The 42,500-nt window shown below is 45.8% G+C and carries 43 protein-coding genes (1 of these 43 running past the window's edge); 18 read left to right on the top strand and 25 right to left on the bottom strand.

The genetic code is table 11. The features are described from left to right. The 9 genes from tatC to ABXT60_RS00175 all read right to left on the bottom strand — a co-directional run. Positions 1-188, bottom strand: partial view of a twin-arginine translocase subunit TatC gene (tatC, locus tag ABXT60_RS00215; protein ID WP_443630778.1) — the beginning only. It extends 604 nt beyond the left edge of the window; the window shows 188 of its 792 coding nt (coding positions 1-188); the start codon lies at positions 186-188; the stop codon falls past the left edge of the window. An 18-nt stretch (positions 189-206) separates the two neighbouring features. Continuing rightward, on the bottom strand, positions 207-527 hold the full coding sequence (tatB, locus tag ABXT60_RS00210; RefSeq protein WP_443630777.1) for a Sec-independent protein translocase protein TatB: 321 nt from the start codon (positions 525-527) through the stop codon (positions 207-209). Between the two features lie 11 nt (positions 528-538). Further along, positions 539-781, bottom strand: coding sequence for a Sec-independent protein translocase subunit TatA (tatA, locus tag ABXT60_RS00205; RefSeq protein ID WP_443630776.1), 243 nt, complete (start codon positions 779-781; stop codon positions 539-541). Between the two features lie 24 nt (positions 782-805). Next, positions 806-1,132 (bottom strand): phosphoribosyl-ATP diphosphatase, encoded by a 327-nt coding sequence (locus tag ABXT60_RS00200; RefSeq protein ID WP_443630775.1) that lies wholly within the window; start codon positions 1,130-1,132, stop codon positions 806-808. Next, positions 1,125-1,520: a phosphoribosyl-AMP cyclohydrolase gene (gene hisI, locus ABXT60_RS00195; protein ID WP_443630774.1), complete on the bottom strand. Its 396-nt coding sequence runs from the start codon at positions 1,518-1,520 to the stop codon at positions 1,125-1,127. Before hisI ends, ABXT60_RS00200 begins: the two co-directional genes overlap by 8 nt. Further along, positions 1,520-3,136, bottom strand: a complete 1,617-nt coding sequence (gene ubiB, locus ABXT60_RS00190; protein WP_443630773.1) for a ubiquinone biosynthesis regulatory protein kinase UbiB — start codon at positions 3,134-3,136, stop codon at positions 1,520-1,522. The genes hisI and ubiB overlap by 1 nt, the downstream gene beginning before the upstream one ends. 22 nt (positions 3,137-3,158) lie before the next feature. Next, positions 3,159-3,917 (bottom strand): bifunctional demethylmenaquinone methyltransferase/2-methoxy-6-polyprenyl-1,4-benzoquinol methylase UbiE, encoded by a 759-nt coding sequence (ubiE, locus tag ABXT60_RS00185; protein ID WP_443630772.1) that lies wholly within the window; start codon positions 3,915-3,917, stop codon positions 3,159-3,161. Positions 3,918-4,009: 92 nt separating this feature from the next. Beyond that, positions 4,010-4,627: a thiol:disulfide interchange protein DsbA/DsbL gene (locus ABXT60_RS00180; RefSeq protein WP_443630771.1), complete on the bottom strand. Its 618-nt coding sequence runs from the start codon at positions 4,625-4,627 to the stop codon at positions 4,010-4,012. 142 nt (positions 4,628-4,769) lie between these two features. Beyond that, a complete protein-coding gene (locus ABXT60_RS00175; protein ID WP_443630770.1) occupies positions 4,770-5,375 on the bottom strand; it encodes a c-type cytochrome in 606 nt (201 codons plus the stop codon). 171 nt (positions 5,376-5,546) lie between these two features. On the opposite strand from ABXT60_RS00175, the gene yihA reads away from it, so the two are divergent. After that, complete coding sequence (gene yihA, locus ABXT60_RS00170) at positions 5,547-6,233, top strand: ribosome biogenesis GTP-binding protein YihA/YsxC (protein WP_443630769.1); 687 nt, start codon at positions 5,547-5,549, stop codon at positions 6,231-6,233. A gap of 206 nt (positions 6,234-6,439) precedes the next feature. On the opposite strand, the gene polA is transcribed toward yihA, so the two are convergent. After that, the gene (gene polA / locus ABXT60_RS00165) at positions 6,440-9,226 is read right to left on the bottom strand and encodes a DNA polymerase I (protein ID WP_443630768.1); all 2,787 of its coding nucleotides are present in this window, start codon (positions 9,224-9,226) and stop codon (positions 6,440-6,442) included. 146 nt (positions 9,227-9,372) lie between these two features. Here polA and ABXT60_RS00160 point away from each other — a divergent pair, with 146 nt between their 5' ends. After that, positions 9,373-10,350, top strand: a complete 978-nt coding sequence (locus tag ABXT60_RS00160; protein WP_443630767.1) for a homoserine kinase — start codon at positions 9,373-9,375, stop codon at positions 10,348-10,350. A gap of 24 nt (positions 10,351-10,374) precedes the next feature. On the opposite strand, the gene ABXT60_RS00155 is transcribed toward ABXT60_RS00160, so the two are convergent. After that, complete coding sequence (locus ABXT60_RS00155; protein ID WP_443630766.1) at positions 10,375-11,187, bottom strand: metal ABC transporter solute-binding protein, Zn/Mn family; 813 nt, start codon at positions 11,185-11,187, stop codon at positions 10,375-10,377. 41 nt (positions 11,188-11,228) lie between these two features. Between ABXT60_RS00155 and ABXT60_RS00150 the strand changes: the two genes are divergently transcribed. From ABXT60_RS00150 to ABXT60_RS00135, 4 genes are read left to right on the top strand one after another with little or no spacing between them, the layout of a single operon-like run. Then, positions 11,229-11,771, top strand: a complete 543-nt coding sequence (locus ABXT60_RS00150) for a Fur family transcriptional regulator (RefSeq protein WP_443630765.1) — start codon at positions 11,229-11,231, stop codon at positions 11,769-11,771. Further along, positions 11,768-12,547, top strand: a complete 780-nt coding sequence (znuC, locus tag ABXT60_RS00145) for a zinc ABC transporter ATP-binding protein ZnuC (RefSeq protein ID WP_443630764.1) — start codon at positions 11,768-11,770, stop codon at positions 12,545-12,547. The genes ABXT60_RS00150 and znuC overlap by 4 nt, the downstream gene beginning before the upstream one ends. After that, positions 12,540-13,334, top strand: coding sequence for a zinc ABC transporter permease subunit ZnuB (gene znuB, locus ABXT60_RS00140; RefSeq protein WP_046484537.1), 795 nt, complete (start codon positions 12,540-12,542; stop codon positions 13,332-13,334). Before znuC ends, znuB begins: the two co-directional genes overlap by 8 nt. A 1-nt stretch (position 13,335) precedes the next feature. Next, the gene (locus ABXT60_RS00135) at positions 13,336-14,685 is read left to right on the top strand and encodes an MATE family efflux transporter (protein ID WP_443630763.1); all 1,350 of its coding nucleotides are present in this window, start codon (positions 13,336-13,338) and stop codon (positions 14,683-14,685) included. A gap of 20 nt (positions 14,686-14,705) precedes the next feature. On the opposite strand, the gene ABXT60_RS00130 is transcribed toward ABXT60_RS00135, so the two are convergent. Together ABXT60_RS00130 and ABXT60_RS00125 are read right to left on the bottom strand one after the other, a co-directional pair. Next, a complete protein-coding gene (locus tag ABXT60_RS00130) occupies positions 14,706-14,945 on the bottom strand; it encodes a YheV family putative metal-binding protein (protein ID WP_046484539.1) in 240 nt (79 codons plus the stop codon). Then, positions 14,935-17,019 (bottom strand): M3 family metallopeptidase, encoded by a 2,085-nt coding sequence (locus tag ABXT60_RS00125; protein ID WP_443630762.1) that lies wholly within the window; start codon positions 17,017-17,019, stop codon positions 14,935-14,937. Before ABXT60_RS00125 ends, ABXT60_RS00130 begins: the two co-directional genes overlap by 11 nt. Positions 17,020-17,110: 91 nt before the next feature. Between ABXT60_RS00125 and ABXT60_RS00120 the strand changes: the two genes are divergently transcribed. From ABXT60_RS00120 to ABXT60_RS00110, 3 genes are read left to right on the top strand one after another with little or no spacing between them, the layout of a single operon-like run. Beyond that, positions 17,111-17,650: a gamma carbonic anhydrase family protein gene (locus tag ABXT60_RS00120; protein WP_443630761.1), complete on the top strand. Its 540-nt coding sequence runs from the start codon at positions 17,111-17,113 to the stop codon at positions 17,648-17,650. Then, on the top strand, positions 17,647-18,144 hold the full coding sequence (gene gpt / locus ABXT60_RS00115) for a xanthine phosphoribosyltransferase (RefSeq protein WP_443630760.1): 498 nt from the start codon (positions 17,647-17,649) through the stop codon (positions 18,142-18,144). Before ABXT60_RS00120 ends, gpt begins: the two co-directional genes overlap by 4 nt. 29 nt (positions 18,145-18,173) lie before the next feature. Further along, positions 18,174-19,067 carry a DMT family transporter gene (locus ABXT60_RS00110; RefSeq protein WP_443630759.1) on the top strand — a complete coding sequence of 298 codons (894 nt, stop codon included), beginning with the start codon at positions 18,174-18,176 and terminating at the stop codon, positions 19,065-19,067. A gap of 78 nt (positions 19,068-19,145) precedes the next feature. Here ABXT60_RS00110 and ABXT60_RS00105 read toward each other — a convergent pair whose 3' ends face one another. Together ABXT60_RS00105 and ABXT60_RS00100 are read right to left on the bottom strand one after the other, a co-directional pair. Then, positions 19,146-19,700 carry a peroxiredoxin gene (locus ABXT60_RS00105; RefSeq protein ID WP_443630758.1) on the bottom strand — a complete coding sequence of 185 codons (555 nt, stop codon included), beginning with the start codon at positions 19,698-19,700 and terminating at the stop codon, positions 19,146-19,148. 59 nt (positions 19,701-19,759) lie between these two features. Next, positions 19,760-20,257 carry a GNAT family N-acetyltransferase gene (locus tag ABXT60_RS00100; protein ID WP_443630757.1) on the bottom strand — a complete coding sequence of 166 codons (498 nt, stop codon included), beginning with the start codon at positions 20,255-20,257 and terminating at the stop codon, positions 19,760-19,762. Between the two features lie 123 nt (positions 20,258-20,380). Here ABXT60_RS00100 and ABXT60_RS00095 point away from each other — a divergent pair, with 123 nt between their 5' ends. Beyond that, on the top strand, positions 20,381-21,112 hold the full coding sequence (locus ABXT60_RS00095) for a YebC/PmpR family DNA-binding transcriptional regulator (protein ID WP_443630756.1): 732 nt from the start codon (positions 20,381-20,383) through the stop codon (positions 21,110-21,112). A gap of 8 nt (positions 21,113-21,120) precedes the next feature. Here the strand turns inward: ABXT60_RS00095 and ABXT60_RS00090 are convergent, their stop codons facing one another. From ABXT60_RS00090 to dprA, 5 genes are read right to left on the bottom strand one after another with little or no spacing between them, the layout of a single operon-like run. After that, the gene (locus ABXT60_RS00090) at positions 21,121-21,819 is read right to left on the bottom strand and encodes an aspartate/glutamate racemase family protein (RefSeq protein ID WP_443630755.1); all 699 of its coding nucleotides are present in this window, start codon (positions 21,817-21,819) and stop codon (positions 21,121-21,123) included. A gap of 52 nt (positions 21,820-21,871) precedes the next feature. Then, a complete protein-coding gene (gene aroE / locus ABXT60_RS00085) occupies positions 21,872-22,693 on the bottom strand; it encodes a shikimate dehydrogenase (protein WP_443630754.1) in 822 nt (273 codons plus the stop codon). Between the two features lie 3 nt (positions 22,694-22,696). Beyond that, on the bottom strand, positions 22,697-23,608 hold the full coding sequence (gene hemF / locus ABXT60_RS00080; RefSeq protein WP_443630753.1) for an oxygen-dependent coproporphyrinogen oxidase: 912 nt from the start codon (positions 23,606-23,608) through the stop codon (positions 22,697-22,699). 22 nt (positions 23,609-23,630) lie between these two features. Continuing rightward, the gene (locus ABXT60_RS00075) at positions 23,631-24,197 is read right to left on the bottom strand and encodes an L-threonylcarbamoyladenylate synthase (protein ID WP_443630752.1); all 567 of its coding nucleotides are present in this window, start codon (positions 24,195-24,197) and stop codon (positions 23,631-23,633) included. Between the two features lie 20 nt (positions 24,198-24,217). Next, on the bottom strand, positions 24,218-25,333 hold the full coding sequence (gene dprA / locus ABXT60_RS00070; RefSeq protein ID WP_443630751.1) for a DNA-processing protein DprA: 1,116 nt from the start codon (positions 25,331-25,333) through the stop codon (positions 24,218-24,220). Between the two features lie 111 nt (positions 25,334-25,444). Here dprA and def point away from each other — a divergent pair, with 111 nt between their 5' ends. The 6 genes from def to ABXT60_RS00040 all read left to right on the top strand — a co-directional run bounded on the left by def (position 25,445) and on the right by ABXT60_RS00040 (position 31,901). Beyond that, positions 25,445-25,996, top strand: a complete 552-nt coding sequence (gene def, locus ABXT60_RS00065; RefSeq protein WP_443630750.1) for a peptide deformylase — start codon at positions 25,445-25,447, stop codon at positions 25,994-25,996. Further along, positions 25,993-26,958: a methionyl-tRNA formyltransferase gene (gene fmt, locus ABXT60_RS00060; protein WP_443630749.1), complete on the top strand. Its 966-nt coding sequence runs from the start codon at positions 25,993-25,995 to the stop codon at positions 26,956-26,958. Before def ends, fmt begins: the two co-directional genes overlap by 4 nt. 1 nt (position 26,959) lies before the next feature. Then, entirely contained in the window at positions 26,960-28,255 is a 1,296-nt protein-coding gene (rsmB, locus tag ABXT60_RS00055) for a 16S rRNA (cytosine(967)-C(5))-methyltransferase RsmB (RefSeq protein ID WP_443630748.1), read from the top strand. An 84-nt stretch (positions 28,256-28,339) separates the two neighbouring features. Then, entirely contained in the window at positions 28,340-29,722 is a 1,383-nt protein-coding gene (gene trkA / locus ABXT60_RS00050; RefSeq protein ID WP_046485302.1) for a Trk system potassium transporter TrkA, read from the top strand. Between the two features lie 8 nt (positions 29,723-29,730). Then, positions 29,731-31,218, top strand: a complete 1,488-nt coding sequence (locus tag ABXT60_RS00045; protein WP_443630747.1) for a TrkH family potassium uptake protein — start codon at positions 29,731-29,733, stop codon at positions 31,216-31,218. A 62-nt stretch (positions 31,219-31,280) separates the two neighbouring features. Next, complete coding sequence (locus ABXT60_RS00040; RefSeq protein WP_443630746.1) at positions 31,281-31,901, top strand: class I SAM-dependent methyltransferase; 621 nt, start codon at positions 31,281-31,283, stop codon at positions 31,899-31,901. A gap of 14 nt (positions 31,902-31,915) precedes the next feature. Here ABXT60_RS00040 and ABXT60_RS00035 read toward each other — a convergent pair whose 3' ends face one another. Beyond that, positions 31,916-32,806 (bottom strand): lysophospholipid acyltransferase family protein, encoded by an 891-nt coding sequence (locus ABXT60_RS00035; protein ID WP_443630745.1) that lies wholly within the window; start codon positions 32,804-32,806, stop codon positions 31,916-31,918. Positions 32,807-33,009: 203 nt separating this feature from the next. On the opposite strand from ABXT60_RS00035, the gene glyQ reads away from it, so the two are divergent. Continuing rightward, positions 33,010-33,957 (top strand): glycine--tRNA ligase subunit alpha, encoded by a 948-nt coding sequence (gene glyQ / locus ABXT60_RS00030; RefSeq protein ID WP_443630744.1) that lies wholly within the window; start codon positions 33,010-33,012, stop codon positions 33,955-33,957. Then, on the top strand, positions 33,954-36,005 hold the full coding sequence (gene glyS, locus ABXT60_RS00025; RefSeq protein ID WP_443630743.1) for a glycine--tRNA ligase subunit beta: 2,052 nt from the start codon (positions 33,954-33,956) through the stop codon (positions 36,003-36,005). Before glyQ ends, glyS begins: the two co-directional genes overlap by 4 nt. A 146-nt stretch (positions 36,006-36,151) precedes the next feature. Here the strand turns inward: glyS and gyrB are convergent, their stop codons facing one another. The 4 genes from gyrB to dnaA form a co-directional block, all read right to left on the bottom strand. Then, positions 36,152-38,569 (bottom strand): DNA topoisomerase (ATP-hydrolyzing) subunit B, encoded by a 2,418-nt coding sequence (gyrB, locus tag ABXT60_RS00020; protein ID WP_443630742.1) that lies wholly within the window; start codon positions 38,567-38,569, stop codon positions 36,152-36,154. A 54-nt stretch (positions 38,570-38,623) separates the two neighbouring features. Beyond that, complete coding sequence (gene recF / locus ABXT60_RS00015; protein ID WP_443630741.1) at positions 38,624-39,712, bottom strand: DNA replication/repair protein RecF; 1,089 nt, start codon at positions 39,710-39,712, stop codon at positions 38,624-38,626. Between the two features lie 99 nt (positions 39,713-39,811). Further along, positions 39,812-40,915, bottom strand: coding sequence for a DNA polymerase III subunit beta (dnaN, locus tag ABXT60_RS00010; RefSeq protein WP_443630740.1), 1,104 nt, complete (start codon positions 40,913-40,915; stop codon positions 39,812-39,814). A gap of 42 nt (positions 40,916-40,957) precedes the next feature. After that, complete coding sequence (dnaA, locus tag ABXT60_RS00005) at positions 40,958-42,400, bottom strand: chromosomal replication initiator protein DnaA (protein ID WP_443630739.1); 1,443 nt, start codon at positions 42,398-42,400, stop codon at positions 40,958-40,960. Between the last annotated feature and the right edge of the window lie 100 nt (positions 42,401-42,500).

Genomic DNA, 42,500 nt, shown 5'->3' with positions numbered 1-42,500 from the left:
TCAGGCAACAAACTACGTAAAGGAATGGATAAATATAAGTAGAATTCGTTGGCAAAGGGGAACATGCAAGCAAATAACAATACCACCAGCACTACCGCCTTTAATAACCGATTGCGCAGCTCTATTAGGTGGCCCATTAAGGGTAATTGAGACTCTTGTTCGGTGGTGTAGGCCTTTGCGTCACTCATAGTATGTTCCAAAAACGGTTAGGACCCGCCAATTGAGGGCTCTTTGGGTTCAGCTTTATTTTCTGATGCGGCAACTACTGGAGCTTCCATAATATCCGTTTCTGCTTGTAATTCAGCCATTCGACCTTCAATGGCTTTGCGGTTTTCATCAGCCTTCTTACGGATTTCATCAATTCTCAATTCATCTTGAATCTCTTTTTGAACTCCACCCACTGTGCGCTTTATTTTGCCCACCCATAAACCAACAGTTCGCACTGCTATAGGCATGCGCTCTGGACCTAGTATTAATAGACCAATGACACCCACTAAAACTAACTCTGTAAAACCAATATCAAACATAGAGTTGGCCGCTACTTGTCAGTTTTTTCAGGTTCTTTTTCAGCAGAAGTATCCGCACTAAAACTGGCATCCTTCTCTAGCTTCTCATCAATTGCTTTTGGCTCTGTTGTGCCATCTTTCATCGCTGACTTAAAGCCTTTGACTGCATTACCGAGATCACCACCAATGTTGCGTAATTTCTTACTACCAAATAACAACAAGATAATAGCTAAAACAATCACCAACTGCCAAATACTAATTCCACCTAAACCCATGCTTTACTCCTCATAAATAAATTACTAACTACGATTAGCCTTTTCAACTATACCCGAGAGATCAAATCGGCGCTCTAACTCTTGTAACACAGCGGTATGATCTTCACCTAGGTGCGACAACATCACCAAACAATGGAACCATAAATCGGCTGTTTCGGCAATGACGGCTTTAGTCGTAGCTTGATCTTGCGCGTCTTTTGCTGCCAGAATAACCTCTGTGGTTTCTTCACCAATTTTTTCCAGTATTTTATTCAGTCCTTGCGCATGCAAGCTAGCCACATAAGATGATTCCGGCGCTGCCTGCTTGCGCTCTTCCAACACTAACTGCAGAGCATTTAACACATCAGTCATGATTATAGATCTCCTTTGGGTCTTTAGCTACTGCAACATTTTCCTTCCACTCACCATTTAATAAGCGCCTAAAGAAGCAGTGGGGGCGACCTGTATGGCAGGCAATGCCGCCTACTTGCTCTACCTTTAATAAAATAACATCGGCATCACAGTCTAACTGAACACTATATAACTTTTGCACATGGCCTGATTCTTCACCCTTGCGCCATAAGCGCGCCCGCGAACGCGACCAATATACTGCCCGTTGCTCTTGCTCTGTAAGCATTAAGGACTCTCGGTTCATCCAAGCCATCATCAAAACTTGGCCTGTTTGATAGTCTTGCGCGATAGCAGGCACCAAACCTTTGTCATCCCACTTAATTTCATCCAACCAATGACTTCTAGACATCAACGATTCCCTCTATTCCACAACACTAATATACCCACAAGCCCCAGCAACACACTTGCTGGAGCAACCCATACTTGATCCGATAAGGCGATACGCTGTAACACAGCGGCCCCTATAACAAGAACCAAGCCAATCAACCCACTCCAATGCCCTTTTCCGTTAGGCACATTTTTAGAAACATGAGGCGGGGGAAGAGGATTGGAGGTTTGCTGCAAAGCATCATGAATCAGGCCGGGTAAATGGGGCAACTGCTGCGCCAAGTCTGGCCATTCTTGTTTCAGCTGAAGGTACACTTGCTTAGGGCTTACTTGGCGTTTAAACCACTGCTCTAGAATGGGTTGAGCGGTTTCCCACAGGTTCAATTGCGGATAAAGTTGGCGACCCAAGCCTTCTATGTTGAGCATAGTTTTTTGCAACAGCACCAGCTGCGGCTGGACCTGCATATTAAACCGACGAGCCGTCTGAAATAGACCAAGTAACACTTGGGCAAACGAAATTTCTGCCAAAGGTTTTGAAAATATGGGCTCACTCACGCCACGAATAGCAGCTTCAAATTCATGCACTTTTGTGTCTGCTGGTAACCAGCCGCAGTCCACATGCAACTGAGCAATTTGGCGATAGTCACGATTAAAGAAGGCTAACAATATGCGGGCCAAATACGCCTGATCCTCTTGAGTTAGACTGCCGACGATACCGAAGTCCACAGCCATATATTGCGGGTCATGCGGAATTGTGGGATTAACAAAAATATTACCTGGGTGCATGTCCGCATGGAAAAAACTGTCCCGGAACACTTGAGTGAAGAAAATTTCAACTCCACGCTTAGCCAGCTCCTGGCGACTTATGCCCGCATTTTCAATGGCTTCAATATCGTTAACATGCAGTCCAAAAATACGCTCTTGTACCAACACCGAAGGGTTGCTCAAGTCCCAATAAATTTTGGGGATATACAACAGGTTAGAGTTGTCAAAATTGCGCCTAAGTTGGCTGGCATTACCCGCTTCACGCTGCAAGTCTAGTTCGTCTAAAATAGTCTTTTCGTATTCATCAATAACGCCTTGTAGGCGCAGGCGACGAAGGTCTGGAACCGTTGCATTGATCCACTTTGCCAATAGACGCATCAAGCGTAAATCTCGCTCAATGGTCAGCTTAATGCCTGGACGGATTATTTTCACGACAACTGATTCGCCAGTCATTAACCGTGCACTATGAACCTGCGCTACAGAAGCAGAGGCAAGTGGCACATCATCAAATTCTGCAAAAGCCTGAGTGACACTTTGCTTTAAAGCTTGCTCTATGAGGCGCTTGGATTCTTGGCTGTCAAAGGGAGGAACTTTATCAAGCAATGTCGCCAGCTGCTCTGCTAAATCGTCATCCAACATGTCTCTACGAGTAGATAACAACTGGCCAAATTTAACAAATACTGGGCCTAAATCAATCAATGCCAAACGTATGCGCTGAGAAACAGGCCCTCGCACGCGAACTAACAGACGCCATGGCATACACCACAATATCAGCCGCACTGGCAGTGGCAATGCATACCCTAACAGCAGGAGATCTAGGCGATACCGAATGATCACACGAAGAATGGAGAGGCCGCGCAGAATTGCTTTCATGGGATGCTTATCTTTCCACTACTTACGGCTTAACGCCGAAATGCAAAGCCACAATTCCACCAGTCATGTTGTGGAAGCGGCAGTTAACTAACCCTGCGTTTTCCATCATACCCTTTAATGTGGCTTGGTCTGGGTGCATGCGAATAGATTCTGCCAAGTAACGATAGCTGTCCTCATCATCGGTAATGAGTTTGCCAATTTTTGGTAAAATATTGAACGAATACGTATCATATACTTTTGTCAGCAATGGATTATCAGTTTTAGAGAATTCCAACACGAGAAGGCGTCCGCCGGGCTTCAATACTCGGCACATTGACACTAAGGCCTTATCTTTATCAGTCACATTACGCAACCCAAAGGCAATCGTTATGCAGTCAAAGGTGTTGTCTGGGAAGGGTAGCGCTTCCGCATTGGCTTGTACATAACTTACGTTACCCACTATGCCCTTATCAATTAGGCGATCACGCCCAACCTTCATCATTGACTCATTAATATCAGCTAAAATAACTCGACCTTGTGGCCCAACCAAATGACTAAACCGTATAGTCAGATCTCCCGTACCACCAGCAAGGTCTAACACAGCGTCACCTGCCCTAACGCCACTCATTTCTATGGTTTGGCGCTTCCACAAGCGGTGGATTCCCATCGACATGAGGTCATTCATCACGTCATATTTGGCTGCTACAGAGTGAAACACGCCAGCTACCCTGCTGACCTTGTCACCAGTAGGGACTTCTTTAAAACCAAAGTGTGTGGTTGGCTTGGGGCCTTGATCGCTCATGTGCTTGCGTGTCCATTTATAAACTTAGGCTTTTATGCCCTTTGGCCCCATTCTACCTTGCTGCTATGGCCTTGTCGTGGCCTTAATCACGCTTATTTATTTTCTAGCTCAACTAGGTAATCGACAACTGCAAGCATACCTTCCTTGCTGCCAGCTAATGTTGCATTAACCATATACTTACCATTGACCAACATGGAAGGCACACCCGTGATTTGCGCCTGAGCAGCTAGGCGACTACCTTGACGTAGCTTATTTTGTAGATCAAAAGAATCATAAGCACTATCAAAATCGGCTTTGCCGACGCCATGTTCAGAAAAGAAGCCAGCTAATGCTTGCCGATTAGTCATGCGTCGCTCATCTATATGCACGGCATCGTACATAGCTTGATGTGTCTGCTCTAGCACGCCTAAGTTAAGTGCCACAAAATAAGCCTTAGCATACGGTTCCCAGCTGCGGCCAAAAACGACAGGAATAGGCATAAAGGTTACATCATCAGTTTGCTTACCAGCCCAGCGGTGCAGCTGCGGTTCAAAGTCATTACAATGCGGACAGGTGTAGCCAAAAAACTCGTTAACCACAATAGTTTCGGTGCGCGATGAACTGATGGGCTTATCCAACACGACATAGTGTGTTCCAGCTTTGTAGTCTGCGGCCAAAACAAACATGGGCAAGCTAACTAAAGCGATGATAGTGACGATTTTTTTCAACATAATTTAAATCCTAATTGATCTTTAAGTCTAAATACTAACGTTTAAGCAAGAAAGTGTGAGCGGGTTTACGGCGTCTTTACACTCACTAAATCCAAAAGGTAAAAAAGGCGGCCTTAGCCACCTTTTCGTTTACCTTACTCAACTATTCCGACAAGCCTTGAATATAGCTTGCCACTGCTTCAATTTCTTTATCACTCATCAACGCTGCAACTTGCTGCATCATGATCGCCTGACCATTGTTGCGGGTTTCTGTGCGGTATGCCTTGAGCTGACTGACGATATAATTTGCGTGCTGCCCACCCAAAGCAGGGAAGCCTGCTTGTGCATTTCCACCCCCTGTTGGCGAATGGCAAGCTGCACATGCAGCAACACCCTTAGTAGCAATGCCTGCACGGTATATTTGTTGACCTAGCTCAAACAGCTCTGGATCTGTTGCGCCCACTGTGCCTTTTTGACTGGCATAAAAGGCACCCATATCTGCCAAGTCTTGGTCAGTACGACCTGTTAATATGCCTGTCATTTGTGGCACATTGCGAGCGCCGTCACGGATGGCTTTTAGCTGATTAACAAGATACAGCTCACCTTGCCCGGCAAGCTTTGGAAACATAGGAATCATGCTATTACCATCAGCACCATGACAGCCACTGCATACCGCAACCTTGCCTTGTCCAGATTCTGCGTCTCCAGCTGCATGAGCAAAGCCCATCCAACCAAGGCCGATCATCAAACATACAATTACTTTTTTCATCGGTTTTCCTGTAACTTTATAAAATAAACTGGTCATTGCCTCCATTATAGGGCCCAGTTGGCCCGACTTCAATAACACAACACCATTGTGAGGCGCAGATTGCCTTTTTATCAGCGTTTATTTTCGTAAAAATAATGTAAAATGACATCTAATTTATCAATGATACACATTATGACGATCCAACACTTAAATTTTCGCTCTGCCGAATTTACCACTAGCGCAAGTAAAGTCAGTGAGTGCCCCCAAGATATTGGCTCCGAAGTTGCCTTTGCTGGCCGTTCTAATGCGGGTAAGTCTAGTGCTATTAACGCTCTCACTCGCAACCCGGCCCTAGCCAGAACGAGTAAAACGCCTGGCCGCACCCAGCTGCTAAACTTTTTTAATCTTAACATCGACCAATGCCGGTTGGTGGACCTACCTGGTTACGGTTACGCTAAGGTTCCAGTGGCGATGCAACTAAAATGGCGCAAACACCTTAACCAATACTTGGAAGTGCGCGAAAGCCTATCAGGCTTGGTATTAGTGATGGATATACGTCATCCTTTAAAAGAATTTGATCGCATGATCATTGATTGGTGTATTGCCTCCAAACTGCCGCTGCATTTGTTGCTCACTAAGGCAGACAAGCTCAAAAAAAATGGCGTCATGAACGCTAAGACAGAGGTTAGGAAGGGCTTACCTGAGCACCCAGAAGGCTTGATCAGCATGCAAAGTTTTTCTGCTTCCAAAGGGGACGGTATTGCTGATCTAGAACGCCAGCTAGTACTCTGGATGAAACCCATTATTAATGCTGGCTCCATGGCCCAAGCCCAGGATGAAACGGCCATCGCAAGCCATGTAAGCGAGCCTGATGCATAAACATCAGGCTCTAGGCAATGCGTTGTTGTTTGGCATACCTGGTATAGGATAAATCCTGCACAAAAAAAACCCTGAAGACCGAGGGGAACGATTTTCAGGGTAGGCGTCTTTGTAAACTGTTAATAACGCTTGGCTAGTTACGTACTCAGACGCCTGTGAGGGCATTTAGTTCCAATTCATTTTATTTTTTTAAATAGATTAGGCAATTAATGCGCCTGATCCCAGTTATCGCCTACTCCCACATCAACGATGAGCGGTACTAAAAGGTCTGCAGCACCTTCCATTGCTGACTTAACTCCTGCTACTAGGGCGTCTACCTGGGCTGCGTCCACTTCAAAAATTAATTCGTCATGCACTTGCATTGTCATACGCGCATTTAGGCCACTAGACGCTAACCACTCATCTACCTTGATCATCGCGCGCTTGATAATATCTGCTGCAGTACCTTGCATTGGCGCATTAATCGCTGTTCTCTCTGAAGCCTGACGAGCAATGCCATTACTCGCATTGATATCTGGTAAGTATAGTCTCCGACCGAAAAGGGTTTCTACATAACCTTGCTTGGCAGCTTTGGCTTTGGTTTCGTCCATGTATTCTTGCACCCCTGGATAGCGAGTGAAATAACGACCAATGTAATCTTGGCTTTGGGCACGGCTAATGCCCAGTTGCTTAGCTAAGCCAAAGGCAGACATCCCATAAATTAAGCCAAAGTTAATGGCTTTCGCACTGCGTCTTTGATCACTGGTGACTTGATCAACAGTCACTCCAAATACTTCTGCTGCAGTAGCCTTATGTACATCCTGCCCAGCAGCAAAGGCATTTAATAAGCCTTCATCTTTAGAAAGGTGGGCCATGATGCGCAATTCAATTTGTGAATAATCTGCCGCCACCATAACTTGCCCCTTAGGCACCACGAACGCCTGTCTAATTTGACGCCCTTCACTGCTACGGATGGGAATATTTTGCAGGTTTGGATCACTAGAAGATAAGCGCCCTGTGGCCGCTACTGCCTGATGGTAGGAGGTATGGATACGCCCAGTGGCACGGTTTATTTCTAGGGGTAACTTATCGGTATAGGTTGATTTTAGTTTACTAAGGCTGCGGTATTCCAATAACAATTTTGGCAACTCGTAGTCTTGAGCCAACTCCTGCAATACTGCCTCCGCTGTTGATGGCTTTCCTTTAGGCGTTTTCTTAGTCACTGGAATACCCAGTTTTTCATACAAAATGGCGCCTAGCTGCTGTGTTGATGACAAATTAAACACTTCACCGGCAAGCTCATATGCCTCACGTTCCAGCTCTATTAATCGCTTACCAATCACTTGGCTTTGCTCACCTAGTACCTTAGCATCAACCAAAGCACCTGTGCGCTCCATTCGTGATAGTACGGTTACCAGTGGGCGCTCTATAGTGTCATAAACTGCCGCCAATGCTGGTTCAAAGGCCAAGCATTCAGAAAAATACTGCGCCAGCCTTAGGGTAACGTCTGCATCTTCAGCAGCATAAGGGCCCGCTTGCTCTATATCTATTTGGTTAAACGTGAGCTGCTTAACTCCTTTACCAGCAATATCTACATATTTAACAGTTTGGTAAAAAAGGTAGTGTTGCGCCAACGCATCCATATTATGACGGCTGGCAGTAGAATTGAGCACGTAAGATTGCACCATGCTATCAATGACCTGTGCCTGCCATGTAATGCCATAATTAGCTAAAACATTAATATCATATTTTAAGTTTTGCCCGCAAATCACTTGCTTAGCATCTTCTAGTAAAGGCTTTATTGCTGCGATAAGGTCTGGCCGGCTAATTTGTTCTGGCGCACCCACATAGTCGTGACCACAAGGCACATAAACAGCGGTACCCGCCTCGATACACAGTGAAATACCCACCAGTTGAGCGTCCATGTAGTTAAGGCTGGTGGTTTCCGTATCAAAGGCAAATACAGGGGCATCTCTGCAGGCATTTAACCAAGGCTCAAGTTCACCCAAAGTAGAAATTGTGCTGTAGTGTTTAGTGGCAACAACTGCAGGAACGGGCGCTTCAACCTTCGTTTCTTCAACACCTGACATACCAGCATTGGTAGCACCTAGATTTTGAGTTACTACCTTAGACTGGCTACTGGCTGTTACGCCATCTTGAAGCAATGCATTCGCCCATGATCTAAACTCTAGGTCTTGGTACAAGGCCAGTAGTGCAGCCTGATCTGCGGGTTTGGGCACCATTTGCTCTAACTTTTGCTCAAGTTCTACGTCTAGTTTAATAGTGGTTAGGGCTTGAGAAAGAGGCAAGAACTCTAGGGCGTTACGTAATTTTTCACCAATTTTTCCACCAATCTCATGGGCATTTTCCATTAGTGTTTCTAAGGTATCGTATTGTGTTAGCCACTTTACTGCAGTCTTTGGGCCAGCACCGGGAACGCCAGGGATATTGTCAGCCGTGTCACCAACAATGGCTAGGTAATCAATAATTTGATTAGGCCTTACGCCAAACTTACCCAACACACCCTCTTCATTGAGGTAGGTGTTGGTCATGGTGTTCACTAAGCCAACATGAGGACTCACAAGCTGAGCCATGTCCTTGTCACCTGTGGATATGAGCGTATCAATACCTTGGGCCGTGGCTTGCGCTGCCAAAGTGCCAATCACGTCATCCGCCTCTACACCTGATATCATCAATAATGGTAGCCCCATCGCTTTAATAATTTGGTGTATGGGCTCTATTTGAGGGCGCATGTCGTCAGGCATGGGTGGCCTGTGGGCTTTATATTCTGCATACATCTCATTACGAAAGGTTGGGCCCTTGGCATCGAACACCACAACAATATTAGCATCAGCGTAATCCTTTGCCAGGCTGCGCATCATATTGACTACACCTTTAATGGCACCTGTGGGCATTCCCTTACTATTATTTAGTGGTGGCATCGCGTGGTATGCCCTAAACAGATAAGAGGAACCGTCTACCAATATAACGGGAGTGGATACTTTTGCAGTCATGATGTCTTCTCAAACGAAACTTTATGGGCACCGATAGGTTAAAGAATACCATAATGGAGCGTCCTAAACTTGAATTCAAGCTGCTCTAAGCGTACTATTTGCAACCGAATTAATGACCACAATTAGTTTTAAAAAGTAGTAATCCTATGGCCGTATACACACACCTTACCAATGCCCAAATTAGCACTTACATCGCACCATTTAACTTAGGTGACTTGTTGGGCTTTAAAGGCATTAGCGGCGGTATTGAAAATACTAATTATTTTGTCACCACGCAAACAAAAGGTCAGCCACAACAGGATTTTGTGCTCACCCTATTTGAAGATCTGAGTTACGACGAAATGCCCTATTTTGTTGATCTAACAGACCACTTGGTGATCAACAATGTAACCGTACCTGCCCCGGTGCGGGACAATAATGGCATAGCCTTGAGCTTATTAGCTAATAAGCCAGCGCTATTGTTTCCACGTTTTGCAGGCGACCATCTAGCGCGCTCAGAGATTGGCACAAATGAATGCGCCATTATGGGGCGTGAGCTAGCTCGTTTACATGTGGCTGGCCAAGGGTTTACCACGTTGCGCCATAGCCATCGTGGGCAAAACTGGTGGAACGAATTAGGTCCACGAGCGGCTCAATGCATAGATGGTGCAGACGCAACGATGCTGATGATGGCCATTGGCCAGTATGATGCGATGCAAACCCAGCAACCAGACTTACCAAGGGGTGTGGTGCATGGTGATTTATTTCATGACAACGCACTCTTTAACCATGGCCAACTTAGCGCTACTATCGACCTTTACAACGCCAGTAACGACTATCTATTATTTGATGTGGCTATTACAGTGAATGACTGGTGCATCGCACCAGATGGCAGTATTGACGCGAACCTATATGACGCCTTTTTACAGGCCTATGCAAACGTACGTGCATTTAATAGTGCAGAACACCAGTATTGGAACGCCATGCTAGTTGCCGCAGCCATGCGTTTTTGGTTATCTCGCTTAGAAACCTTCCATAGCTTAGACTCCCATCAGCGCGAGGAAGGCGTTACTGTACTTAAAGACCCAGATGTATTTAAAGATATTTTAAGCCATCGCATGCAACAGCTTCATCAGCTGCCCTAGCGGCTCTGGATAAAGGCATTATCCTCACACTTTGCCGCAGCTTAGTATGGCCTGCTGAAGTTGAGTGATATAGCCTATGATTGAGGTACTGTTGGCAGCTAAAATATCAATAGCGACTCGCTTTATACTTGGCTTTAGCACAGCATTCACAAGCTTAGGCCTCACCTCATGGTCTATAAGGATACAGGCTACTTTTTGCTCGTTAGCAAGCTGCTCAATCATAGCCAATTGCTTGGCTCCTGGTGGTTGGTCATCAGCGTTGGTAAAACTAGCGAGATGGGTAAGCCCAAAATACGCCTCAAAACCTCCTATACCATCATGATAAACTAAATAGCCTTGGTTTTTTTCTTGCAATGAGCGGCGATGAAAAAAGAGCTCTTCATGTAGATTATTCATCTGTTGCACCCAGGTTTTACTACTCCATGGTTTATTCAGGTGTTGGCTTAGTTGTTGTAAACCTTGCAACAGATACTCAGGACTGGTCCAGGGGTGCTCTCCATACTTTAAGGCGGAGCGCCCTCGATTAATAATAAATTGTTTATGTTTAGGTATATGCAACATTACCTTAGCCAAATAGGGCTCTAACTCAGGCCCCAGCCAAACCACAAGTTCAGCCTTTTGCAAACGACGAATATGACTAGGTTTTAGGCTAAAATCATGGGGAGAAACATTAGCGGGTAATAAAGGCACAAAGGTCTCTCCTGCCACCTCTTTGATCACAAGGGAAAGGGCATGGGTACTCGGTAATACTGTTACTGCAGCTGATACGATAGCACTCACACTCGACAATGCACAAAACAGCCACATTCGTGAAATAAATCGAACAGACACGAGCATACAATTGGCCTTTAAGAATAAAGTTTTAGGAATTTTAGGAAATGTTATGTAATATTATAACACCGTCAACTGACCAAGGCCATCCAATGAAAGCCAGTGCATTTTCTCCCCACGATCATAGTCGCTGCATTTCTAGCGCTATTGGCCATGCTAAAAGCCTATGCGCTGACCGGGGTGTGAAGCTCACTCCTGTCCGCCAAAGAGTGTTGGAACTAGTATGGCAGAGCCATCAACCTATCGGGGCCTATGAATTGTTAGCCAGTTTAGCCAAAGAAGGCTTTAATTCGGCGCCACCTACAGTGTACCGTGCCCTTGAGTTTTTAAGTGGTCAAGGCTTGTTACATAAACTAGAAAGTATTAACGCTTATGTGGGCTGCTGTAATCCAGATAAGCCACATGAAGGGCATTTTCTGCTCTGCCAAGATTGCCATCAAGCCCAGGAGCTAGACAGTCAATATATTAACTTAGCCCTTAAGGTGAGTGCTGATCAGCATGGTTTTAAAATACAACGACACACCATTGAAATCGTCGGCACCTGCCAAGGGTGCTTGGACCAATCCAAAGCCTTGGAGCCCAAACCGTGAGTGAGGTTTTACTTTCAGCCACGGACCTAGGCGTAAAACGTGGTAACAGGTGGCTCATTAAAGGGGTGGATATATCTTTAGAAGCAGGACAGATTACTACCGTTATTGGCCCAAACGGTGCTGGAAAATCCACTTTAGTTCGTAGCTTATTGAACTTAATTAAAACCACTAGTGGAGACATTACCACCATCAAAGGATTACGCATTGGCTACATGCCTCAGAAATTAAAATTAGAAGACACGCTGCCCCTTACAGTGGCACGCTTTTTGGATTTAGGTCGCCACAAGCAACATCAGCTTAGCCCACAGCTATGGCACGATCTGCTGCATGAGTGTCGCGCTGAAAAACTTCTTAATCGCCCAATGCAGGAGCTTTCTGGGGGTGAGACGCAAAGAATCTTATTATTACGGGCCCTACTCCGTAAACCCCACTTACTGGTATTAGATGAGCCTGTGCAAGGTGTCGACGTGACCGGGCAAGTGTCTTTGTATAACCTTATTGGCCAGGTACGGAACATCTTAGGCTGCGGTATCCTAATGGTCTCCCACGACTTGCACCTAGTCATGGCAGCAACAGATCAGGTAATTTGTCTAAACCAACATATTTGTTGTTCAGGGCATCCTGAACAAGTCAGTCAAGATCCTGCATTTACAGATTTATTTGGCCCCCAAGGCGCAGGTAACCTAGCCTTGTATAACCATCAACACAATCACCACCACACCAGCCATGGCGACATTATTGCAGGCGAACATCACGAGGGCTGTGACCATGGCTAATTTTTTATTATGGGCTTGGCTAGGTGGGTTAATGATTGCTGCAGTAGCCGGGCCTTTAGGCTCTTTTATGGTTTGGCGACGGATGGCCTATTTTGGAGATACTCTTGCACATGCAGCACTGTTAGGCGTTGCCTTAGGTTTATTGTTGCAAGTTAATATTAGCCTAGCAGTGGTATTAGTGTGTTTGTTATTAGCCCTATTACTTAGCACCTTAGTGCATAAGCGCATTATTGCAACAGATACCTTGTTGGGTATCCTCTCCCATGCAAGCTTATCGCTGGGGCTTGTAAGCTTGAGCCTTTTTGATCATCAAAGTATTGATTTAATGGGGTTTTTATTTGGTGATTTGCTAGCTATTGGACAACATGATCTGCTTTGGATCGCCCTAGCTTGTTGCCTAGTCTTAGTCATATTAGTAAGTATTTGGACGCCTTTATTGTCCATTACAGTGAACGAAGAATTAGCTCAGGTTGAGGGTATTAATGTGGCTTGGATGCGTACCTTACTGATGCTGTTAGTGGCAGTGGTGATCGCGGTGGCAATGAAGGTGGTTGGGGTATTACTCATTACTTCACTGCTAATTATACCTGCTGCTGCCGCTCGTCGCTTGTCCAGCTCTCCAGAGCAAATGGCGTTGCTTGCCAGTTTACTTGGCATGTTAGCTGTAACTGGGGGGTTGGCTTTATCTTGGTTCTATGACACCCCTGCCGGCCCATCTGTAGTAGTGATTGCCAGCACCTTGTTCTTTTTGTTGTTTAGCTTCCCACGCTCATTTCGTCTGTCTTGATATGGGAGAAACCAGCCAGCTGACCTACGCACCAAAAGCAAAACACATGGGGCAGCTATGGCATCTGGCTTGGCCCCTAATTATTTCCAATATAAGCGTACCCTTGTTAGGCTTGGTGGACGCTGCCATTATGGGCCATCTAGATAAAGCCAGCTATTTAGGTGCAGTTGCCTTAGGCGGCACCTTGTTAACGTTTATCTACTGGGCTTTTGGTTTTTTACGTATGGGCACTGTAGGCCTTACAGCACAGGCCCATGGCGCTGGAAATAACCCACGCTTAATGCAGTTGTTGCTCATGCCAGGGGCTTTTGCTTTGGCTATTGGTGTAGCCATTATGGCATTGCAAAACTGGTTAATTCCACTGGGTGTATCCCTCATGGGTGCCAGCACTCAGGTCTCTGCTTTAGCCCAAGAGTATCTCACTATACGTATTTATAGCGCCCCAGCAGTGCTCATCACCTATGTGTGCCTGGGATGGTTGTTGGGCCGCCAGGATAGCCGTAGCCCTTTGGTTCTGCTAGTAGTCACTAACATGAGCAATATAGGCTTTAACCTGCTATTTGTAATTGGTTTTGATATGACCAGTGCTGGTGTAGCCTGGGGTAGTTTGTTAGCAGATTATTGCGGTCTGATGTTGGCTTTACTTTTAGTTTGGCGTCACCTCACTCGACTTAATCAAACGTTCCACCTAGATTGGGATGCTTTTGCACCCCTAGCAAACCAGCTAATGCGTCTCAACAGTTATCTATTTGTGCGTACCTTAATGCTACTTTTTGCGTTTGCTTTTATCACCTCCCAAAGTGCCCGTATGGGAGATAGTGTATTGGCTGCAAACACACTTTTATTACAATATGTTACCTTACTGGCTTATGCGTTGGATGGCTTTGCCTTTGCTATTGAAGCCGCCTGTGGTGAAGCTTTAGGGGCTAGAAAAAGGCGTCGTTTTTACCAGCTATGTAATGCTGCAGCTATTTACTCCATCATAGTATCTGCTGTCGCAACGGTTTTATTTTGGCTACTAAGCGATGTATTTATCAATATGTTAACGACTATTGAAAGCGTACGAGACATCGCTAGCGACCATGCGGTATGGGTAATGTGGGTACCCATTATTAGTGTGTGGAGCTATCTGTGTGATGGCATTTTTGTAGGAGCTGCCCAAGCCCAAGCCATGTTTTACTCAGTGCTAGCCAGCTTGATTGCCCTGCTGCCTCTTTGGTACCTATTAGAACCTTGGGGTAATAATGGCTTATGGTGGGCATTCTTAGGTTTTTGTGGCGTTAGGGCTATGGCTGCATTGGCTGGTTACTTATGGCTGAGCTACAAACAAGCGTGGTTTATCAACACCTAAAAGCCTATATGTCACCTTAGCTACTGTAGTTTAAGAACTTGTGGCTCAACTTCTTGCACTGCAGTAGATTCGGTATGGTTAACCCGTGTAGTCATTTCCTGCCGAGTTGCCGCACTTTGTCCGATACGTTCTTCATGGCCGCAGGTAACGCAGTCTCTCAACTGCTCATCTGCCTCTCCATCCTCTGGGATATGGATACGAACGCTATCTTGAGCACCACATTTTGGGCAGACAATGCCAGCAATAAACCTAACCTTCATCACTGGCTCCTTGGCTTAACTTCTGATTGTCTGCGTGAGCCAACCCTTTGTTGCGCATTAATGCGTCTACACTAGGTTCGCGCCCCATAAATTTGGTGAACAGAGCCATGGCGTCCCGACTGCCTCCTTGACCAGTTATATCCAGCCAAAGTGCTGCACCAGTGTTTGGGTTAAAAATACCCTCATCTTCAAATCGGCTAAAGACATCTGCAGCCAACACTTCTGCCCACAAGTAGCTGTAGTACCCGGATGCATAGCCACCAGCAAAAATGTGAGCAAAGCCATGTTGAAAACGATTCCACTCTGGTGCTTTTACAACTGCTACTTCTTTGCGCACAGCATTCAACACTGATTGTATGGGTTGGGGCGCAACTGGGTTGTAGTTCATATGTAATCGCAAATCAAATAAGGCAAATTCTAGTTGCCGCATGACAAACATGCCCGCTTGAAAGTTTTTTGCTGCTAACATTTTTTGCAATAAGTCTTCTGGCAAGCCATTGCCTGTTTGGTAGTGCTTAGCAAACAAACGTAATGACTCTTCCTGCCAACACCAGTTTTCTAATAGTTGGCTGGGTAATTCCACTGCGTCCCATGCCACACCATTGATGCCAGCAACACCTGCAACGTCAATGTTGGTCATCATATGATGTAAGCCATGGCCAAATTCATGGAACAAGGTGGTGGCTTCACCATGGGTCAGTAAAGCTGGCTTGCCCCCCAGTGGGGGTGCAAAGTTACATACTAGGTAAGCTACAGGTAGTTGTAGTTCACCGTTGGCTTTAAACTGGCGGTTACGGCATTCATCCATCCATGCACCACCACGTTTATGCTCTCGTGCATAAAGATCAAAATAAAAATAACCAATGGCTTTACCTGCATGAGCCACTTTATAAAAACCTACATCTTGGTGCCAAGTACTCACCCCTGTGCAGGGCGTCACTTCAATGCCATAAATACGTTTAACAACATCAAATAACCCGGCCTGCACTTGTGGTAATGCAAAATAAGGCTTGAGCTCTTCTTGGGATAAGTGGTAGCGGTTTTGACGCAGTTTTTCACTGTAATAAGCTACATCCCATGCTGCCATTGGCGTGGGCCCACCTGACTCGGTGGCGAATTTTTGTAACTGTTGCATGTCTGCTTCAGCTTGTGGTTTACACCCTTTTGCGAGGTCTGATAAAAACATTTCAACTGCTCGCCCAGAGTCTGCCATTTTGGTAGCGACCGAATAATCTGCATAGTGATCAAACCCTACAAGATTAGCCACCTTATGCCGTAAACCTATCAGCTCTTGCATCACCTGAGTATTATCAAACTGCCCACCATAGGGCCCTTGATCAGACGCTCGAGTATTGAAGGCTTGATATATTTCTTGCCTAAGGTCACTTTTCTCTGCAAAGGTCATGACTGAGTGATAACAAGAAAAATCTAGTTTTAACAGATACCCATCTAAGCCCTTAGATTTAGCTGTTTCCTGAGCCTGCTGCAAGGCCGATTCAGGCAGTCCGAGTAAGTGCTTACTATTTTTTATATGCTTGCTCCAAGCTTCTGTAGCATCCATTAGGTGATTTGAAAACCGTGTGGAAAGCTCCGCCATCTGTTGTTTTAGCTGGCCATACTCTTTTTGCTTTTGCGGGTTTAATGCGACTCCAGCTAGCTTGAAATCTCTTATTTGAAGTTTCACAAACTGCTGCTTTGGTTGGCTTAGCTGGTTAAAGTCATCACTTTTTAACAGGTCCACAAAAGCCAAATACAGCGCCTTATTTTGCCCCATCTGTGTGGCATAGGCGGTCAGTTTTGGCAGACACTCATCAAAAGCTGCTCTTATATCATCTCTATTACTTACCCCATGTAAATGGCTTAGCGGCCCCCACAGCTGATCAACTTCATCACCCAACTGTTCCAAGGCTGGTACCAACCGGTTATAGTTTGGGGTATCTTGGTTTTTTAACAGTTGTTCAATAGCCTGCTGGTTGTTTATTAGCTTCTTATCTAATTTTGCAGCCAACCCGGTCGGGTCCATTGAAGCAAAGTCTGGCAGTAGTAATACATCTTGTAAGGAAGGAAAGGTCATAGTGGCTCATCGATTGTTTTGTATCTTAGTGGGGTTATAATAGTGCCTCTTTTACTAATACCCAACGTTTTGCTGCAAATTAGGAACAACAATGTCTATTCGACCCCTTAAACACGTCACCCCTCAGATTAATTCGAGTGCATTTGCAGACGCAGAGTGCATTATTATAGGTGATGTTCATATTGGCGCAGACTCATCTATTTGGCCCTACAGCGTGGTCCGTGGCGATGTAAATCATATTCGAATTGGTCACTCTACCAGTATTCAAGATGGGTCAATTTTACATGTTACCCATAAAAGTGCTCACAACCCAGCAGGGCATCCATTAATTATCGGAGACCAGGTCACAGTGGGGCATCGTACTATATTACATGGCTGCACCATCGGTAATCGAGTATTAGTCGGTATGGGCAGTACTATTATGGATGACGTAGTGGTGGATGACGATGTTATGATCGCCGCTAACAGCCTAGTTACCCCAGGTAAAAGGCTAGTGAGTGGCTTTTTATATGCCGGCAGCCCTGCAAGGCAAAAACGCCCCTTAACTGATGCTGAGCTCTCAAGCCTGACCTATATGGCTAATAATTATGTAAATCTTAAAAATCAGTACTTAGCACAGGAAAACCCATGAGCAATCCATACCATAAAGACTACCCCATCTCTTGGGAAGAACTACACCGCAACGCCCGTGCCCTAGCTTGGCGCTTATTGGGTCAAGGGCCATGGGAGGGTATTATTGCCATCACCCGCGGAGGCCTAGTACCTGCGGCTATCATTGCCCGCGAGCTAGACATTCGCTTAATTGATACTATTTGTATTTCTAGCTATGGCCAGCTTGAGGCCGGTGTGGAGGCTAGCGATCAAGGCCAGCTTAAGTTACTAAAAGGTTTTGATGGTGACGGTGAGGGGTTTTTACTTATTGATGACCTTGTCGATACGGGCAAGACAGCAACAGCCGTGCGTGCCCTAGTCCCTAAAGCTACTTTTGCCACTGTGTATGCGAAGCCAGCTGGCAAACCCGCAGTAGATATGTACATTACGGAAGTAAGCCAAGACACTTGGATTCGTTTCCCGTGGGATATGGCGCACAGCTTTGCTACACCGATTGCAGACCTGCAAGACTAAACATCATGGCTTAGCCAACAGGAACCGCCGTGACGCAATTTTTATACTTATCCACCGTATTTATCTGGGGCACTACCTGGATCGCCATTCATTGGCAATTAGGTGACGTTGCAATTCTTACCTCAGTATTTTACCGCTTTACGATAGCAGCAGCAATTATGCTGGCATTGGTGCTTCTTAGCGGTCGCTTGCAAGCCACAAGCAAGCAAGACCATGGGTTTATGGTCCTGCAAGGCATGTGTATGTTTTCTCTAAACTTTGTGTGTGTTTATACTGCAGGTTTAGACATATCAAGTGGCTTACTGGCGGTTATTTTTTCTGCCTCAACCCTATTTAATGCCGTTAACAGCCGTATTTTTTGGGGAGAAAGACCAACCCGTGTAGTATTTGCTGCAAGCATTATAGGCATTGCTGGCCTTAGCTTAATGTTTTGGCCAGAGTTAAAGGCTGATTCGGCCAAAGGGGTGAATTTAGGCAGCATTGGATTTGCCTTTCTAGGCACATCTTTATTTTCTCTTGGTAACATGATCTCAGTAAGGCATAACAAAAAAGGCCTAAAACCCTTTACTAGCAGCGCTTATGCCATGTTTTATGGGGCTCTATTTTTAGCCGCCTTATTAATTATTACTGGTACACCATTAACCTGGGACTCGCAGCCCCATTATCTTGGTAGTCTACTTTACTTAGCAATTATAGGCACTGTTGCAGGGTTCACAGCCTATCTTTCCCTCGTAGGCCGGATTGGCGCCAACAAAGCTGCCTATGCTACGGTCATGTTCCCAGTAGTGGCTCTGGGCTTGTCAACTGTATTTGAGGGCTATGCCTGGAGTCTTAGTAGTGCCTGTGGTTTAGGCTTTGTATTGCTTGGGAATGGGCTTGTTTTGGGTATTAAACTGCCTTTTTTTGCACGCTCCAAAGCTTAGGCGATCAACACCAACAGTGCTCGAGAGGTCTAGCATAGCCCGTTGCCTCGTATGTAAAGCAGCAGTAAGTCGCTTGGGTTAATCTTGGCTCTTGAGCCACTCAAGGACCTCTGAGGCGTTCTCACTTGAGGGAAACACCGGGTAAAAGACCTTACAGATGCGCCCCTGTTTAAGGATAAGGGTGATGCGCTTGTATAACTCCATACTGGCTACTTCAAATGTGGGAAGATGCAAAGCTGATTTCAGCGTCAATTGGTTGTCACTTAGTAGTTCGAATGGCAGGTGCAACCTTTGCTGGGCTTCAATTTGATAGGCATTCGCCTGGACACTCAAACCAAATACATGGGCATGAAGCTGCTGCAGTTGTGCATAATGATCTCTAAAGCTACACGACTGAGGGGTGCAGCCCCTTGCCCCTGGAATGTCATCCCAGCCCTCAGGTAGTGGCACATCGGGTCGCCCTGTCATAGGGTAGACATAAACCACTACATAATTATGTATCTGGGCCAAATTAACCCACTCTTGGTTAGTCCCAAGCAGACTCCCGGGGGGCCACTGCCTGCCGTACAAATGGTCACTTAGTCCATCATCTTTTGGCGCTGGCAAATGGTCTGGTAAGTTAGTGAGCTGCATCAGTATTTCTCTTATGAGTTGGCTATAGGCTCAATACTATACAGGGGTTGGGGTTAGGTCTATGCAGATTGTAATGCTAACCATTTATACATCAAGAGGGCATCGACATAACCTAAGCTTGGGTGCAAAAAGGCTTTTGGTAGACGGCCCACTTGTTCAAACCCTAACTTGTGCCATAGCTTTATCGCGCCTTTATTAGTCACTGCAACAAAATTAAACTGCATCGCTTTATAGCCTAAAACACTGGCTTGTTTTTGTGAATGTTTACACATAAAAGACGCTATGCCCCGCCCTCTTGCCCCAACTGAGACCATATAACCACAGTTACACACATGAGACCCTGGGCCTGCCTGGTTGGTCTTGATGAAGTAAGTGCCAACAATAATGCCGGCTTCTTCGACCACATAGGTCTTCCGCGGGGCTTCTAGCCATATTTTTTCAGCTTGCACCTTGCTAGTGTCTCTTGGGTAGGCATAGGTTTCACCCGCCTTAACGATGTGATGAAAAATAGGCCAGATCCCATCAAAATCACCATCAATAACTTCTCGGATATTCATTGTGTTGAATCCTAAGTGAAATAGCGCTTGTTTTAGGGTTATTAAAGAAGTTTACATCTGTAGCTTTCGCCAGATCAATTATAAAGGTAAAATTATAGTGATTTTTTCCACTGGACAGATACCATGGGCAGAGCCTACCAAAACAAAAAGTTAGACATCGCCAAAACATCTGACGCTAAAGCTAAGGTGTATAGCAAATACGGCCGTGAAATTTACGTTTGTGCAAAATCTGGTGGTGTGGAACCCGATGGTAACTTGGCGCTTCGCACCCTCATCGATAAGGCCAAAAAAGATCAAGTGCCTAGCCACGTGATCGATAAGGCATTAGAAAAAGCCAAAGGTGGTGGCGGTGAAGACTACTCCACCGCGCGTTATGAAGGTTATGGCCCGGGCAATGCTATGGTGATTGTTGAGTGCCTAACAGACAATCCAAACCGTACTTTTGGTGACGTACGCCTATGCTTCACTAAAACTAAGTGCAAAATTGGTACCTCAGGTAGTGTAGGCCACATGTTTGATCATAGTGCTATTTTTGTATTTGACGGTGATGACGAAGATGCCGTACTGGAAGCGCTAATGGAAGCCGACGTAGATGTGACCGACGTTGAATGTGAGGATGGTAAGACGACTGTATTTGCACCTAACACTGAGTACAACAAAACCAAGCAAGCGCTCATCGATACTTTAGGTAACGATGAAGGTAAGTTTGAGTTTGAAGTGGATGAGATCCAATTCATCCCACAAAATACGAGCCCAATAACGGGTGATGACGCAGCAATGTTTGAAACTTTTTTAGACATGCTGACAGACCTTGATGACGTACAAAACATTTATCACAGCGCCGAGCTTAGTTAAACAGCACCTCAGGTATCATCCAATGCAGCCGCCACTGCGCTTTGAGCGTGAATGGCGGTAGTGTCGTAAAGGGGAACTGAAGTCTCAGCTTGTTTAACCAGCAAAGTGATTTCTGTGCAGCCTAAAATAACGGCTTGAGCACCTTGATTATATAAATCTTGAATCACCTCAAGGTAGTAACGCTTAGACTGCTTGTTAATGTTACCCAGGCACAGTTCTTTGTAGATCACCTCATGAACCTTCTGTTGCTGCTCTGCATTTGGCGTAATCACCTGGATGCCAAATCCTTGAGTCAAACGTCCTTGGTAAAAATCCTGCTGCATAGTAAACCCAGTGCCCAGCAACCCAACTTTAGTAATGCCATCCGCTAACAGTTTGTTAGCTGTAGCGTCGGCTATATGCAATAGGGGAATATTCACCGCTGCCTGAACTTCTGGAGCAACCTTGTGCATGGTGTTGGTACAAATTAAAAAAAGATCCGCGCCACCCGCTTCTACTGCTTCAGCCGCCTTGGCTAAAATGTCTGCTGTTTGTTGCCATTTGCCTTGATGCTGTAATTGCTCAATTTCGTAAAAATCTACACTATATAGACAAATTTTAGCACTATGTAGGCCACCTAAACTTTCCCTAACCCCTTGATTAATAGCGCTGTAATAGAGACTTGTAGATTCCCAACTCATACCGCCTATAAGGCCAATCGTTTTCATAGAATAGTGCTCTGGTGACGCACAAAGAGTATTGTTAGGTAGGCAACGATCATTAGATTGACCTTCGTAATGCCTGCAAGACCTCTGCAGTGGGCGGTAAAACGCCACGCCATAACCTGAAGGATTGAGCGGCTTGTTCAACTAACATGCCCAAACCATCGTCTGCTTGCTCTGCGCCTTGCTCGATCGCCCATGCATTGAACACTGTAGTATCGGCAGAGTACATCATGTCGTAGCAGCGGGTGCTGGGGTTAATTAATCCACCAGGTAACGCAGGGAGGTCACCCGCTAAGCTTGCCGAAGTACCGTTAATAATCCAATCAAATGAGCCTTGAAGTTGCGCCATAGGGCAAGCACTAATGTTGCCTAGGTCTGTAAAAGATTCAGCCAGTTGTTCAGCCTTACTGTGGGTTCGGTTAGCCACAACTATAGCCAGTGGTTGTTGTGCAAGGAGGGGTTGCAGTATTCCTCTAACAGCGCCACCTGCGCCTATAACTAAAATTCGTTTGGCTGTTAATTCTCCTCCTAGATTGCTGCAGATGTCACGGACTAAACCCATTCCGTCTGTATTTTCAGCCACTAACTGCCCTTGTTCATTTAAATAAAGGGTGTTGGCGGCCTCCGCTTTTTGCGCAGCTGGGCTTAGCATTTGCGCCATAGCAAAAGCTCGTTGCTTAAAAGGTACCGTTATATTCAGGCCTTTGCCACCAGAAGCAAAAAACGCCGTCACGGTGCGCTCGAACTCGTCGTCTAATACTAGCTGCGCTTGGTAGTTCAGGTGTTGGTGGGTGGCATGCGCAAATGCCTTATGAATACTAGGGGATTTACTTTGATGAATAGGGTTACCAAACACACGATACTGATGGATAGGCATGAGCTACTCCAGCCAATCTTTGGCAGGTAAAAAATCCCGCCCTAGTATGGCCTCTTCTGAATGTTCATCGATTTGGTAATCATAGCTCCAGCGGACTTCGCTTGGCAGAGACATGAGAATAGACTCCGTACGACCCCCCGTTTGTAAACCAAACAAGGTGCCTCGGTCATATACTAAATTGAATTCCACATATCGCCCACGGCGGTGTAACTGGAAATCTCGTTGTCGCTCGCCATATGCCATATCCTTACGACGCTCAATAATGGGCCCATAGGCCCTAAGGTAGCTATCACCTACACTTTGCATAATAGCAAAGGCGGTATCGAAGTCAGGATCATTGAGGTCATCAAAAAACAGCCCTCCCACACCACGAGCTTCTTGGCGATGAGGAATATAAAAATACTCATCACACCAGTTTTTCAATCGTGGGTAAAGGGCTTCGCCAAAAGGATCACAAGCGGCTTTGGCAGCTGCGTGCCAATGACGACAGTCTTCTTGATTACCATAATAGGGGGTTAAGTCATAACCGCCCCCGAACCACCAAACAGGGTCCTCTCCTGGCTTTTCGGCAACAAAAAACCTTACATTTGCATGAGATGTCGGTGCATAGGGGTTTCGAGGGTGAATGACTAACGAGACACCCATGGCCTGAAAGCTACGCCCAGCTAGTTCTGGCCTATGGGCGGTAGCGGATGCTGGCATTGAGTCTCCCATCACATGGGAGAAATTTACCCCTCCCTTTTCTATCACACTGCCACCTGACAAAACACGGCTAATGCCACCACCACCAGCTTCTCGCTGCCATTCGTCAGCAATGAATTGGGCTCCACCATCGAGTTCTTGCAAGGCATTACATATAGTTTGCTGCAGGCCAAGGAGGTATGTTTTTACTGCATTAATATCGACGTTAGACACTAAATATTCCTTAAATATTGCTTTATGCTGGACGAATTATTTGTCCTGATGCTAAATCTTTCACTTCGCTTGGTTGTTTATTCTGGCCTAACTCACCGTTAACCACATAATCAATTTGATCCCCAAAAGCCTGCGTTATGTGCAAACGGCTCTTGGCGGGCTCACCTCCAGCTAAGTTAGCAGAAGTAGACACTATTGGCCCGTTAAACTGGTCACATAGCGCTGAAACTAAAGGGTGGGCCGATACCCTCAATGCCACACTTGAGTGCCGGCCCTTAATCCAGGGTGGCACCCAAGATTGTGGATCTGCCATCAACCATGTCGTTGGGCCCGGCCAAGATTCATTAAGCTGCTCAATTTGTTGTGCTGTTAAGCCTTCTATTAAAGGCTGAAACTGAGCCCATTGCGATGCAACTAAAATTAGCCCCTTGTGCATAGATCGCTGTTTTAGTTTAAGTATTTTACCCACAGCCGACTCATTCCACGGGTCACACCCTAAGCCCCACACCGCTTCGGTAGGATAGGCAATGACACCCCCTGCAGTTAACGTTTGTGTGGCGTAATCTAGATGCTGATCGATGGTTCCCATAACGTTCCTAAGCAGTGTGCCTAAAGCACTTTTTCATAACCACCGCCCGTCAGTCTCACCAGGCCAAGTAACTCTAATTCTACCAATTGAGCTGCAACAACATTATACGGCTGAGCCAATTGAGTGCAAAGTATATCAACTGGCACAGGGTCATAGCCAAAAACTCCTAGCAATATTTGCAATTCTTTTGCAAGATCCAAGGAATCTTCCTGCATTGAATGATCTTGAGGTTGATAGCGCATGACAAAGGGCTTTAGTTGAGGTGCTAATTCTGCCAATACCTGTTGTGGTTGGTCCACTAACAGAGCCCCATTACGGATCAGTTGGTGGCACCCTTGGGCTTGGGCATTGTGTACACTTGAGGGCAAGGCAAAAACCTCTCGTCCCTGTTCTAGGGCAGTTTTGGCAGTAATCAGAGAGCCACTTCGAAGCGCCGCTTCTACCACTAATACCCCCATACTCAGCCCACTTATGATGCGATTACGCTCTGGAAATCGGTAGGCTAAGGGTCTGGCCATAAGTGGCCAAGGCGACATCAATAGTCCACCGCGAGCAAAAATACGTTGTGCTAGTGGTTGATGCTGGGTGGGGTAGATATGCCCTAACCCAGACCCAAGTACCGCAATAGTATCAGCTTGGGCATCTAAAGCCCCTTGGTGACAAGCACCATCAATGCCCAGAGCCAAGCCACTGACAATAGTTAAGCCGCTAGCGCCCAAGCTGCCAGCAAACATTTTAGCCAACGTCATGCCATTGGCTGTGGCCCTGCGTGCACCTACCATGGCAATACAAGGTTCATTGAGTAGACTTCTGCGCCCCTGCAACCATAAAAATGCAGGAGGATGGTGAATAGCTTTTAAGGCATCGGGATAGCTCACGTCATCATGCAAGAGCAAAAAGGCGTCATTATCTTCTACCCATTGCAGTTGCGTTGCTAGGCTAAGCTGCAACGACACAGACGTTAACCGAGCTAGACTGTGACTTTGAGTGGAATTTAAAATAGAGCCTAACTGGGGTGACCCTTGTTGCTCCAAAACAGTAGGTCCATAGCCATAAAGTTGAGCCAAGTCAGAGCCTTGTTTAAAGGTTAAGTTAAGTTCACTAAGCGCAAGCCAAGCTAAATGATGATCATCCATAATCATTCCATTACTAAAGGCAGATAGTGGTATAATTTTAGTTAATAAACTCATTTTTGCGTCAGCAATCCACCGGCCTGCTGCGCCAAACCATAACGAACACAGAATCCCATGGCACTATTACCTATTTTAGAATTTCCAGATCCGCGTTTGCGCAAAGTTGCAGTGAATGTAGAGCACATTAACGAAGACACTCGCCGACTAGCCAAAGACATGCTTGAAACCATGTATCATGCACCAGGCATAGGTTTAGCAGCATCACAGGTAAATGTGCATCAACGCATTGTGGTGATTGATGTGAGTGACGATGGTGACGAGCCACGGGTGCTTATAAATCCTAGTTGGGAGCCGTTGACCGAAGAAATGCAAAACTACCAAGAAGGCTGCCTTTCAGTGCCTGAGTTTTATGACGACGTTGCACGGTATAGCAAAATTCAGCTCAGCGCTTTTGATGAGCATGGTGAACCTATTTCAGAACAGGCTGAAGGGTTGTTTGCAGTATGCATTCAACATGAGCTAGACCACCTAAATGGTAAATTGTTTGTGGATTATCTTTCCCGCCTTAAACGGGATCGAATCCGTAAAAAGCTCGAAAAAAAGCACCGAGAGGATGCAAAAGACGCACTATACGAAGCTAAGGTTAAAATGGAAGCTGAAGCGTGAGTCAACAGGGCTTGAGGGTTTTATTTGCAGGCACACCAGACTTTGCAGCCCAACATTTACAAGCATTACTAAATAGCAAACACCAGGTGGTCGCTGTTTACAGTCAGCCAGATCGTCCTGCGGGCCGTGGCCGAAAGCTAGCGGCTAGTCCAGTGAAGGCCCTCGCCCTAAAACATACGATAGAAATACAACAACCGTTGAGCCTAAAAGATCCAGAAGCCCAGACTATATTAGCCAACTATAATGCTGACATTATGGTGGTTGTAGCTTACGGATCACTGCTTCCTCAGGTGGTTTTAGACACCCCTGCCTTGGGCTGTATTAATGTGCACGGTTCCTTACTTCCCCGCTGGCGAGGCGCCGCGCCTATTCAACGAGCCTTATTAGCGGGTGACGCAACATCTGGTGTAACCGTAATGCAAATGGAAGCTGGCCTAGATACTGGGCCTATGTTGCTTAAATCAGAAGTTGCCATCGCTCCAACTGACACCAGCGCCAGCTTGTATGACAAGTTGGCAGTTGTTGGCTGTAGCAGCCTTGTAGAGGTGCTAGATAGCCTACAAAATTCAGCACTCACTGCACAGGTTCAAGACAACAATAAAGCCAACTATGCTACCAAGCTAGCCAAAGCCGAAGGTGCAATCAATTGGCAGCAAAGTGCCCAGCAGATAAGCCTGCAAGTGCGTGGCCTTAACCCATGGCCAGTCGCCTTCAGTGATTGGCAAGATAACCGCCTGCGAATCTGGATGGCTTACGCCATAGAAACCCCTAGCAACCATCCCGTGGGCACTTTAGTGGCTCTGGATAAGACAGGTTTAGAAGTGGCTTGTGGTACTGGCCACCTTAAAATTACTCAATTACAGTGGCCAGGCAGCAAAGCCCTAACTCAAAGCGAACTGATGAACTTAAAACAAAAAATGATTCTTGGTGAAGCCTTTACTAGCACTAGGGTAGAAAAATAGTATGGCAAATCCACGTTTACTTGCCGCCCAAGCCCTCACGGCTGTGTTATGTCATCAAGGTTCTCTAGCTTCTAGCTTACCTAAGGCATTAGAAGCAGCAGAGCATGGTGATCGAGCTCTAATTCAACAATTATGCTATGGCACCTGCAGGCACTTTCCACAATTAGAACTTATTGCAGAGCAGCTGTTACACAAACCCATGAAAGCCCAAGATCAGGATATTTATGCACTAATTCTTATGGGTTTATACCAGATAAAAGCTATGCGGACACCAGACTATGCTGCGGTAGATGCTACTGTGCAAGCAGCAAAGGCGAGCGGTAAGCGCTGGGCAGACAAGCTCATCAACGGCGTATTGCGTTCCTATATCCGTGGTGGCGAAGAGTTAGCGGAAGTCCTGAATGAACACGATGCATATCGATACAATCATCCACAGTGGCTCATTTCAAAACTGAGTCATCACTGGCCAGATGATTGGCAAGAAATTTTGGCTGCTAATGACCCGCAAGGGGCCCTCACCTTGCGCGTTAATACTCGCAAGATTAGCCGTGACGATTACCTAGTGGCCTTAGCCGAAGCAGGCCACCCAGCTAATGCTTGTCTATATAGTCACGTTGGTGTGCAGCTAGAGAAAGCCTGTGATGTCATTCAATTACCAGGCTTTGAAGAAGGCTGGTTTAGTGTCCAAGATGAAGCGCCACAACTGTGTGTAGGGTTGCTAGAGCTAGATCACGGCCACCGTGTGTTAGATGCGTGTGCCGCGCCAGGGGGTAAAACCTGCCACTTACTAGAAGCACAAGATGTTGCTGTTGTGGCCGTTGAGCTAGCGGAGCGGCGCATTGGGCGAATGAAAGATAACCTATTTCGTATGGACTTGCAGGCAGAAATCCTCTGTGCAGATGCTAGTGAGCCGAATCAATGGTGGGATGGCGAGCCTTTTGATCGAATTTTACTTGATGCACCTTGCTCAGCTACGGGTGTAATTCGCCGCAATCCTGACATCAAAATGCTCCGCACTAGCGAAGATATTTTAGAACTTGTTCAGTTGCAACTCAAGCTCCTCAATAATTTATGGCCTTTATTGAAGCCAGGTGGCTACTTACTTTACGCCACATGCTCTGTACTGCGTCAAGAAAATGATCGCCTTGTGTCGCGTTTTTTAAAGCAACAAAAACAAGCTGAACATTGTGTTATTGATGCAGATTGGGGTATAAAATTAGATGTTGGTCGCCAACTATTTCCTAATCCAGCAAGTCACGATGGCTTTTACTATGCCAAACTCCACAAGCCGCTTTAATAGTTACAACCATGATGGTAGATTCTGCCATGTGTTCTGCTATCATGGAGTCCATAAAACGCTCTCGAGGCAATTTGCTCTAGTATGAAAATCATCATTCTTGGTGCAGGTCAGGTTGGCCGCACTCTTGCTGAAAACTTGGCTAACGAAGCCAATGATGTGACCATGGTGGACCAAGATGCTGGCCACTTAAAAGACTTACAAGATCGCCTTGATATCCGCACTGTGCGCGGTCACGCATGCCTTCCCAATATTTTGGCTAACGCCGGCGCCGAAGACGCCGACATGCTGGTAGCTGTAACCAACAGCGACGAAGTCAACATGGTTGCCTGCCAAATTGCTAAAACCATGTTCCAAACACCTACTATTATTAGCCGTATCCGTGAACATCAATATTTGTTACAGCGCGAAGCTTTATTTAAAGAAGAGCCAAGAGCGTTTCCCATAGACGTTATCATCAGTCCAGAGAAGCTGGTTACTGCTCACGTTCAGCGACTCATAGAAAACCCAACAGCCCTGCAGGTACTTGATTTTGCTAAAGGTAAAGTACAATTAGTGGCTGTAACTGCATGCCATGGCGGCCCATTAGTTGGTAAGCCCGTATCTGATTTACGTAGCCACATGCCAAACGTAGACACTCGAGTTGCTGCTATTTTTCGCAATGACAAGGCCATCGTGCCTTCAGGAAAAACCCACATTCACGTTGATGACGAAGTCTTCTTTATCGCTGCTAAACCCGATATTAGTAAGGTGATGAGCGAACTTCGTCGACTGGAAAAGCCCTATAAACGCATCATGATTGCAGGTGGTGGTAATATTGGTGCCCGGTTAGCCAGAAATTTACGCAAACATTTTCGGGTTAAAGTAATTGAGCGCGGCTTAGAGCGCTGTGAGCATCTAGCCGACATTCTAGACGATGTCATTATCCTGCATGGCAGTGCGTCAGACAGAGATTTATTAGTCGAAGAAAACATTGAATCTACGGATGTTTTTTGTGCGTTAACTAACGACGACGAAGCTAATATTATGGCATCTATGTTGGCTAAACGCCTAGGCGTGCGCACAGTAATGACCTTAATAAGCAATCCGGCCTATGTTGATCTTATAGAGGATGGCACCATCGACATCGCTATCTCTCCTCAACAAACCACCATAAGCAGCCTACTAACCCATGTACGCCGCGGCGATATTGTTAACGTTCACTCATTAAGGCGCGGAGCTGCAGAGGCTATTGAAGTGGTTGCTCATGGAGACTCAAAAACGTCTAAAGTTGTTGGCCGCTGTGTTGCCGACATTCCTCTGCCACAAGGAACCAGCTTTGGTGCCATTGTTCGTGGAGAAGACGTACTCATTGCACACCATGACACGGTAATAGAAAATGATGACCACTGCATTCTATTCTTAACAGATAGACACATGATTCATGATGTTGAGCGGTTATTTGCCGTGACCCTTGGATTCTTTTAGGCCTTAATATGCACTTTCGTGTTACCTTAAAAATCATTGGTATGCTGTTAATGGCGTTCAGCGCATCAATGCTGCCGTCATTAGTAATTGCCCTAAGTTTGCCAAGTGATGGCAGTGCATGGACGTTTGGTATTTCTTTTTGTATCACCTTTATTGCTGGTTTCCTAATATGGCTGCCGTTTTCTAAACAAAATAAGGTTTTGCGTACTCGAGATGGCTTTGTAATCGTGGTGATGTTTTGGACTATTTTAGGTCTGTTTGGTGCTTTGCCCTTTTACTTTTCTACACCCTTGTCTACTCTTAATACGAACTGGAGTTATGTAGATTCCTTGTTTGAGTCTATTTCTGGCCTCACCACAACTGGCGCTACCGTTATCACGCAGCTTGATAGTCTGCCTAAATCACTCTTGTTTTATCGCCAATTCTTACAATGGTTTGGTGGCATGGGTATTATCGTATTAGCCGTGGCTATCCTTCCCATGCTAGGTATTGGTGGCGCACAGCTGTATCGTGCGGAGACCCCTGGGCCAGTGAAAGATTCTAAACTCACTCCTAGAATTACCGAGACTGCTAAACAGCTTTGGTACATTTACTTAACTCTTACGGTCACTTGTGCTTTAGCCTACTGGTTTGCAGGCATGAGCGCCTTTGATGCAATTACTCACAGCTTTTCCACGGTTGCGATTGGCGGTTTCTCCACTCACGATGCGAGTTTAGGTTATTTTAATAGCGCCGCCATAGAAACTATTGCCATCATTTTTATGTTGTTGGCTGCAGTTAACTTTGCTCTCCATTTTCACACTGCCCGCACCATAAGACAAAGGCACTATAAAGCCAGCTTATTACACTACTGGAAGGATGAGGAACTACGTTTCTTTTTAAGTGCTATTGTCACAGTGTGCCTCATTACAGTGGGCACTTTGTGGCTTACTAATAATATGAGCTTTGATGATAGTTTCCGCCAAGGCGTTTTTGAAGTGGTCTCTATCGCCACTACCACAGGCTTTGCAACAGCAGATTTTTCCCAGTGGCCAGCTATGCTTTCGTTTCTATTGCTAACTGCCGCCTTTATGGGTGGCTGTGCTGGATCCACTGCGGGTGGCATGAAGGTAGTGCGCGTGCTGATACTTCTTAAGCAAGGCTTACGAGAAATAAAAAGACTCATACACCCTAACGCCATTATCCATGTTAAATTAGGGTCCAACCCCATCCCAGATCGAGTTGCAGAGGCTGTGTGGGGATTTTTTTCTGTCTATGCCCTCGTCTTCATTATTATGATGATTGCCTTATTGGGCACTGGCCTAGATCACGTTACCGCTTGGTCAGCCGTAGGCGCTACACTCAACAACCTTGGCCCAGGTTTAGGCGACGTCGCCCTTAACTATGGCGATATTAATACCACAGCTAAGTGGATTCTATGTTTCTCTATGCTCTTAGGACGTCTAGAAGTGTTCACCTTATTGGTGTTATTCACCCCCATGTTCTGGCGTGACTAGGCTATTCTATTAGCTGGTTTTTACCAACCTATTCACAGACTTATGCACAGGAAAATTTAGCTATGCCAGAGCGCTGGAACCAACGTTATTCGGCCACATTAGTGTTGCCCAATGTGAGTTATGGCTTACAAAAAAACACTCACTTATTCCCCACATCTGGTACTGGTTTAGACTTAGCATGTGGTTTGGGGCAAAACTCGATATTCCTTACAAAACAAGGTCTTAAGATGTATGGTTGGGACTATTCAACCACTGGAATTGAGCAAATGGAACGCCATTGTAGAAGGCAAAAAGTTGAGGTAAATCAACGATGTATAGACCTTAAAAATACACCATGGCCAACGCAAAGCTTTGACCTCATTTGTGTAACAGCTTTTTTAGAACGAACACTTTGTCCACAGATCATCTCCCACCTTAACCCAGGGGGAATTTTAGTCTATCAGACGTTTAATCAAGTCACTGACATTGACGGTCAAATTCTTAATAAACCACAGCGTCAACAGTTTTTGTTAGCAGCAGGAGAGCTGTTAGAATTGTTTACTGAACTAGAGCCTTTGGTATACCATGACGAACAAGAGCGAGCAAAGTTAGACCATCCTTTGGCTGGTAAAGCGTTGCTGATCGCCCGTAAACCCAAAGTTACACATCATCAAAACAGCCGTAATACTGATGGTTTAGCTTAGCCTGAGCTAGTTCACTATAAGGTGTGTTTGAAGCGGCGGTATTCCCATTGGTATTGTTCAGGCGTGCCTCGCACCAGCCTTTCTATTGATGTATTGATTGCTTGTACCTTGGCGGCCAAGACCTCACTATCGCTACCACTACCCACATGGGCACTGCACAGATCTGAAATGTCTTCTAGCTCAATCGCAAATCCTTCACTGTTAGCCAAGCGCCGTGCAAAGCCTAAAATAACACGCGTATTTTTAGTATCCGCCAACTGAGCAGCCAGTGTCATAGTATAAGCAGGTTGCCCAAACCATTGACTAATAATACCCGCTGATGGGGGTGGCTCTTGGTCGGGCAATATTAAACTAACCTCGCCTTTAACCAGCGAACGTTTTAACTGCATCACCCCCTTTGCTGTTGCTGGGGCAAGTTTCATCCCCGCATTGCTGCGTGCTTGATGTATTAATTGATCAAGGCCTGGCAATTTAGCAGCCTTATAAAGTGCCGTCACATTAGCTTGATGTGCAGCCCAGTTAGCAAACAGCTCCCAGTTACCTAAATGGGGCGTTAATAACACTATTGCGCCTGTCGCTTGGGCCTGCTGCAGGCACTCACCTCCGGTGACAGAAATAATGTGATCCAGTCCACGCTGGCTAGATTGCGTCCAGTTGAGCCCCATTTCTAATGCTGCATAGAGTGTGTGTAGTACACTTTTATGAACTAATTTGGCCTGTTGCTGACGGGTAAGGTTTGGCAAACAGCGCTGAATGTTGATCCGAGTCTGTTTAACAGTTTGGTTGGGGAAAAGTAGCATAGCCACCAAAAAAAGCCTAGCGATACTGTGTAGCCCCCACAAGGGTAGCTTTCCCAGTATGCGTAATAGGCCTACAGCAAAGTTAGATTTCAAGTTTTCAGACATAAAATGGTTAAAAATTAGCTCTTAAGTCACACAATGGTCTCTGTTGGCTAATGATACCTCGTAAATGCCTCATAAACGAGGGACTAGCGTGCTTTTAGGTACAAGCCAGCTGCCTACTGCTAGTGTATAATGTGCGTCTTAAATCTTGCTCTTAGCGTTAAGCTGAAGCAAGCCTTTCTTTTACTTAATGCGTGGATTTAGTCGTGGATAAAACAACCGATACCAGCACTTTCCAAGGTCTCATTTTTGCCTTGCAACAATACTGGTCTGCTCAAGGCTGCAATATTATGCAACCACTAGATATGGAGGTTGGTGCGGGCACCTTCCATCCTGCGACTTTTCTAAAGGCTATCGGCCCCGAAAGCTGGCGGGCGGCTTACGTGCAGCCAAGCCGCCGTCCAACAGATGGTCGTTATGGTGAAAACCCTAACCGTTTACAGCATTATTTTCAGTTTCAGGTGGTAATCAAGCCATCACCAACAAACTTTCAGGAGCTCTACTTAGAGTGTCTAGATCATCTTGGTATTGATACCCTGGTGCATGACGTTCGCTTTGTTGAGGACAATTGGGAATCACCAACATTGGGAGCATGGGGTTTAGGCTGGGAAATATGGCTTAACGGAATGGAGGTGTCCCAATTCACCTACTTCCAGCAGGCTGGTGGCCTCGAGTGTTTCCCAGTGATGGGGGAAATTACTATTGGCTTAGAGCGTATTGCCATGTACCTGCAGAACGTAGATAGCGTTTATGATCTAGTCTGGAGCCGTGCAGCTGACGGAACTACAGTAAGTTATGGCGATATATTCCATCAGCAGGAAGTGGAGATGTCTACTTATAACTTTGAACATGCCGATGTCGATATGTTATTTACCAACTTTGATCACTACGAAGCTGAATGCAGCCGACTGGTTGATGCGAAACTACCTTTGCCTGCTTATGAATTTGTGCTTAAAGCGTCCCATGTTTTCAACTTACTTGACGCACGCCATGCCATCTCCGTTACTGAAAGACAGCGATATATTTTGCGAGTACGCACTCTGGCTCGCCAAGTTGCATTGGAATATTATGCGGCACGTAAAGCGTTAGGCTTCCCGCTTGCCAGCCAAGAATTAAAATCTGAGTTGTTGCAGGAAGAGGGGAAAAGCTCATGAGCCATGCTGACTTTTTGTTTGAATTAGGTACTGAAGAATTGCCGCCTAAGTCCCTAATAACCTTGTCTAAAGCGCTAGAGTCTAGCATTACCAAGCAACTAAAGGACCTTGGATTGGCTCACGGCACAGTGACACCTTATGCCACCCCTCGGCGTTTAACTGTTATTATTGAGGCTCTAGAAGTTCAGCAGGCTGAGCGCCAAGAAAGTCGTCGTGGCCCTTCTGTCAAAGCCCCAGAAAAGGCAGTTTTAGGCTTCGCCCGGTCTTGTAACGTTGCCCTAACCGATTTAACGATTGTTGAGACAGATAAGGGGCAATATTACGAGTTTGATCGACAGATTAAGGGTTCCAAAACGTTGGAGCTTTTGGCAGCAGTCATCCATCAAGCCTTAGCTGACCTACCGATCGCCAAACGTATGCGCTGGGGATCATCACGTAATGAATTCGTCCGACCAGTCCAATGGTTTATCCTTTCGTTGGGTAACGAACTTGTAAATACTCAGTTATTTGATCTAACTAATGGCCATTCTAGCCGTGGCCATCGTTTTCATAGCGAAGGCGCCATTATTATTAACTCTGCATCAAGCTATGCAGAACAACTGCGCACACAAGGCCACGTTATTGTTAGCTTTAATGAACGAAAAGCTATGATCCGATCTCAGATATTAGAGCAGGCTCAACAGTTTAATGCGACGGCTGTAATCGATGAAAAGTTACTCGATGAGGTCACGGGGCTTGTAGAATGGCCCGTGTGTTTAACTGGGCGCTTTGACAAAACCTTTTTAGAAGTGCCCGCACAGGCCTTGATTTCGTCCATGAAGGAACATCAAAAATACTTCCATTTCGTGGATAGTAAGGGTGATATTTTGCCACTTTTCCTTACCGTTAGTAATATTATCAGTAATGATGCCACGAAGGTCATTGCCGGTAATGAACGAGTTATTCGGCCCCGTCTTGCAGATGCTGGGTTTTTCTTTGAAACCGACAAAAAGACCACACTTGAAAGCCGTAACAAAGCATTAGGTAAGGTCGTATTTCAGGCAAAGCTAGGTACTGTGCTCGACAAAACCCAGCGAGTGGCTAAGTTATCTAGTGCAATCGCTAGCCTAATTGGTACAGACAGTGCACTAGCCGCGCGTGCGGCCACATTGTCTAAAGCTGACCTTAATACTGATATGGTACTTGAATTTAGCGATTTACAAGGCCTTATGGGCCACGTTTATGCTCTTAATGATGGCGAGAATCCTGTAGTTGCGGCAGCGCTGGAACAACACTATTGGCCTAAATTTGCCGGCGACCGTTTACCTGAGTCTTCTATCGCAAGTGCAGTTGCTATCGCCGATAGGTTAGATACCTTGGTTGGACTATTTGGTATTGGGCAACCCCCCACTGGCAGTAAAGACCCTTATGCTTTGCGCCGAGCCACAGTAGGCCTGTTACGAATTATTATTGAACAAGACTTAGAGCTCAATTTATCGAGCTTGCTTGATCGCTCTTATGCTCTGCATAAGGACTTAGCTATACCCCTAGAAAAACTTCGACCACAGTTACTTGGGTTTATTTTTGATCGTTTGCGGGCATATTATGAGGACCAAAATGTAGCAATCGATATTTATTTGGCGGTAATGCAAAACAAATCCAATTCTCCCTTAGATTTTGATCGTCGTGTGCAGGCGGTTAGTGAGTTTGTAAAGCTTGATACGGCACCTGCGCTCTCGGCGAGTAATAAACGTGTAGGTAATATCCTTGGCAAGAATGGCAGAGGTAACAATGCGTTTAACCGGTCATTGCTGAAGGAGTCAGCTGAAGTTGTATTGGCTGATTCATTGGAAAACGTTATGCAGAACAATTTGGTTGTTATTGCGCAAGGCAATTATCATAGCGCGTTGCAAGGCCTTGCCCAACTGGCCAAGCCACTTGATCAATTCTTTTCAGAAATCATGGTGATGAGTGATGACGATAGTCTAAAGAATAACCGCCTAGCACTGCTTGCAGAACTGGAGGTTGAGCTTGGCCGTGTGGCTGATATTAGCTTACTCGCCCATTAGAGCCAAAGCAACGAAGCGTCAACCAATTTAATTGTTTCACGTGGAACAATTAGATTGGCTGCAGTAAATCTGACCTCACTGTCTGCAGCCCATAAAAAAGCCTCCACTTGGAGGCTTTTTTGATGTTACAGATTTTAAGGGATGTGTTAGAAATCTAGGTTGGCCACTTTCAACGCATTCTCTTCAATGAATAATCGACGCGGCTCAACATCATCACCCATAAGTGTTGTGAACATCTGGTCTGCAGCGATGGCGTCATCTATGGTGACACACAACATACGACGTTGTTCTGGGTCCATAGTAGTTTCCCACAATTGCCCTGGGTTCATTTCGCCCAAACCTTTATAGCGCTGAACAGCAAGGCCCCGGCGGGCTTCCTTCATTAGCCAAGCCAAACCAAGAGCAAATGTTTCAGTTGGAAAAGTCTTTTCGCCACGCTTAAAGTAACCATCTTTTTCTAATAACCCAGACAACGCACCGTTAAGAGCCACAATTGAGCGGTATTCAGCAGAGCTGAAGAAATCGAAGCTGACCATATAATCTTCATCGATGCCATGGGTTATGATCGTAATCATTGGCAAATACCCATCTCGCTCTGGGTTCCCTCTTACCTGCCCGTCGTACATCGCACCACCTACTTCCTGCTCTTCCAAACATGCCAAGATCGAATCTAACCAGCCTGCGACCTTATCTTGATCATGAAGCTCCTCTAAGGTTAATACTGGTGCGTAAATCATTTGGTTCAAGATTACAGCGGGGATGATGCGCTCTACTCGCTTTACCGTTGCCATTACTTGGCGATATTGAACGGCTAAGCTTTCTAAGCCCGTGCCAGAAATTGCTGGTGCGCTTGCACTAGTATGCAAAGATGCACCATCCATTGCACCTTGTAGAAGAAACCCATCAAGAGCTGGATCATCTTTTAGATACTGTTCTTGCTTACCTTTCTTAACCTTATAGAGTGGCGGTTGAGCAATAAACAAGTGGCCATTTTCAATGACCTTAGGTAAATGACGGAAGAAAAAAGTCAGTAATAAAGTGCGAATATGGGCACCATCGACGTCAGCATCCGTCATAATAATGACACTGTGATAGCGTAATTTTTCAATATTAAATTCGTCTCGGCCAATACCACACCCTAACGCAGTGATTAAAGTGCCAACTTCTACCGAAGAAAGCATCTTATCAAAGCGAGCCTTCTCTACGTTAAGAATTTTACCCTTTAATGGAAGGATAGCCTGAGTCCGACGATTACGCCCTTGCTTTGCGGAGCCCCCGGCAGAGTCTCCTTCCACTAGGTAAATTTCAGAAAGACCAGGGTCTTTTTCTTGGCAGTCTGCTAACTTTCCAGGTAGGCCCGCAATATCTAAAACACCCTTACGGCGAGTCATATCCCGCGCTCTTCTGGCCGCTTCTCTCGCTCTGGCAGCATCAATCATTTTACCAACTATTACCCGAGCCTCCTGTGGATGCTCTTGTAAAAAATCAGACAGGCAGCGTCCTAGTTCTTGCTCAACAGCTGATTTAACTTCAGATGAAACTAACTTATCTTTAGTTTGTGATGAGAACTTGGGATCTGGCACCTTAACAGAAATGATCGCAGTTAAGCCTTCTCGTGCATCATCACCGGAGGTAGAGACCTTAGACTTTTTCTGCGCTGACTCTGCCTCAATATAGTTGTTTAGGGTACGAGTAAGGGCCGAACGAAAACCACTCAGGTGAGTTCCGCCATCTCGCTGTGGGATATTGTTAGTAAAGCAGTGAATGCTTTCTTGGAAAGAATCGTTCCACTGTAATGCAACCTCAACACCAACACCATCAGCGTGCATGGTATTAAAGTGCATACACTTATTAATTGGCGTCTTATTAGCATTTAAATACTCTACAAACGCAGCAACACCACCCTCGTAACAAAAGAGCTCTTCCCTGCCAGACCGCTCGTCTTTAAGGCGAATCGCCACACCAGAATTAAGGAATGAAAGCTCACGTAAGCGCTTTGCGAGAAGATCGAAATGAAACATAATGTTTGTAAACGTATCAGGCGATGCTGTAAAGGTACATGTGGTACCTGTACCTTCAGTTTTACCAACCACGGCTAATGGCGCCTGTGGCACACCATGGTGGTAGATCTGCTCGTGAACTTGGCCATTACGACGAATCGTTAGTTTAAGCTCGGTAGACAGAGCGTTCACTACACTTACACCAACACCGTGCAGGCCACCAGAGACCTTATAACTATTGTCATCGAATTTACCACCAGCGTGCAGCACAGTCATAATTACTTCAGCGGCTGACACCCCTTCTTCCTTATGAATGTCTACTGGGATACCACGCCCATCATCAACAACCGTAACCGTGTCGTCAGACTGGATAGTTACGCTAACTTCACTACAATGACCAGCTAGAGCCTCATCGATACAGTTATCGACAATTTCAAACACCATATGGTGTAAGCCTGTGCCGTCGTCCGTATCACCAATATACATACCAGGGCGCTTACGCACTGCGTCTAATCCTTTAAGGACCTTGATACTGGACGAATCGTACACTCTCTCTTCGCTCATTAATTACTCCGAAGTCAATTTCTTATATATTTACAGCCAATCCTAAACAAAAGATTATTCCTGGCTTACTTGTCCGTGTTTCACGTGAAACATTTTTACTTTTGCTTCTTCTGGCCAACAGCCTGTAAGCTCATTTGGCCCAACACTGGTGACAAACACCTGAGTATCTAGGTTCACTAACTGCTGGCATATCTCTCGACGATGAGACAAATCTAGTTCAGCAGCGAGATCATCAACCAAAAAAACACACTTTCGACCCTCAGCCTTACTCAGCAGCTTGCCCTGGGCAAGCTTAAGCGCAACAACGACTAGCTTTTGTTGCCCACGAGATAAGCGCTCTGCGGCATTTACCCCATTCAAAGTTAACTTAAGATCTGCCCGCTGAGGCCCTCGCTGGGTATAGCCTAGCTGCAAGTCTCGGTCTAAGGTTTCTTCAAGGATATCTGCATAGTTTCGATTAGCAGACCAACCCGAATAAAATCCTACCTTTAAGTCCGGCAAATCTACCAAACCCGAAAGAAGCTCAAAGAATACTGGCTCAAGGAGCTTCAAATAACCCTCTCTGAGGCTGTTTAGCTGCTCAACAACATCTGCCAAGGCAGGGTCAAAACTAGCCCTTACGTCGTCTCTCATTGTACCACATTTCAAGGCACTGTTACGCTGTTTTAGCAACCGTTGAGCCTGTTTCCACAGACCAAAAAAACTCCCATTATGATGATATACCCCCCAATCTAAATATTGCCGACGCACACTCGGTCCAGCCTCTATTAAGCGAGCACTATTGGGGTCAATCAGTTGAATGGGTAGCAGGTTTGCAAGCTCTGCAACTGAGGAAAGGTTTTCGCCGTTGAGCCGCACACCATGATCACCATCGAGGCGGCGAATCATGCCCAAAGAATCGGTCACACCTTGGGGGTTTTTTACCTTGGCGAATAGCAGGCAATCTGCGTGACCTTGAGCAATGACAGAAGCCAACTTAAGGCTACGAAAAGAGCGCCCTAAACCAAGCATGTGGACGGCTTCTAAAACACTCGTCTTACCACTGGCATTAAGCCCGTAAAGTAAGTTGATGCCGTCGTCAAAATGAAGGTCAACGTGAAGCAAATTACGCAACCGCTGGATGCTTAACTGCTGAACAGACATAAGCTACTTCACCTGTGGACAACACCTATAACAAGGTGTGCATAACTTGTGCCCATTAAACTCTTCAGAGCTATAAAATGGCCTAGAGTTCAACCTCATTTACAGGCGCATGGGCATAATGACATACTGTGCAGCACCGCTACCACCATCAGCCAGTAGAGCACTAGAATTAGAATCACTTAAGGTCATTTTCACCTGATCGCTGTGTAATACATTGAGTACATCGAGCACGTAGCCAACGTTAAATCCAATTTCAATTTGAGCACCTTGGTAATCAACCATAAGGCTTTCTTCAGCCTCTTCTTGTTCAGGATTATTTGCCACAACCTGAAGGTTTGTATCACTCACTGTCATTCGTACACCACGGTATTTTTCATTGGACAGTATGGCTGCACGACTCAACACACCTCTCATCGCCAAACGATCAACTAACACGATCTTGTCGCCATTACGTGGCAATACGCGCTCATAATCTGGAAACTTACCGTCAACGAGTTTAGACGTAAAGATGAACTCGTTAGTGAATGCCCGGATGTGACTGGCACCAATAACCAACCGTACAGTGGAATCTTCTTCTGTCATTAAGCGCGCTAATTCCAACACGCCCTTACGTGGGACGATCAATTGCTGAGCTGCTTGATCTGGCAAGCCAACTGGCATAAAACTCGTTGCCAAACGGTGTCCATCAGTAGCCACGGTCCGCAATTGGCTATCTTTAATTTCAAACAACATACCGTTTAGGTAGTAACGTACATCTTGCTGGGCCATCGCGAAACCAGTTTGATCTACCAGCTGTTTGAGGGCCATTTGAGGCACCTCAAATTCGAATGACTCGGGGCTGTCTTCGACGTTAGGAAAATCTGTGGCTGGTAATGTGGATAACTTAAATTTACTACGCGCAGAACGTACCAAAACATGCTCTTCATTTTGCATCACTTCAATCATGGCGTGATCGGGAAGCGACTTGCAAATGTCCATCAGTTTACGTGCCGGGATAGTCACCCCACCATCTTCGCCAGCTTGATCTAAGCTGACACGCCCCACCAACTCTACTTCTAGATCGGTACCTGTAAGCGTCAGTTGGTCACCCTCCACCACGACCAATATGTTGGCCAGTACAGGCAAGGTTTGACGCCTCTCAACAACACCCGCAACTAACACTAAGGGTTTTAAAAAGGCTTCTCGGCTGATGGTAAATTTCATACTACAATCCTGTTAACGGTTCGGGTTCGGCAGACTATCGGCTTAGACAGTTAATGAGCGATACAAGTTATCATAATCATCGTGAATGTCACGATCTGCTTCTCGTAATTCTTTTATTTTCCGGCATGCATGCAACACTGTTGTATGGTCCCGCCCTCCAAACGCATCACCAATCTCTGGCAAGCTATGGTTCGTCAGTTCTTTTGCCAAAGCCATCGCTAGCTGACGCGGGCGCGCCACTGAACGTGAGCGACGCTTTGACAAGATATCAGCAATTTTAATTTTATAGTAGCTTGCAACAGTTTTCTGGATATTATCAATACTCACCTTACGATCTTGCAACGCCAATAAATCCCGCAAAGATTCTTGAATAAAGGGCGTGGAAATCGCCTCACCCGTAAAGTGCGAGTTTGCAACCACACGCTTAAGGGCGCCTTCTAGCTCTCGCACGTTGGAACGAATCTTTTTTGCAAGAAAAAAGGCCGCATCCTCTGGCAGAGCGATATTCCCTTCAGCCGCTTTTTTCATCAGAATGGCAACCCGAGTTTCGAGCTCAGGCGGCTCAACCGCCACAGTTAGGCCCCAGCCAAAACGCGACTTCAGACGATCCTCTAGACCGACTATCTCTTTGGGATAACGGTCACAGGTCAAGATCATCTGTTGACCGCTTTCCAAAAGGGCGTTAAAGGTGTGAAAAAATTCTTCTTGTGAACGCTCTTTCCCTGCAAAGAATTGTATATCATCTATCAACAAGGCATCAACTGAACGATAAAAACGCTTAAATTCGTTGATCGCATTAAGCTGTAAAGCCTTAACCATGTCGGCAACAAAGCGCTCCGAATGTAAATAGACTACTTTTGCATTCGGATTTCGTTCGATTAGTGCCGCTCCAACCGCATGCATTAAATGCGTTTTACCTAAACCCACGCCACCATAAAGAAATAGGGGGTTGTAAGAACTACCAGGGTTTTCCGCAACCTGTTTAGCCGCAGCTAAGGCCAGCTGGTTTGACTTACCTTGAACAAAACTTGAGAAAGTAAATGCTCGGTTTAAATAACTTTGATGACGGACAGAGCCTTCAACTTGAACAACACGCTCTGGGCTAGGCTCGACGTTAAACTGTGGCTGAATAATTGTGCTAGAACGCCTAGGCATAGGTGCCACAGCTGGCGGTGCAGTTGGCACAAAGCTGGCTGGAGTAATAATAGTAGGTCCCTGAGCCACAGCTGTTAACGCGTCTTTTGGGGAGCTCACCAGCAGCTCTACATCTTGGGTAGCGTCTGTGGCGTAATCAGCAACTAGCTCACGTATTCTAGAAAAGTATTTATCTCTAACCCAGTCTTGAACGAAACGATTAGGTGCCAAAAGCTGAATAACTCGGCCATCTTCTTGGATTTTTAAGGGTCGAATCCACGTATTAAACTGCTGACTAGGCAGTTCATCCTGAAGACACGCCAAACATTGTTGCCAAATTGCTAGAGACATTTTTTACTAGAGCCAAATTAAACTAAATTTTTAAAGCCGGCAGAGTAGCCTTAAGCTAACACACCAAGTGGATCATTTTATCACCAACTGCCCAAAGTTA

Source organism: Candidatus Njordibacter sp. Uisw_056 (assembly GCF_047730085.1).
Taxonomy (GTDB): Bacteria; Pseudomonadota; Gammaproteobacteria; order Pseudomonadales; family Balneatricaceae; genus Njordibacter.
The sequence above is the reverse complement of the archived record's forward strand: the minus strand, read 5'-3'. Positions and strand labels throughout refer to the sequence as shown.

What these genes read in the sequence shown, in the direction of transcription:
- ABXT60_RS00040 (WP_443630746.1), top strand. Translation starts at nt 31,281, where the DNA reads ATGCCAGAGCGCTGGAACCAACGTTATTCGGCCACATTAGTGTTGCCC.
- ABXT60_RS00175 (WP_443630770.1), bottom strand. Translation starts at nt 5,375, where the DNA reads ATGAAAAAAGTAATTGTATGTTTGATGATCGGCCTTGGTTGGATGGGC.
- ABXT60_RS00135 (WP_443630763.1), top strand. Translation starts at nt 13,336, where the DNA reads ATGGGAGAAACCAGCCAGCTGACCTACGCACCAAAAGCAAAACACATG.
- rsmB (WP_443630748.1), top strand. Translation starts at nt 26,960, where the DNA reads ATGGCAAATCCACGTTTACTTGCCGCCCAAGCCCTCACGGCTGTGTTA.
- ABXT60_RS00150 (WP_443630765.1), top strand. Translation starts at nt 11,229, where the DNA reads ATGTTATGTAATATTATAACACCGTCAACTGACCAAGGCCATCCAATG.
- dprA (WP_443630751.1), bottom strand. Translation starts at nt 25,333, where the DNA reads ATGGATGATCATCATTTAGCTTGGCTTGCGCTTAGTGAACTTAACTTA.
- ABXT60_RS00120 (WP_443630761.1), top strand. Translation starts at nt 17,111, where the DNA reads ATGTCTATTCGACCCCTTAAACACGTCACCCCTCAGATTAATTCGAGT.
- polA (WP_443630768.1), bottom strand. Translation starts at nt 9,226, where the DNA reads ATGACTGCAAAAGTATCCACTCCCGTTATATTGGTAGACGGTTCCTCT.
- ABXT60_RS00075 (WP_443630752.1), bottom strand. Translation starts at nt 24,197, where the DNA reads ATGGGAACCATCGATCAGCATCTAGATTACGCCACACAAACGTTAACT.
- ubiE (WP_443630772.1), bottom strand. Translation starts at nt 3,917, where the DNA reads ATGAGCGATCAAGGCCCCAAGCCAACCACACACTTTGGTTTTAAAGAA.
- yihA (WP_443630769.1), top strand. Translation starts at nt 5,547, where the DNA reads ATGACGATCCAACACTTAAATTTTCGCTCTGCCGAATTTACCACTAGC.
- ABXT60_RS00035 (WP_443630745.1), bottom strand. Translation starts at nt 32,806, where the DNA reads ATGTCTGAAAACTTGAAATCTAACTTTGCTGTAGGCCTATTACGCATA.
- glyS (WP_443630743.1), top strand. Translation starts at nt 33,954, where the DNA reads ATGAGCCATGCTGACTTTTTGTTTGAATTAGGTACTGAAGAATTGCCG.
- ABXT60_RS00095 (WP_443630756.1), top strand. Translation starts at nt 20,381, where the DNA reads ATGGGCAGAGCCTACCAAAACAAAAAGTTAGACATCGCCAAAACATCT.
- dnaN (WP_443630740.1), bottom strand. Translation starts at nt 40,915, where the DNA reads ATGAAATTTACCATCAGCCGAGAAGCCTTTTTAAAACCCTTAGTGTTA.
- ABXT60_RS00090 (WP_443630755.1), bottom strand. Translation starts at nt 21,819, where the DNA reads ATGAAAACGATTGGCCTTATAGGCGGTATGAGTTGGGAATCTACAAGT.
- znuB (WP_046484537.1), top strand. Translation starts at nt 12,540, where the DNA reads ATGGCTAATTTTTTATTATGGGCTTGGCTAGGTGGGTTAATGATTGCT.
- def (WP_443630750.1), top strand. Translation starts at nt 25,445, where the DNA reads ATGGCACTATTACCTATTTTAGAATTTCCAGATCCGCGTTTGCGCAAA.
- ABXT60_RS00045 (WP_443630747.1), top strand. Translation starts at nt 29,731, where the DNA reads ATGCACTTTCGTGTTACCTTAAAAATCATTGGTATGCTGTTAATGGCG.
- ABXT60_RS00160 (WP_443630767.1), top strand. Translation starts at nt 9,373, where the DNA reads ATGGCCGTATACACACACCTTACCAATGCCCAAATTAGCACTTACATC.
- tatB (WP_443630777.1), bottom strand. Translation starts at nt 527, where the DNA reads ATGTTTGATATTGGTTTTACAGAGTTAGTTTTAGTGGGTGTCATTGGT.
- ABXT60_RS00130 (WP_046484539.1), bottom strand. Translation starts at nt 14,945, where the DNA reads ATGAAGGTTAGGTTTATTGCTGGCATTGTCTGCCCAAAATGTGGTGCT.
- ubiB (WP_443630773.1), bottom strand. Translation starts at nt 3,136, where the DNA reads ATGAAAGCAATTCTGCGCGGCCTCTCCATTCTTCGTGTGATCATTCGG.
- ABXT60_RS00125 (WP_443630762.1), bottom strand. Translation starts at nt 17,019, where the DNA reads ATGACCTTTCCTTCCTTACAAGATGTATTACTACTGCCAGACTTTGCT.
- ABXT60_RS00155 (WP_443630766.1), bottom strand. Translation starts at nt 11,187, where the DNA reads ATGCTCGTGTCTGTTCGATTTATTTCACGAATGTGGCTGTTTTGTGCA.
- ABXT60_RS00180 (WP_443630771.1), bottom strand. Translation starts at nt 4,627, where the DNA reads ATGTTGAAAAAAATCGTCACTATCATCGCTTTAGTTAGCTTGCCCATG.
- aroE (WP_443630754.1), bottom strand. Translation starts at nt 22,693, where the DNA reads ATGCCTATCCATCAGTATCGTGTGTTTGGTAACCCTATTCATCAAAGT.
- dnaA (WP_443630739.1), bottom strand. Translation starts at nt 42,400, where the DNA reads ATGTCTCTAGCAATTTGGCAACAATGTTTGGCGTGTCTTCAGGATGAA.
- trkA (WP_046485302.1), top strand. Translation starts at nt 28,340, where the DNA reads ATGAAAATCATCATTCTTGGTGCAGGTCAGGTTGGCCGCACTCTTGCT.
- hisI (WP_443630774.1), bottom strand. Translation starts at nt 1,520, where the DNA reads ATGTCTAGAAGTCATTGGTTGGATGAAATTAAGTGGGATGACAAAGGT.
- recF (WP_443630741.1), bottom strand. Translation starts at nt 39,712, where the DNA reads ATGTCTGTTCAGCAGTTAAGCATCCAGCGGTTGCGTAATTTGCTTCAC.
- gpt (WP_443630760.1), top strand. Translation starts at nt 17,647, where the DNA reads ATGAGCAATCCATACCATAAAGACTACCCCATCTCTTGGGAAGAACTA.
- ABXT60_RS00100 (WP_443630757.1), bottom strand. Translation starts at nt 20,257, where the DNA reads ATGAATATCCGAGAAGTTATTGATGGTGATTTTGATGGGATCTGGCCT.
- gyrB (WP_443630742.1), bottom strand. Translation starts at nt 38,569, where the DNA reads ATGAGCGAAGAGAGAGTGTACGATTCGTCCAGTATCAAGGTCCTTAAA.
- ABXT60_RS00105 (WP_443630758.1), bottom strand. Translation starts at nt 19,700, where the DNA reads ATGCAGCTCACTAACTTACCAGACCATTTGCCAGCGCCAAAAGATGAT.
- tatA (WP_443630776.1), bottom strand. Translation starts at nt 781, where the DNA reads ATGGGTTTAGGTGGAATTAGTATTTGGCAGTTGGTGATTGTTTTAGCT.
- ABXT60_RS00200 (WP_443630775.1), bottom strand. Translation starts at nt 1,132, where the DNA reads ATGACTGATGTGTTAAATGCTCTGCAGTTAGTGTTGGAAGAGCGCAAG.